Origin of the sequence: Aestuariivirga sp., assembly GCF_046093005.1 — a bacterium.
In the GTDB taxonomy this organism is placed as follows: domain Bacteria; phylum Pseudomonadota; class Alphaproteobacteria; order Rhizobiales; family Aestuariivirgaceae; genus Aestuariivirga.
In genome coordinates this window covers 1-55,771 of the sequence record NZ_JBJTER010000089.1, presented here as the reverse complement: position 1 = coordinate 55,771, position 55,771 = coordinate 1, and the positions used below count along the sequence as shown (strand labels likewise).

Annotated in this window: 54 protein-coding genes, 1 pseudogene and 1 riboswitch (1 of these 56 cut by a window edge); of the genes and pseudogenes, 38 read left to right on the top strand and 17 right to left on the bottom strand. The window is 65.8% G+C overall.

Features of this window, described 5'->3' with window-relative positions; translation table 11 throughout:
* The 6 genes from ACKOED_RS07820 to ACKOED_RS07795 all read left to right on the top strand — a co-directional run.
* Positions 1 to 1,572: the 3' portion of a magnesium chelatase subunit D gene (locus ACKOED_RS07820; RefSeq protein WP_408916022.1), read on the top strand. 108 nt of this gene lie to the left of the window's left edge; only the last 1,572 of its 1,680 coding nucleotides appear in the window; its start codon lies beyond the left edge, outside the window; its stop codon occupies positions 1,570 to 1,572.
* A 1-nt stretch (position 1,573) separates the two neighbouring features.
* Positions 1,574 to 2,449 (top strand): alpha/beta fold hydrolase BchO, encoded by an 876-nt coding sequence (gene bchO / locus ACKOED_RS07815; protein ID WP_408916021.1) that lies wholly within the window; start codon positions 1,574 to 1,576, stop codon positions 2,447 to 2,449.
* Between the two features lie 50 nt (positions 2,450 to 2,499).
* A complete protein-coding gene (locus ACKOED_RS07810; RefSeq protein WP_408916020.1) occupies positions 2,500 to 4,032 on the top strand; it encodes a phytoene desaturase in 1,533 nt (510 codons plus the stop codon).
* The gene (locus tag ACKOED_RS07805) at positions 4,013 to 5,041 is read left to right on the top strand and encodes a phytoene/squalene synthase family protein (protein ID WP_408916019.1); all 1,029 of its coding nucleotides are present in this window, start codon (positions 4,013 to 4,015) and stop codon (positions 5,039 to 5,041) included. The genes ACKOED_RS07810 and ACKOED_RS07805 overlap by 20 nt, the downstream gene beginning before the upstream one ends.
* 251 nt (positions 5,042 to 5,292) lie before the next feature.
* Positions 5,293 to 5,577, top strand: coding sequence for a DUF6516 family protein (locus tag ACKOED_RS07800; protein ID WP_408916018.1), 285 nt, complete (start codon positions 5,293 to 5,295; stop codon positions 5,575 to 5,577).
* Complete coding sequence (locus ACKOED_RS07795; RefSeq protein ID WP_408916017.1) at positions 5,574 to 5,948, top strand: transcriptional regulator; 375 nt, start codon at positions 5,574 to 5,576, stop codon at positions 5,946 to 5,948. The genes ACKOED_RS07800 and ACKOED_RS07795 overlap by 4 nt, the downstream gene beginning before the upstream one ends.
* 28 nt (positions 5,949 to 5,976) lie before the next feature.
* Here ACKOED_RS07795 and ACKOED_RS07790 read toward each other — a convergent pair whose 3' ends face one another.
* The 3 genes from ACKOED_RS07790 to crtD all read right to left on the bottom strand — a co-directional run bounded on the left by ACKOED_RS07790 (position 5,977) and on the right by crtD (position 9,554).
* A complete protein-coding gene (locus ACKOED_RS07790; protein WP_408916016.1) occupies positions 5,977 to 6,888 on the bottom strand; it encodes a hypothetical protein in 912 nt (303 codons plus the stop codon).
* Between the two features lie 312 nt (positions 6,889 to 7,200).
* A complete protein-coding gene (locus ACKOED_RS07785) occupies positions 7,201 to 8,010 on the bottom strand; it encodes a hydratase (RefSeq protein WP_408916015.1) in 810 nt (269 codons plus the stop codon).
* Between the two features lie 47 nt (positions 8,011 to 8,057).
* Positions 8,058 to 9,554, bottom strand: a complete 1,497-nt coding sequence (crtD, locus tag ACKOED_RS07780; RefSeq protein WP_408916046.1) for a 1-hydroxycarotenoid 3,4-desaturase CrtD — start codon at positions 9,552 to 9,554, stop codon at positions 8,058 to 8,060.
* 100 nt (positions 9,555 to 9,654) lie between these two features.
* Between crtD and ACKOED_RS07775 the strand changes: the two genes are divergently transcribed.
* The 16 genes and pseudogenes from ACKOED_RS07775 to ACKOED_RS07700 all read left to right on the top strand — a co-directional run bounded on the left by ACKOED_RS07775 (position 9,655) and on the right by ACKOED_RS07700 (position 23,522).
* Positions 9,655 to 10,527 (top strand): polyprenyl synthetase family protein, encoded by an 873-nt coding sequence (locus ACKOED_RS07775; protein ID WP_408916014.1) that lies wholly within the window; start codon positions 9,655 to 9,657, stop codon positions 10,525 to 10,527.
* Position 10,528: 1 nt separating this feature from the next.
* Positions 10,529 to 11,608, top strand: coding sequence for a methyltransferase (locus ACKOED_RS07770; protein ID WP_408916013.1), 1,080 nt, complete (start codon positions 10,529 to 10,531; stop codon positions 11,606 to 11,608).
* Positions 11,609 to 11,960: 352 nt separating this feature from the next.
* Positions 11,961 to 12,896, top strand: a complete 936-nt coding sequence (bchC, locus tag ACKOED_RS07765) for a chlorophyll synthesis pathway protein BchC (RefSeq protein WP_408916012.1) — start codon at positions 11,961 to 11,963, stop codon at positions 12,894 to 12,896.
* Positions 12,893 to 13,891: a chlorophyllide a reductase iron protein subunit X gene (locus ACKOED_RS07760; protein WP_408916011.1), complete on the top strand. Its 999-nt coding sequence runs from the start codon at positions 12,893 to 12,895 to the stop codon at positions 13,889 to 13,891. Before bchC ends, ACKOED_RS07760 begins: the two co-directional genes overlap by 4 nt.
* Before the next feature lie 4 nt (positions 13,892 to 13,895).
* Positions 13,896 to 15,428: a chlorophyllide a reductase subunit Y gene (bchY, locus tag ACKOED_RS07755; protein ID WP_408916010.1), complete on the top strand. Its 1,533-nt coding sequence runs from the start codon at positions 13,896 to 13,898 to the stop codon at positions 15,426 to 15,428.
* A gap of 61 nt (positions 15,429 to 15,489) precedes the next feature.
* A pseudogene (gene bchZ / locus ACKOED_RS07750) lies at positions 15,490 to 16,932 on the top strand (chlorophyllide a reductase subunit Z).
* A gap of 52 nt (positions 16,933 to 16,984) precedes the next feature.
* Complete coding sequence (locus tag ACKOED_RS07745) at positions 16,985 to 17,200, top strand: hypothetical protein (RefSeq protein ID WP_408916009.1); 216 nt, start codon at positions 16,985 to 16,987, stop codon at positions 17,198 to 17,200.
* A gap of 141 nt (positions 17,201 to 17,341) precedes the next feature.
* A complete protein-coding gene (gene pufB, locus ACKOED_RS07740; protein ID WP_408916008.1) occupies positions 17,342 to 17,560 on the top strand; it encodes a light-harvesting antenna LH1, beta subunit in 219 nt (72 codons plus the stop codon).
* 12 nt (positions 17,561 to 17,572) lie between these two features.
* Positions 17,573 to 17,755 carry a light-harvesting antenna LH1, alpha subunit gene (gene pufA / locus ACKOED_RS07735; RefSeq protein WP_408916007.1) on the top strand — a complete coding sequence of 61 codons (183 nt, stop codon included), beginning with the start codon at positions 17,573 to 17,575 and terminating at the stop codon, positions 17,753 to 17,755.
* A 112-nt stretch (positions 17,756 to 17,867) separates the two neighbouring features.
* On the top strand, positions 17,868 to 18,692 hold the full coding sequence (gene pufL, locus ACKOED_RS07730; RefSeq protein ID WP_408916006.1) for a photosynthetic reaction center subunit L: 825 nt from the start codon (positions 17,868 to 17,870) through the stop codon (positions 18,690 to 18,692).
* Between the two features lie 18 nt (positions 18,693 to 18,710).
* Positions 18,711 to 19,682: a photosynthetic reaction center subunit M gene (gene pufM, locus ACKOED_RS07725; protein ID WP_408916045.1), complete on the top strand. Its 972-nt coding sequence runs from the start codon at positions 18,711 to 18,713 to the stop codon at positions 19,680 to 19,682.
* A gap of 13 nt (positions 19,683 to 19,695) precedes the next feature.
* Complete coding sequence (pufC, locus tag ACKOED_RS07720; protein ID WP_408916005.1) at positions 19,696 to 20,751, top strand: photosynthetic reaction center cytochrome PufC; 1,056 nt, start codon at positions 19,696 to 19,698, stop codon at positions 20,749 to 20,751.
* Positions 20,752 to 20,861: 110 nt separating this feature from the next.
* Positions 20,862 to 21,017, top strand: coding sequence for a light-harvesting antenna LH1, beta subunit (gene pufB / locus ACKOED_RS07715; protein WP_408916004.1), 156 nt, complete (start codon positions 20,862 to 20,864; stop codon positions 21,015 to 21,017).
* A gap of 12 nt (positions 21,018 to 21,029) precedes the next feature.
* Positions 21,030 to 21,332, top strand: coding sequence for a light-harvesting protein (locus tag ACKOED_RS07710; RefSeq protein ID WP_408916003.1), 303 nt, complete (start codon positions 21,030 to 21,032; stop codon positions 21,330 to 21,332).
* A gap of 167 nt (positions 21,333 to 21,499) precedes the next feature.
* Entirely contained in the window at positions 21,500 to 22,900 is a 1,401-nt protein-coding gene (locus ACKOED_RS07705) for an MFS transporter (RefSeq protein ID WP_408916002.1), read from the top strand.
* A gap of 34 nt (positions 22,901 to 22,934) precedes the next feature.
* A complete protein-coding gene (locus ACKOED_RS07700) occupies positions 22,935 to 23,522 on the top strand; it encodes a hypothetical protein (protein WP_408916001.1) in 588 nt (195 codons plus the stop codon).
* 149 nt (positions 23,523 to 23,671) lie between these two features.
* On the opposite strand, the gene ACKOED_RS07695 is transcribed toward ACKOED_RS07700, so the two are convergent.
* The 3 genes from ACKOED_RS07695 to ACKOED_RS07685 all read right to left on the bottom strand — a co-directional run bounded on the left by ACKOED_RS07695 (position 23,672) and on the right by ACKOED_RS07685 (position 26,149).
* Positions 23,672 to 24,088, bottom strand: a complete 417-nt coding sequence (locus tag ACKOED_RS07695) for a DUF1489 family protein (RefSeq protein ID WP_408916000.1) — start codon at positions 24,086 to 24,088, stop codon at positions 23,672 to 23,674.
* Between the two features lie 84 nt (positions 24,089 to 24,172).
* A complete protein-coding gene (locus tag ACKOED_RS07690) occupies positions 24,173 to 24,772 on the bottom strand; it encodes a restriction endonuclease (protein ID WP_408915999.1) in 600 nt (199 codons plus the stop codon).
* A gap of 150 nt (positions 24,773 to 24,922) precedes the next feature.
* Complete coding sequence (locus tag ACKOED_RS07685; RefSeq protein ID WP_408915998.1) at positions 24,923 to 26,149, bottom strand: SPOR domain-containing protein; 1,227 nt, start codon at positions 26,147 to 26,149, stop codon at positions 24,923 to 24,925.
* 146 nt (positions 26,150 to 26,295) lie between these two features.
* A riboswitch (cobalamin riboswitch) is annotated at positions 26,296 to 26,509 on the top strand.
* 20 nt (positions 26,510 to 26,529) lie between these two features.
* Here ACKOED_RS07685 and ACKOED_RS07680 point away from each other — a divergent pair.
* Genes ACKOED_RS07680 through cobO form a run of 5 tightly spaced genes read left to right on the top strand, consistent with a single transcriptional unit; the run spans position 26,530 to position 32,728 of the window.
* A complete protein-coding gene (locus ACKOED_RS07680) occupies positions 26,530 to 26,706 on the top strand; it encodes a CbtB-domain containing protein (RefSeq protein WP_408915997.1) in 177 nt (58 codons plus the stop codon).
* A 13-nt stretch (positions 26,707 to 26,719) separates the two neighbouring features.
* Complete coding sequence (locus ACKOED_RS07675) at positions 26,720 to 27,412, top strand: CbtA family protein (protein ID WP_408915996.1); 693 nt, start codon at positions 26,720 to 26,722, stop codon at positions 27,410 to 27,412.
* Positions 27,409 to 28,446, top strand: coding sequence for a cobalamin biosynthesis protein CobW (gene cobW, locus ACKOED_RS07670; RefSeq protein ID WP_408916044.1), 1,038 nt, complete (start codon positions 27,409 to 27,411; stop codon positions 28,444 to 28,446). Before ACKOED_RS07675 ends, cobW begins: the two co-directional genes overlap by 4 nt.
* The gene (gene cobN / locus ACKOED_RS07665; protein ID WP_408915995.1) at positions 28,446 to 32,114 is read left to right on the top strand and encodes a cobaltochelatase subunit CobN; all 3,669 of its coding nucleotides are present in this window, start codon (positions 28,446 to 28,448) and stop codon (positions 32,112 to 32,114) included. Before cobW ends, cobN begins: the two co-directional genes overlap by 1 nt.
* Positions 32,111 to 32,728, top strand: coding sequence for a cob(I)yrinic acid a,c-diamide adenosyltransferase (gene cobO / locus ACKOED_RS07660; protein ID WP_408915994.1), 618 nt, complete (start codon positions 32,111 to 32,113; stop codon positions 32,726 to 32,728). Before cobN ends, cobO begins: the two co-directional genes overlap by 4 nt.
* Before the next feature lie 60 nt (positions 32,729 to 32,788).
* Here cobO and ACKOED_RS07655 read toward each other — a convergent pair whose 3' ends face one another.
* On the bottom strand, positions 32,789 to 33,559 hold the full coding sequence (locus ACKOED_RS07655) for a hypothetical protein (protein ID WP_408915993.1): 771 nt from the start codon (positions 33,557 to 33,559) through the stop codon (positions 32,789 to 32,791).
* Positions 33,560 to 33,704: 145 nt separating this feature from the next.
* Here ACKOED_RS07655 and ACKOED_RS07650 point away from each other — a divergent pair, with 145 nt between their 5' ends.
* Positions 33,705 to 34,016 (top strand): MocE family 2Fe-2S type ferredoxin, encoded by a 312-nt coding sequence (locus tag ACKOED_RS07650; protein WP_408915992.1) that lies wholly within the window; start codon positions 33,705 to 33,707, stop codon positions 34,014 to 34,016.
* A gap of 4 nt (positions 34,017 to 34,020) precedes the next feature.
* Here the strand turns inward: ACKOED_RS07650 and ACKOED_RS07645 are convergent, their stop codons facing one another.
* From ACKOED_RS07645 to ACKOED_RS07610, 8 genes are all read right to left on the bottom strand, one after another.
* Positions 34,021 to 34,476: a MarR family winged helix-turn-helix transcriptional regulator gene (locus ACKOED_RS07645; protein WP_408915991.1), complete on the bottom strand. Its 456-nt coding sequence runs from the start codon at positions 34,474 to 34,476 to the stop codon at positions 34,021 to 34,023.
* On the bottom strand, positions 34,463 to 35,611 hold the full coding sequence (locus tag ACKOED_RS07640) for an Acg family FMN-binding oxidoreductase (RefSeq protein WP_408915990.1): 1,149 nt from the start codon (positions 35,609 to 35,611) through the stop codon (positions 34,463 to 34,465). The genes ACKOED_RS07645 and ACKOED_RS07640 overlap by 14 nt, the downstream gene beginning before the upstream one ends.
* A gap of 81 nt (positions 35,612 to 35,692) precedes the next feature.
* Complete coding sequence (gene zupT / locus ACKOED_RS07635; RefSeq protein WP_408915989.1) at positions 35,693 to 36,484, bottom strand: zinc transporter ZupT; 792 nt, start codon at positions 36,482 to 36,484, stop codon at positions 35,693 to 35,695.
* A gap of 48 nt (positions 36,485 to 36,532) precedes the next feature.
* Positions 36,533 to 37,405 (bottom strand): carbohydrate ABC transporter permease, encoded by an 873-nt coding sequence (locus ACKOED_RS07630; protein ID WP_408915988.1) that lies wholly within the window; start codon positions 37,403 to 37,405, stop codon positions 36,533 to 36,535.
* A gap of 5 nt (positions 37,406 to 37,410) precedes the next feature.
* The gene (locus ACKOED_RS07625) at positions 37,411 to 38,340 is read right to left on the bottom strand and encodes a carbohydrate ABC transporter permease (RefSeq protein ID WP_408915987.1); all 930 of its coding nucleotides are present in this window, start codon (positions 38,338 to 38,340) and stop codon (positions 37,411 to 37,413) included.
* Between the two features lie 75 nt (positions 38,341 to 38,415).
* Complete coding sequence (locus tag ACKOED_RS07620) at positions 38,416 to 39,792, bottom strand: ABC transporter substrate-binding protein (protein WP_408915986.1); 1,377 nt, start codon at positions 39,790 to 39,792, stop codon at positions 38,416 to 38,418.
* 93 nt (positions 39,793 to 39,885) lie between these two features.
* On the bottom strand, positions 39,886 to 41,364 hold the full coding sequence (locus ACKOED_RS07615; protein ID WP_408915985.1) for an amidase: 1,479 nt from the start codon (positions 41,362 to 41,364) through the stop codon (positions 39,886 to 39,888).
* 15 nt (positions 41,365 to 41,379) lie between these two features.
* The gene (locus tag ACKOED_RS07610; RefSeq protein ID WP_408915984.1) at positions 41,380 to 42,114 is read right to left on the bottom strand and encodes a copper homeostasis protein CutC; all 735 of its coding nucleotides are present in this window, start codon (positions 42,112 to 42,114) and stop codon (positions 41,380 to 41,382) included.
* A 133-nt stretch (positions 42,115 to 42,247) separates the two neighbouring features.
* Here ACKOED_RS07610 and ACKOED_RS07605 point away from each other — a divergent pair, with 133 nt between their 5' ends.
* On the top strand, positions 42,248 to 43,099 hold the full coding sequence (locus tag ACKOED_RS07605; RefSeq protein WP_408915983.1) for a protein phosphatase 2C domain-containing protein: 852 nt from the start codon (positions 42,248 to 42,250) through the stop codon (positions 43,097 to 43,099).
* Here the strand turns inward: ACKOED_RS07605 and ACKOED_RS07600 are convergent.
* Positions 43,096 to 44,223, bottom strand: coding sequence for an S-(hydroxymethyl)glutathione dehydrogenase/class III alcohol dehydrogenase (locus tag ACKOED_RS07600; protein ID WP_408915982.1), 1,128 nt, complete (start codon positions 44,221 to 44,223; stop codon positions 43,096 to 43,098). The two genes, ACKOED_RS07605 and ACKOED_RS07600, sit on opposite strands and share 4 nt — an antisense overlap.
* A gap of 158 nt (positions 44,224 to 44,381) precedes the next feature.
* Here ACKOED_RS07600 and ACKOED_RS07595 point away from each other — a divergent pair, with 158 nt between their 5' ends.
* The 3 genes from ACKOED_RS07595 (at position 44,382) to ACKOED_RS07585 (ending at position 48,422) form a co-directional block, all read left to right on the top strand.
* Entirely contained in the window at positions 44,382 to 45,128 is a 747-nt protein-coding gene (locus ACKOED_RS07595) for a DUF6065 family protein (protein WP_408915981.1), read from the top strand.
* A 250-nt stretch (positions 45,129 to 45,378) separates the two neighbouring features.
* On the top strand, positions 45,379 to 47,094 hold the full coding sequence (locus ACKOED_RS07590; protein WP_408915979.1) for a type I secretion system permease/ATPase: 1,716 nt from the start codon (positions 45,379 to 45,381) through the stop codon (positions 47,092 to 47,094).
* Complete coding sequence (locus tag ACKOED_RS07585) at positions 47,091 to 48,422, top strand: HlyD family type I secretion periplasmic adaptor subunit (protein WP_408915978.1); 1,332 nt, start codon at positions 47,091 to 47,093, stop codon at positions 48,420 to 48,422. The genes ACKOED_RS07590 and ACKOED_RS07585 overlap by 4 nt, the downstream gene beginning before the upstream one ends.
* A 175-nt stretch (positions 48,423 to 48,597) precedes the next feature.
* Here ACKOED_RS07585 and ACKOED_RS07580 read toward each other — a convergent pair whose 3' ends face one another.
* Positions 48,598 to 50,037 carry an aldehyde dehydrogenase family protein gene (locus ACKOED_RS07580; protein WP_408916043.1) on the bottom strand — a complete coding sequence of 480 codons (1,440 nt, stop codon included), beginning with the start codon at positions 50,035 to 50,037 and terminating at the stop codon, positions 48,598 to 48,600.
* A gap of 60 nt (positions 50,038 to 50,097) precedes the next feature.
* Here ACKOED_RS07580 and ACKOED_RS07575 point away from each other — a divergent pair, with 60 nt between their 5' ends.
* The 6 genes from ACKOED_RS07575 to ACKOED_RS07550 all read left to right on the top strand — a co-directional run.
* Positions 50,098 to 50,961 (top strand): NAD(P)-dependent oxidoreductase, encoded by an 864-nt coding sequence (locus ACKOED_RS07575; protein ID WP_408915977.1) that lies wholly within the window; start codon positions 50,098 to 50,100, stop codon positions 50,959 to 50,961.
* Positions 50,961 to 52,130: a pyridoxal phosphate-dependent aminotransferase gene (locus ACKOED_RS07570; protein ID WP_408915976.1), complete on the top strand. Its 1,170-nt coding sequence runs from the start codon at positions 50,961 to 50,963 to the stop codon at positions 52,128 to 52,130. Before ACKOED_RS07575 ends, ACKOED_RS07570 begins: the two co-directional genes overlap by 1 nt.
* Complete coding sequence (locus ACKOED_RS07565) at positions 52,127 to 53,638, top strand: AMP-binding protein (protein ID WP_408915975.1); 1,512 nt, start codon at positions 52,127 to 52,129, stop codon at positions 53,636 to 53,638. The genes ACKOED_RS07570 and ACKOED_RS07565 overlap by 4 nt, the downstream gene beginning before the upstream one ends.
* 91 nt (positions 53,639 to 53,729) lie before the next feature.
* The gene (locus tag ACKOED_RS07560) at positions 53,730 to 54,467 is read left to right on the top strand and encodes a 5-formyltetrahydrofolate cyclo-ligase (protein ID WP_408915974.1); all 738 of its coding nucleotides are present in this window, start codon (positions 53,730 to 53,732) and stop codon (positions 54,465 to 54,467) included.
* Between the two features lie 36 nt (positions 54,468 to 54,503).
* On the top strand, positions 54,504 to 55,484 hold the full coding sequence (locus ACKOED_RS07555; RefSeq protein WP_408915973.1) for an ABC transporter substrate-binding protein: 981 nt from the start codon (positions 54,504 to 54,506) through the stop codon (positions 55,482 to 55,484).
* A partial coding sequence (locus ACKOED_RS07550; protein ID WP_408915972.1) for an ATP-binding cassette domain-containing protein occupies positions 55,484 to 55,771 on the top strand: 288 nt, incomplete at its 3' end. The genes ACKOED_RS07555 and ACKOED_RS07550, both read left to right, overlap by 1 nt.

Genomic DNA, 55,771 nt, shown 5'->3' with positions numbered 1-55,771 from the left:
ATCGCCGGCATCCGCCGCCTGTTGCCGGAGCGCCGCATGTTCCGCCTGCCGCCGCATATCGGGGCGGATCGTCTGGCGGGCAGCCTCTATGTCGCGGAAACGCTGCGCACCGGCAAGCCCTGCCTCGACCCGGGGCTCCTCGCGGAAGCGCGCGGCGGCGTCTTGCTGATCGCCTCCGGCGAGCGCCTTACACCTTCCAAGGCAGGCTTCATCGCCGCGGCGGTGGATGAGCGTCCAGGAGAATATCTTCTTATCGTTTGCGATGAAGGCCAGGATGACGAACGCGCACCCCCGGCCCTGGCCGAACGCGCCGCCTTCCTGCTCGATCTCCCTGAGGATTTCGACGAAACCCTCACAGCCTGGCAAGATCTGGCCGCGGCCAGAGCGCTGCTGCCCAATGTCGTGCTGCCGGATGTCATCACCGCCGCGCTGTGCGGGGCTGCGCTGAGCCTGGGGATCAATTCCTTGCGCCCGGCCCTGTTCGCCTGTGCCGCCGCCCGCGCCACCGCCGCGCTGGATGGCAGGCGGGAGGTCTCGCAGGACGATGCCACGGCCGCCGTCCGCCTCGTGCTGGCGCCGCGCGCGCTGCGCTTTCCGGTTCCGGAAGCGGCGGCGGAGCCCGAAACGCCGCCACCCCCGCCCGCGTCGGACGAGAACGATGCAAATAAGTCTGACGGCAACCCCTCCGCGCGGGAGATGTCGGAGCTGCTGCTGGCCGCCGTTAAGGCGTCCCTGCCACAAGGCCTGCTGGCGGCGCTGGAACAGAATCTGCGCCAGAGCCAGGCGAAATCCGGCGCCGGCGCGGCCTCCGAAAAGCTGGGCGTCACGCGCGGCCGCCCGGCCGGGACGCGGGCTGGTGAGCCACGCAACGGCGCGCGGCTGGCGCTGGTCGATACGTTGCGGGCGGCCGCCCCATGGCAGCCATTGCGCCGCCGCGCAGCACCCGGGCGCCAGGGGCTGATCGTCACCAGTACTGATCTCCGCATCCGGCGCTACCAGCAGAAGCGGGAGACCACGGCGATCTTCGTGGTCGATGCGTCGGGCTCGGCGGCGGTGCACCGCATGGCGGAGGCCAAGGGCGCGGTTGAGCTGCTGCTGGCCGATTGTTACGTCAGGCGGGACCGCACCGCCCTCATCGCCTTTCGCGGCAAGGCGGCGGAAGTTCTGCTGCCGCCCACCCGCTCGCTGCAGCGGGCGCGCAAATCCCTGGCCGATCTGCCGGGTGGCGGTGGCACCCCGCTGGCGGCGGGCATCGCCCAGGCGGTGGAAGTGGCCACCCAAGTGCGGCGCGCCGGCGGCACGCCGCTCGCCGTGTTCCTCACCGACGGCAAGGCCAATATCGCGCGCGATGGCGCCGCCAGCCGGCCAGCCGCACTGGCCGATGCCGAGGCGGCGGCCAGGATGCTGCGGCTGGCCGGCGTGCGCGCGCTGATGATCGATCTCGCCGATGCCAGAGGTGGGCCCGCCCAGCGGGTGGCCGAGGCGATGGCTGCGCAATATCTCGCCCTGCCGCGCGCCGATGCCGCGTCGATCTCGCGCGCGGTGGCGGCCGCCATGCCAACGGACGCCTGACATGGGCTATTATCTCGACTGGGCGACCGACGGCGCCGGCTGGCCCAACCGTCAGGCCAGCCGTTTCGTCGAGGCCGCCGGCATGCGCTGGCATGTGCAGGTGATGGGCGATGGCCCGCCGCTCCTGCTGCTCCACGGCACCGGCGCCTCGACTCATTCCTGGCGCGACGTGATGCCGAAGCTCGCCCAGCATTTCACGGTCATTGCGCCCGATCTGCCGGGCCACGCCTTCACCATCCGGCCGACGCCGGAAAGCCTGTCGCTTCCCGGCATGGCCGCGGCGGTGGCGCGGCTCCTGCAGGCGCTCAAGGTTGAACCGGTGCGCGCCGCAGGCCACTCGGCGGGGGCCGCGGTCATGGTGCGCATGGCGGTGGAGCGGCTGTTCGCGCCGCGGGACCTCGTCAGCTTCAACGGCGCCTTCTTTCCGGTGAGCGGCATGGCCGGCCAGTTCTTCTCGCCGCTCGCCCGGGCCTTCGCCAATGCCTCGCTCATTCAGAAGGTGTTTGCCCGCATGGCTGACCGCAAGGCGGTGGAGCGGCTGTTGCGCGACACCGGCTCCAACATCGACGCCGAGGGCGTCAGCCTCTACCAGCGCCTGTTCTCCAACGAAGGCCATGTGGCGGGCGCGCTCGGCATGATGGCCGCCTGGGACCTGCACTGGGTGCCACAGGACCTGCGCAACCTGCCCCTGCCGCTCACCCTCGTGTGGGCCAGCAATGACCGCACCATCGCGCCCGCCAAGGCGGCCGAGGCGGCGCGCCTCACCCGCCAGCCGCGCCTCATCGAGATGAAGGGGCTGGGCCACCTCGCCCATGAGGAAGACCCCGCGACCGCCGCCGCCATCATCGCGGCGCCGGAGCGTTTCGCATTGCGATAGGCGCCGCTCCCCCTTGCCAAAATCAGTCTGACAGTTTCTACTGTCAGGAGATGTTTACAGACACCGAACATCCGCCGCCCCCCGCCCGGACCGTGGGTTCGCGCCCGCATGCCGTGGTGATCGGCAGCGGGCTGGGCGGTCTGGCGGCGGCGATCAGGCTCGGGGCGCGCGGCTACCGGGTGAGCGTTTATGAGAAGCTGGAGCAGCCGGGCGGCCGCGCTTCGGTGTTCCGCCAGGACGGTTTCACCTTCGATGCCGGCCCGACCATCATCACCGCCCCCTTCATTTTGGAGGAACTCTGGGCGCTGGCCGGGGCGAAGTTCTCCGATGACGTGACGCTCAAGGCCCTCGACCCCTTCTATGACATCCGCTTCCATGACGGCACGGTGATGACCTGTTCGGGCGACCCCGCCAGCATGCGCGCGGAAGTGGCGCGGATTTCGCCGGGCGATGTCGAGGGCTATGAGCGCTTCATGGCCGAAAGCGAGGCGATCTACCGCATCGGCTTCGAGCAGCTGGGCCATGTGCCCTTCGGCTCGCCGATGAGCATGGTGCGCATCGCGCCTGACCTCGTGCGGCTCGGTGCTTGGCGCACCGTCTACCAGCATGTGTCGGCGCGCGTGAAGGATCCCAAGATCCGTATGGCGCTGAGCTTCCACCCGCTGTTCATCGGCGGCAACCCGTTCAAGGTCACTGCCATCTACAGCATGATCGCCTATCTCGAGCGCCAGTTCGGCGTGCATTGCGCCATCGGCGGCACCGGCGCGCTGGTCGCCGCCATGGCGCGGCTGATCGAACGCCAGGGCGGAACCATTCACCTCAACAGCGAGGTGGCGGAGATCACCCTCGATGGCCGCCGCGCCACCGGCATCCGGCTCGCCGATGGCCGCGCCGTCGCGGCTTCGGTCGTCGTCTCCAATGCGGAGACCGCGCATACCTACATGAAACTGCTGGCCAAAGCGCCGCGCCGCCGCTGGTCGGATGCGAGGCTCGCCCGCGCCCGCTATTCGATGAGCCTGTTCGTCTGGTATTTCGGCACCGGCCGCCAATATCCCGGCGTGCGCCACCACACCATCATGATGGGTCCACGCTACCGCGGCCTGCTCGATGACATCTTCACGCGAAAGCACCTCGCGGAGGATTTCAGCCTCTATCTGCACCGCCCCACGGCGTCGGACCCGCAACTGGCGCCCGCGGGCTGCGACAGTTTCTATGTGCTTTCGCCGGTGCCACACCAGGATTCCGGCATCGACTGGAAGGCCCGCGCGCCAGCCTACCGCGCGGCGATTGCCGCGCATCTCGAGGCCACGCTGCTGCCCGGCCTCTCGGCAAGCATCGTCACGGAGAAGCTGATCACGCCCATCGATTTCGAAAACCGGCTTGGCTCCTACAAGGGGGCCGCCTTCGGGCTGGAGCCGGTGCTGCTGCAAAGCGCCTGGTTCCGGCCCAACAACAAGGCGGAGGACATCGAGAACCTGTTCCTGGTGGGGGCCGGCACCCACCCCGGCGCTGGCCTTCCCGGCGTCATTTCCTCCGCCCGCATTCTCGACACCGTGGTGCCTGATGCTGCAGCATTCGCCTGACCGTTCCCTGGTGAGCCCCGCCGATCTGGCGCAGTGCCGCCAGATGATCCGCGATGGCTCCAAAACCTTCTACACCGCCTCGCTGCTGCTGCCGCAGCGGGTGTGCGATGCCTCGCGCTCGCTCTATGCCTTTTGCCGCGTGGCCGATGACCTTGTTGACCGCACGCCGGACAGCCGCGCCGCGGTGGACACGCTGCTTGAGCGGCTTGACCGCATCTACCGCGGCGCGCCGGGCGATGACCCCGCCGACCGCGCCTTTGCCGACGTGGCGGCGCGCTTCGCGATCCCGCGCGAGATTCCGGAAGCCCTCATCGAAGGCTTCGCCTGGGACGCCAGCGGCCGCCGCTATCCAAACCTTGGCGAGCTGCACGCCTATGCCGTGCGCGTGGCCGGCACGGTTGGCGCGATGATGTCGCTGGTCATGCAGGTGCGCGCGCCTGAGGCCATTGCCCGGGCCTGCGACCTTGGCATTGCCATGCAACTCACCAACATCGCGCGGGATGTGGGCGAGGATGCGCGCAACGGCCGCGTCTACCTGCCGCTCGACTGGCTGGCGAACGCGGGTGTGGATGCCGATGGCTTTGTCGCGGCGCCGCGCCACTCGCCCGCGCTTGCCCGCGTGGTGGGCCAGCTGCTGGCCGAAGCGGATGTGCTTTATGCGCGGAGCCTCGCGGGCATCGCCATGCTGCCCATGGGCTGCCGGCCGTCCATCAACGCCGCGCGGCTGCTTTATGCCGGCATCGGCCGCGAGGTGGAGCGCAATGGCGGCGACAGCGTAGGCCGCCGCGCCGTGGTGCCGACGCTGCGAAAACTCGCCCTGCTGGGCGGCGCCATCGCCACCGCGGCGGCGCGCACGCCGCCCTGCGGCACGCCTGCCCTGCCGCAGGCGCAGTTCCTGGTCGATGCGGTCTCGCGCGCCGGCGATCCGCAGCGCCCGCCGCGCACCCTGGACGAACGCGCGCAATGGCTCACCGAACTGTTCACCAGGCTGGAAAAGCAGCGCTCATGAGCCCGGATTCGCTCATTTTCGCGGAAATGCTCCTCGTCCTGGGCCTGGTCCTGGGCTTCGGCTTCTGGGAGTTATGGAAGCTCAGGCGGGATAAGCGGAAGTAATCGATTTCGGCCCTTCTCCCACCGCTGGCGCGGCGGAAGAAGGAAGTTTGCGGGCATCTTGCCGTCTGCCGTGGGCGGCACTTGCTCTATCGCCATCCATCTCCTGATCCTTGACAACCAGTCAAAAGTGTTGGCACAAAAGCCAACATGACAGCGCAGCTCATTCACCGGGAAAAGCGCGTCTTGCCGGATGGAGCGATCGTTGAAATGGTCATCTGGAAGCTTCCAAAACCGCTACCGGGAAGCCGCCATGCCTACAAATACCGCCTCTATTTCGGCCGGAACGGCAAAAGACTGGTAGGTTTTGACAACGAGCGCGGCAAAGGTGATCACCGCCACCTGGACGGCGATGAGAAACCATACAGTTTCACCTCGGTGGAAGCGCTGATGAGGGATTTTCTTTTGGAAGTCTACAGGAGGATGCCGGAATGAGACGGGCGGTCATTCGAATTCAGCGTGATGACAGCGCCAAAGCCGTTGTTGCGGCGATGGGCAGGAACTTCGTGCGTGCGTGGAAAAGCGGCAAGTCCGGCGATCCCGCCGCCACTTTCATTTTCAGCTCGCCCGCCCAGCTGTTTTCCGTCCTGAGCCCCAAGCGCTGGCAACTCACGGAGCACCTGCAAAAGGCGGGGCCGATGAGCGTGCGCGGCCTCGCCCGCGCGCTGGAGCGGGATGTTAAGCGGGTCCACGCCGATGTGACGCTGCTCGCCGGCTGGGGAATTGTTGAGCGCACCGGCGGCGGAAAAGTCCATGTGCCCTTCGATGTGATCCACGCGGATTTCGATTTGCGCGCCGCCGCCTGAGTGGCGGGGCGCCAAGCGTTCCACGGCCTCAGAACTCGTTGGGATTCCCCTCCACGATCACGCCCGTGCCCTGCTCCTCGCCGTCGTCGAGCCAGGTCACTTCGCCGCCGTCCAGCTTTACTTCCCAGCAGGCTTCGGGATCGTCGTCGTACTTGATGCAAATGCTGTCGCCGTCGATGCGCCATGTGCCGCTGAAGTCCTCGCCCTTGATTGCGCCATCGGGGGCGTAGAATTCCTCATAGGCGCCGGATTCCGTCATGCTGCCTTTCACCGTGTTCCCGGCGAGCGCCGCGGCGATCTCCTCGCCGCTCGCCGTGGCGGAGGCGGCGCCGCCGCCGCCCGCCCCCGGTTCCGGCGCACCAATGATCTCGAGGTCAATGCCGTAGTTCCGCGCCTCCTGGAGCGGCAGCCATTGCATGTCATGCGGCGGCGCCGAGGTGAGATACACAATGGCCGACTGCGGCAAGGACAGCTGGTTCAGATAGGCGCCAACCAGGGCGTTTCCCGCCCCGGTCTCGGTGGCCTGTCCGTTGTTTTCGATATAGGCGGCATGAAAGCCGATCTGTGCTTCAGGATGCGCGAAGCGCCTGATGCCGCCGAGCCAGGCCAGCCCGCAGGCCGAGGCGCACTGCGCGCCGCCTTCCACGGCAGTGGAGAATTCCTTGAGCCGGATCGCCCGGCCAATGCCGAGTCCGGCGAGCAGGTTACCTCCCGGGCTCTCGAACACCACGATGGCATTGTCCACGTCGAGGGCGAGCGCGGTGAACTTCTTGTCGTCACCGTCCTCGAAGACGCCGGAGATCAGGATCGCCGGGAACTCCTTGGGGCTCGCCGGATCGATCTTGATCTCGGCAGCAAGCGATGGCCCGCCGGAACATGCCAGCCACGCCAAACCAGCAAGGGCAAACCATGCCCGCCGCCGCTTTGCAGTGTTTTTCATCGTCGCTTCTCCCGTCCGCTTCTTACGCGACCTCTTTCATACAGCAGCATCTGCGGAAAGGGGAGTGGCGCCGAAAAACAGCGATGATTCCTCAGACAGCGCAGACTGTCATACGAGATTGACGGATTTCGCCAAGAGCGTGTAGCGATTTGTTGATAAAAATTCTGAGTTGCAGGACGAAGGCCGGCATCACAGGCCAAGGCATCCGGACGACACCCCCATGGTCAACGGCGGCATCGATTTTGGCAACTTACCGCATCAAAAAGCATGCATTTTGGCATCGATTTGCAACATGATTTTTGGGTGCCGGAGTCAGTTCCGGCGGGGCATGCGGAAGGGCAGCATGAGTTGCACAACGGGGTTCCGAAAACGATTGAGCGACAGGCTCTCGTGGAACGCATCGGCCTCGCCGTCCTCCGTCGCGAGGCGGAGCAAGCTGCGGGAATAGAAGGGCGAATCCTCGAGCAGCGAGGTAATCCGGAAGGGCCGGCTGGCGCGCATGTGGCGGGCCATCCGCCAGAAGGTGGTGGGCATATCCTGGCGGGGCGGCGCCGGCTGGGTGCGCACGCTGCCGTCGGCGGCGATGTCCAGCCCGAAGCCCGCCGATTTTCCTCCTTTTAAAACAGTATCATAGATGATCGCCGCGCCATGCCTGGTGGCGGCGCGGGACCATACCCAGCTCTCGAAACTGTCCTCCAGCGGCACCGCGCCCCAGTTCGAATCATGATAGCCCGCCCCGCTCCAGGACAGCTTCGGATTTTCAAACACCGCGGTGATCCGCGAGACCGGTGCCACAGGCCGCCAGATATGGAGCCCCTGCGGATCGAGCGCCACCTCATGGCCGCAGATGGCGGAAGGCGTGAGCCGCACCCGGCCTTTCAGCCGGCTTGGAACAGGAACCGTTATCTCATTGATATCGATGACCAAATCACCGCCTTCCCAGCGCATGGCGCTGGGCCCAATAAGGAACTGGTTTGCCGAACGGCTGATCGACCGGCGTCCGCGCTCGGTCATGCTCCAGCGGTGGCCAATGTCGCCGTACAGCGCCACATTGAGCGCGCAATGGTTTTCGGGATCAGCGGAACCGCGCCGCCGCGCCCAGGCATAATAGGGTGAGAACACGCTGCCCACGAATCCGATGATGGTGAGGCCGTGGCGGCCATCATCGCTCAGGCCGTCGAGATACCACCAACGGTAGCCACCGGCTGCAACCTCCGCATCGAAGCCTTTGACATCATGAGGCTTTCCGCTGCCAAAAGGCCCGAGAGCGCGGCCATCGGGGCGCCCGGCCCCGGATGCACGCTGCCCCCCGCCAGATAGAGCCCCGGCACCGCCGTCCTGGCCGCCGGCCGCTGAAATGACGCCATCCATCCGTGCGATGCCCTCCCATACAGCGCCCCGCCGGTGGCCGGAAACAGGCGGCCAAACCGGGCGGGGTCGGTCATGATGATATGTTGCTGATTCCAATCGAGAATTAACCCGCAATCGGCAAGCTTCCGGCGCATCGCGTGCTCCACCGCGGCGGGCGGTTGCGGCGCCAGATCGCCATTGGCCGGGGAATTGACCAGCAGCAGCAGGCGCTCCGGCCCGGCCGCATGCCCATCCCGGTCCTGGGCGCAAATATAGACTGTCGGTTCAATGGGATAGCCGCTGGCAAGCTCACGGAATTCCCGCTCATAATCACCCGAGAAGAACACATTGTGCCGGGACAGCGGAAACCCCCTGGTTTCAATGGCCGCGGCCCAGGTGATGGCGGAGAGCGAGCGCTGTTTCGGGGCCACCGGGCGGGCTGCCCGCGCGCCGTCGCGGCCCAGCAGTCCGGTGGCCAACGCATTGGCGTCGGCATTGACGATCACCGCTGAACAATCGATTTCTTCGTCCGCCGTGGCCACCGCCGCCACGCGCCCGCGGGCGGTGCGGATTGCCGTCACCTCGGCGCCATATCGAAAGCTGACGCCCTTGCGGCGGGCCAGCGCCTCCAGTGCCAGGGCCAGCTCATGCATGCCGCCCTTCACCGTCCACACCCCGGCCTGTTCCACATGGGCGATCAGCATCAGCGTTGCGGGAGCCAGAAAAGGCGAGGAACCACAATAGGTTGCGTAGCGCCCGAAGAGCTGGCGCAGGCGGCGGTCGCGGAAATGGCGGCCGAGGCCCTTCCACATTGTCTCGAAGGGGTTGATGCGGGCCATGGCGGCCAGGCCACGAAGCCCGTTGGCGGTCGCCAGCGTCAGCGGGTTCGGCCGCTGCGACCGCATGAACGGCTTGTCCAGCGTCTCGAAAATACGCCGTGATTCCGTGCTGAATTCAAGGAATCGCCTGGCCTCCGCCGCCCCCGCGAAATCCCCGATGGCATCCGCGGAAGCCTGTAAATCCGCATACAAATCAAGGCGTTCGCCGGCACTCCAGGCATGCCGGGCGAGGATCGACAAGGGCTCCAGCGTGACATGGTTCGAAAGGCTTTCCCCGGCCAGCGCGAAGATCTGCTCGAACACCGCCCGCATGGTGAGCACGGTGGGACCGCCATCGATCGCATAGTCCCCCACCTGAAGCCGCCGCATCTTGCCGCCAGGGCTTGCGGCACGCTCCAGGACCAGCACGTCTTCTCCCTGCGAAGCCATTGAAATCGCAGCGGATAATCCCCCCATCCCAGCGCCGATGACGACCACTCTGGACACCGATTTCGGTTCCCTGTTGCGGAGTTTGGACAAGTATGTCAATAATTCCTGACAGTCGCAATGACATTATGAGTTGACAGCGGGGATCGCCATGGACGTTGGACAGCGCCTGGAAGCTGAACTTGACCTCGCAGTGGCACGGGCCGCCGCAGGCGATTGTCCTCCGAAACTGGCGGCTGCGCTGCGCGATGCGGTGTTCCCCGGCGGAGCCCGCATCCGGCCCCGGCTGGCGCTCGCCGTGGCCGCTGCCTGCGATACAAAAAACCCAATGGCATCATTGGTTTCCGCAGCCTCGATCGAGCTTCTTCATTGCGCCTCGCTGGTCCATGACGACCTGCCCTGCTTCGACAATTCGGCACTGCGGCGGGGCAAGCCATCGGTGCATGCAGCCTTCGGCGAGCGGATCGCGGTGCTCACTGGCGATGCGCTGATCGTGCTGGCCTTCGAATGGCTGGCGGTGCGGCTGGCAGCCGCCCCGGAGCGGCTGGCGCCGCTTACCCGGATCATCGCCTCCTGTGTCGGCGGCCCGTCCGGGATTTGCGCTGGCCAGGCCTGGGAATGCGAGGAAACCATTGATATTGTTCGCTATCAGCGAGCCAAGACCGGGGCCCTGTTCGCCGCCTGCACCATGGCGGGCGCCGCCTCCGCCGGGCTGGAGCCGCAGCCATGGCAGCGGCTGGGCTTTGCCATCGGCGAGGCTTTCCAGGTGGCTGATGACCTGCGCGATGTCGCCGGATCGGCCGAGAAACTGGGCAAGCCGGTCAACCAGGACGAGGCCAACCAGCGGCCGAATTTCGTTTTGAATCTTGGGTTTGACGGCGCCATGGCGCATTTCGAGGAGCTGCTGGCCGAGGCCATGGCGGCGATCCCGCCCTGCCCCGGCGCCGAACAGCTCGGCAAGCAGATCACCGGCGTGTCGCGCAGCCTCGTGACCGGCCTCTCGGCGCGCACCGCCGCCGCCTGACATGAGCCTCGCCGGAGCCGCCGCGGACCGCTGGCGAGGTTTCCGCAACCGCCTGCTGGCAAGCCCGCGATTTCAGAAATTTGCCATTGAATTTCCGCCGTTTAGGCCTATCGCCCGGCGGCGCTCCCGGGCCCTCTTCGACCTGCTGGCGGGCTTCACCTATTCGCAGGTGCTCTATGCCACGGTGAAGCTGGGGCTGATCGACATGCTGCAAGGCCCGGCACTGACCGGGCCCGCGCTGGCGGCCCGCGTTGGCTGGCCCGCCGGCCGCCTCGAAAGACTGCTCAAGGCTGCGGTTTCATTGGAGATTCTGGAACTGACCAGCACCGGCGCCTACACCCTCGGCCAGCATGGAGCAGCGCTGGCCGGCAACCCGTGGATCGCCAAGTTCATCGCCCATCACCACCTGCTCTATGATGATTTGGCGGACCCGCTGGCGCTTCTGTCCGGCGACAGAAAAGACAACAAACTCAAGGAGTTCTGGAACTATTCCGCGACCCCGCATGCGGCGTCCTACACGGCGCTGATGGCGGCCTCGCAGCAGGCCGTGGCGGCCGAGATCCTCGCCGCCTATGATTTCGGGCGTCACCGCCAGCTGATCGACGTGGGCGGCAGCAACGGCACCTTCCTGGCCGCCGCCCGGAGCCGCTATCCGCAGCTCAGGCTCAGCCTGTTCGATCTTCCCGCGGTGGCTGAGATTGCGCGCGTAAACCTCGGAAATGACGTGGAAATTCATCCTGGGTCTTTTCTCACCGATGAACTTCCCAAGGGGGCCGACGTGGCCACGCTGATCCGCGTCGCGCATGACCATGATGACGACTCGGTGCTGAAAATCCTGAGCGCCATCAAACACATGCTGCCGCCCGGCGGGGTGCTGATCGTGGCCGAACCGCTGTCCGGCATCGCCGCCACCGCGCCCATCGCCGATGCCTATTTCGGCACCTATTTCGCCGCCATGGGCCAGGGCCGCACCCGGACCGCCGCCGAGCTTGGCCGCCTCGCCGCCGCCGCCGGCTTCACCTCCACCACGGCGATCAGGACCCGCAATCCGGTGGTCTGCAGCATGCTCAAAATCATGTAGCTTTCGGATGCGGTTTGGATGCTTTTCGATGCGGTTTGGATGACATTTGGATGCGGTCCGGATGCACCAAACATGACATGCGGATGCGTCGGGTTGTTCCTCAGAAAACCATTTCATACGCCATGCGCGAGACGCAGGTCTTGGGGCTACATCAGGTAGAACAAATAGCATTAAATTCAATTTTAACGAGCATCTGCTTCGCCTCAAATCGCCACGGCCCGCAGTCCACATTTCCAGACGGCAGAACTGTACACTCCTATTGACACTTTGATGTGTAAGAGTAAGCTTACAGTCTGGAGTCTCTGGCTGTGCCTCGCAACAACACCGCCGGACCCCAGAGGAGAGACCGGGAATGGATACGGTCGCGGTCGTTCTGGAACAGCCGGGAAAACTGGCGCTCAGAACAGTGACACTGCAGGAGGCAACCGCCGGCGACATCGTCGTCGACGCGGCCTGGACAGGAATTTCATCCGGCACTGAACGGCTGCTGTGGGCTGGCCGCATGCCCGATTTTCCCGGCATGGGCTATCCGCTGGTCCCCGGCTACGAGACGGTTGGCCGGGTGAGCCGCGGCGGCCATGGTTTCGCGGAAGGCGACCTGGTATTCGTGCCGGGCGCCAATTGCTTCGCCGGATTGCGCGGCCTGTTCGGCGGCGCCGCGGCGCGCCTGGTGGTTCCGGCGCAACGCGCCGTGCCGCTCGACGGCATCGCTGACGATACCGGCATTCTGATGGCTCTTGCGGCAACGGCTCACCATGCCGTCGCCGCGCCTGATACGAGATTGCCGCAGCTGATCGTGGGCCACGGCATTCTCGGCCGGCTGATCGCCCGCATCACGCTCGCTCTGGGTGGCGATGCCCCCACCGTCTGGGAGAAGCAGGCAGGCCGCCGCGACGGCGCAACGGGCTATGCGGTGATCGCTCCGGAACAGGACCAGCGGCGCGACTACGAAACGATCTGCGATGCCAGCGGCGCCGCCGGCCTTCTCGATACGCTCATGCCGCGGCTCGCCAGGCGCGGCGAGATCACGCTTGCCGGTTTCTACGAGGAACCGCTGAGCTTCGCCTTTCCGCCCGCCTTCATGCGCGAGGCGCGAATCAGGATCGCCGCCGAATTCACCAAAGCCGACATCGAATCGGTGCGCTCGCTGGTCACCGCCGGCCGCTTGAGCCTGGCGGGACTCATCACGCACCGCGCCGCCGCCGCCGGCGCGGAAGCGGCCTATGCCCAGGCATTCAACGATCCTTCCTGCATCAAGATGGCCCTCGACTGGAGCGCGTTCTCATGAACAGCATCGACCTGACACTGGTCCGTGACGCCAAGCTGCGCGAGGAGGCCAACCAGCCTCCCGACCCCGTGCACACCGGACCGGTGAAGAAAGAAACGCAGATCATCGCCATTTACGGCAAGGGCGGCATCGGCAAGAGCTTCACGCTCGCCAACCTCTCCTACATGATGGCGCAGCAGGGAAAGCGCGTGCTGCTGATCGGCTGCGACCCGAAAAGCGACACCACCTCGCTGCTGTTCGGCGGCAAGGCCTGCCCCACCATCATCGAGACCTCGGCCAAGAAGAAGCTGGCCGGCGAAGAGGTGAAGATCGGCGATGTGTGCTTCAAGCGCGACGGCGTCTTCGCCATGGAGCTGGGCGGCCCGGAAGTGGGCCGCGGCTGCGGCGGGCGCGGCATCATCCACGGCTTCGAGCTTCTGGAGAAGCTGGGCTTCCATGAATGGGGCTTCGATTATGTGCTGCTCGACTTCCTCGGCGACGTGGTGTGCGGCGGCTTCGGCCTGCCGATCGCCCGCGACATGTGCCAGAAGGTGATCATCGTCGGCTCCAACGACTTGCAGTCGCTTTATGTGGCCAACAATGTCTGCTCGGCGGTGGAATATTTCCGCAAGCTCGGCGGCAATGTGGGCGTGGCCGGCATCGTCATCAACAAGGACGACGGCACCGGCGAGGCGGCGGCTTTCGCCGAGGCCGTTGGCATTCCGGTGCTGGCCTCGATCCCCGCCCATGAGGACATTCGCCGCAAGAGCGCCAATTACGAGATCATCGGCAAGCCCGAAAGCGAGTGGGGCGCGCTGTTCGCCGGCCTCGCCGTCAACGTGGCGGAAGCCCCGCCGCAGCGCCCCTCGCCGCTCGACCAGGACGGCCTGCTTGGCCTGTTCAAGGGCGACACGGTGGGCCGCAACGTCGTGCTGGTGCCCGCGTCCGCCGAGGACATGTGCGGGGGCACCATCACCGCCAAGCCTTCCCTCGAAGTGATCTACGACACGGTTTAAGACAATGGCCACCACCCTCATCGACAGGAACGGGCCCGTGACGGAGGCGCCAAAGGCGGATGTCTCCGGTCTGTCCTGCCATGCGGGCAAGGATGAACTCAACAAGGCGGCGCGCGCCGCCGGCAAGTCCGAAGCGCTGGAACAATACGCCAGGGACTATCCGCTGGGCCCGCATGACCAGCCGCAAAGCATGTGCCCGGCCTTCGGCTCGCTGCGGGTGGGACTGCGCATGCGCCGCACCGCGACGATCCTTTCCGGCTCGGCCTGCTGCGTCTACGGCCTCACCTTCACCTCGCACTTCTACGGCGCGCGGCGCTCGGTCGGCTATGTGCCGTTCAATTCCGAGACGCTGGTGACCGGCAAGCTGTTCGAGGACATCCGCGAGGCCGTCTACAAGCTGGCGAAGCCCGAGGATTATGACGCGATCGTCATTACCAATCTGTGCGTGCCGACGGCCTCTGGCGTGCCGCTGCAACTTCTGCCCAAGGAGATCAACGGGGTTCGCATCATCGGCATCGACGTGCCGGGCTTTGGCGTGCCGACCCATGCCGAAGCGAAGGACGTGCTCGCCGGCGCGATGCTGAAATATGCCGCCTCCGAAATCCGCCAGGGTCCGGTGGCCGCGCCGCGCACCTCGCGCAGCGCGCGTCCCGCGGTCACGCTGCTGGGCGAAATGGTCCCCGCCGATCCGGTCGGCATCGGCCGCATGCTGGAGCCGATGGGGCTTGCCGCCGGGCCGGTGGTGCCGACGCGGGAATGGCGCGAGCTGTTCGCCGCCTTCGATTGCGCCGCGGTGGCGGCGATCCATCCCTTCTACACATCCGCGGTGCGCGAATTCGAGGCGGCGGGACGCAGCGTCGTTGGTTCCGCCCCGGTGGGCCATGACGGCACGGCCGACTGGCTCGCCGCCATCGGCCAGGCCTGCAATGTCGGCGCCGAGAAGATCGCCGCGGCACAGAATGCGATCCTGCCCGCCATCAGGGGCGCTCTTGCGGCAAAGCCGATCAAGGGCCGCATCACGGTTTCTGGCTACGAGGGCTCGGAGCTTCTGGTGGCGCGGCTGCTGATCGAAAGCGGCGCTGAGGTTCCCTATGTCGGCAGCGCCTGCCCGCGCACCCGCTGGTCGGATGCCGACCGTGCCTGGCTGGAGGCGCGCGGCGTCACCGTGCAGTTCCGCGCCTCGCTCGAGAACGACATCGCGGCGATGATTGACGCAAGGCCCGATCTGGCGATCGGCACCACGCCGGTGGTGCAGAAAGCCAAGCAGCTTTCGATCCCGTCGCTCTATTTCACCAATCTGATCTCGGCGCGGCCGCTGATGGGCCCGGCGGGGGCCGGATCGCTCGCCCAGGTGATCAACGCGGCGTTGGCCAACAAGCACCGCTTCGATACGATGACCGAATTCTTCGCCGGCGTGGGCGAAGGCCATGCGGCGGGCATCTGGGAAGATACGCCGGTCGACCGCCCCGAGTTCCGCAAGAAATATGCCGGCATGCTGGCGGCGCGCGCCAAGGCCGAAGAGGCGGTGGGAACATGATCCGTGTTCTGATCACAGCCACCCCTGCCGCGGCGCGGCCGCAACACCCGGAGGTGCGGCCATGCTGGTGCTAGATCACGACCGCGCCGGCGGCTATTGGGGCGCTGTCTATGTGTTCACCGCGATCAAGGGATTGCAGGTGATCATCGACGGGCCGGTGGGCTGCGAAAATCTTCCCGTGACATCGGTGCTGCATTACACCGACGCGCTGCCGCCGCATGAGCTGCCGATCGTGGTGACCGGGCTTTCCGAGGAGGAACTCGGCCAGCACGGCACCGAAGGCGCCATGCGCCGCGCCCACAAGACCCTCGATCCGGCCATGCCGAGCGTGGTGGTGACCGGCTCGATCGCCGAGATGATCGGCGGCGGGGTGACGCCGCAGGGCACCGGCATCCAGCGCTTCCTGCCGCGCACCATCGACGAAGACCAGTGGCAGAGCGCTGACCGCGCCATGAACTGGCTGTGGACGGAATTCGGAACCAAGAAGAAGCAGGTTCCGACCGCCAAGCCGCGGGCGCCCGGCGACAAGCCGCGCGTCAATATCATCGGCCCCATCTACGGCACCTTCAACACCTGGTCTGACCTGGCGGAGATCCGCCGCCTGGTCGAAGGCATCGGCGCTGAGGTCAACATGTGCTTCCCGCTGGGATCGCACCTCGCGGATGTGCCGAAGCTCGCCAATGCGGAAGCCAATGTGTGCATGTACCGCGAATATGGCCGCAAGCTGTGCGAGACCCTCGACCGGCCCTATCTGCAGGCGCCGATCGGGCTGCACTCGACCACCAAGTTCCTGCGCGCGCTGGGTGAAACCCTCGGGCTCGATCCCGAGCCGTTCATCGCCCGGGAAAAGCACACCACCATCAAGCCGCTGTGGGACCTGTGGCGCTCGGTGACCCAGGATTTCTTCGCCACCGCCAGCTTCGCCGTGGTGGCGAGCGAAACCTATGCCCGCGGGCTCGAGCATTTCCTGGGCGAGGAGATGGGCCTGCCCTGCCAGTTCGCGGTGACCCGCAAGGCGGGCGCCAAGACCGACAACGAGGCGGTGCGCAAGCTGGTTCGCGAGAAGGCGCCGCTCATCCTGTTCGGCAGCTACAACGAGCGCATGTAGCTCACGGAAGCGGGCGGGCGCGGCATCTATCTCCCCGCCTCCGTCCCCGGCGCCATCATCCGCCGCCATACCGGCACGCCGTTCATGGGCTATGCCGGCGCCACCTATCTGATCCAGGAAGTGTGCAACGCGCTGTTCGACGCGCTGTTCAACATCCTGCCGCTCGCCACCGACATGGACAAGGTGGAAGCAACACCGGCGCGGCGCGAGCATGAATTGATCTGGGACGCGGCCGCCAAGGCGGCGCTTGACGAACTCGTGGAACGCCAGCCGGTGCTGGTGCGGATATCCGCCGCCAAGCGGCTTCGCGACGGCGCCGAGGCCCGCGCCCGCAAGGCGCAATCCGAAACCGTCGCGGAAGCCGACGTGCTTTCAGCCATCGCGGAGCTCGCCTGATGCGCCAGCTCCGTTCCAGTTCACTCGTCACTGACATCGGGAGGATTACAGCATGTCAATGATCAACGCCTCACGCCACGCCGAGGGGAAGCTCGAGTTCAGCCTGCTGATGTGGCTGGCCTTCGCGGTGTTCTTCGTGGCCATCGCGCTCTCGCGGCTGATCCCGCGGGCCGCGCGGCCGCGCATGGCCGGCCATGAGGATGGCAAGTCCATCTTCGCCGCCGCCAAGGCCGCGACGCACAACTCGATCCCCTTCGCCTTCATGTAGGCGCAGGGCCAGCCATTCGCCGGCACCCTTGCGGGTGACGGCGGATCGCCAAGGGCTCTCCACCGGCCCGAGGCACCCGGTCCGCGCGGGATTTCAGCGGTAACAGGGCCCTTCACGGGGCCTCAGACGGAGGTCAGTAAAATGGCCGATAACAGAGGGTCAGGCATCTCTGGCCTGTCCGAAGCCGAAGCCAAGGAGTTCCATGGAATCTTCGTTTCGAGCTTCATTGCCTTCACGTTGGTGGCGATCGTCGCCCACTTCCTTGCCTGGCAATGGCGCCCGTGGATTCCCGGACCCAACGGCTATGAGAGCACCGACCTGACGCCGGTCCTGCACCAGCTCACGTCGATGTTCACATAAGGAGGATCGATCATGTGGCGCATGTGGCTTCTTTTCGATCCCCGCAGGACCCTGGTGGCGATGGCTACCTTCCTGTTCGTGCTGGCACTCATCATCCACTTCATTCTTCTGTCCACCGACCGGTTCAACTGGCTGGAAGGCGGCGTGAAGAAGGCTGCGAGCCTGGATGTGACAGTCAGCGAGATGATCGGCTGACGCCGGTCATCCCGCACCCCCCTGTGGACGGAACGCGGCCTCCACCCCGTTCCGTCCACGAACTGAAATTCGAGAAATAAGGCCGGCTTCCAGGGCCGGAGGAGTGACCGAAATGTCAATGCTCAGTTTCGAAAAGAAATATCGCGTACGCGGCGGAACGCTGTTCGGCGGCGATCTGTTCGATTTCTGGGTGGGGCCCTTCTATGTGGGCTTCTTCGGCGTCACCACCGCCTTCTTCTCGATCCTGGGCACCGCCCTGATCGTCTATTCCGCGGCCATCGGGCCGACCTGGAACCTCTGGCAGATCAACATCGCGCCGCCCGACCTGAGCTATGGCCTGGCGCTGGCGCCGCTCAAGGAGGGCGGGCTCTGGCAGATCATCACCGTGTGCGCCACCGGCGCCTTCGTGAGCTGGGCGCTGCGCGAGGTGGAAATCTGCCGCAAGCTCGGCATCGGCCTTCACGTGCCGGTCGCCTTCTCCTTCGCCATCCTCGCCTATGTGACCCTCGAGATCGTGCGCCCGGTGCTGCTCGGCGCCTGGGGTCATGCCTTCCCCTATGGCATCATCAGCCATCTCGATTGGGTGTCCAACGTGGGCTACCAATATCTGCATTTCCACTACAATCCGGCGCATATGATCGCCATCACGCTGTTCTTCACGACGACGCTGGCGCTCGCCATGCATGGCGGCCTGGTGCTGTCGGCCACCAACCCGCCGAAGGGCGAGGCGGTGAAGACCGCCGAACACGAGAACGCCTTCTTCCGTGATCACATCGGCTATTCGATCGGCACGCTCGGCATTCACCGCCTGGGCCTGTTGCTGGCGCTGGGCGCGGTGTTCTTCAGCGCCGTCTGCATCGTGATCAGCGGCCCATTCTGGACCCGTGGCTGGCCCGAATGGTGGAACTGGTGGCTCGACCTGCCGATTTGGTCCTGACGCGCGGAGACTCCCATGATGTACGAATATCAGAATATCTTCACCCGCGTGCAGGTGCACGGCCCCGCCGACATGGGCGTGCCGATGAAGCCAGGAAACTGGTCACGCGAGAACATGACCACCACCAACTGGCTGCTCGGCACCTTCGGCGACGCGCAGATCGGGCCTGTGTATCTGGGCGCGCTGGGCATCGCCTCGCTGCTCTGCGGTTTCATTGCGATCGAGATCATCGGCCTCAACATGCTGGCCTCGGTGAACTGGAACCCAATCGAATTCGTGCGCCAGCTGTTCTGGCTGGGCCTCGAGCCGCCGCCGGCCAAATACGGGCTGGGCCTGGCGCCGCTGCGCGAAGGCGGCTGGTGGCAGATGGCCGGCTTCTTCCTCACCGCATCGATCCTGCTGTGGTGGCTGCGCACCTACCGGCGCGCCCGCGCGCTGGGCATGGGAACGCATATCGCCTGGGCCTTCGCGGCGGCCATCTGGCTCTATCTGGTGCTGGGCTTCTTCCGGCCGCTGCTGCTCGGCAACTTCTCGGAAGCGGTCCCGTTCGGCATCTTCCCGCACCTCGACTGGACGGCGGCGTTTTCGATCCGCTACGGCAACCTCTTCTACAACCCTTTCCACATGCTCTCGATCGCCTTCCTGTACGGCTCGGCGCTGCTGTTCGCCATGCATGGCGCGACCATCCTCGCGGTGTCGCGGCTGGGCGGCGAGCGCGAGATCGAACAGATCCTCGACCGCGGCACGGCCTCGGAGCGCGCCGCCCTGTTCTGGCGCTGGACCATGGGCTTCAACGCCACCATGGAGTCGATCCACCGCTGGGCGTGGTGGTTCGCGGTGCTGTGCCCGCTGGTTGGCGGCATCGGCATCCTGCTCACCGGCACGGTGGTCGACAACTGGTATCTGTGGGCGGTGAAGCATGGCGTGGCGCCGGTCTATCCGCTCGACCTGACGGCGCCGGTCCTCGATCCCACGGGCGTGGCGCAATAGGAGGGATGACCACATGAAACTCTCCGCCTCAACCCTTACAGCAGCCCTGCTCGGCATCGTCGTGGTGACCCTGCTCACCATCCCCATGATGCTGCAATGGGAGCGCCCGCCGATGCACTCCGAGCAGCTGGGCTATCGCGGCCTCGGCATGGAGCAGATCACCAACCCGCGCCGCGCCGAAATGCTCGCCGCCCTCAACAAGGCGCCGGTGCCCGACGACCCCGTGGAGAACGACGGCGTGCTGGTGAAGGACGATCCTGAAAACTACAAGAATGTGCAGGTGCTGGGCGATCTCGACACCGCGCAGTTCAACCGGCTGATGGGCGCCATCACCACCTGGGTCGCCCCGCAGGAAGGCGACAATGCCGGCTGCGCCTATTGCCACAATGTCGAGAACATGGCGTCCGACGAGGTCTACACCAAGGTCGTGGCGCGGCGCATGCTGCAGATGACGAGGACCATCAACAGCAAGTACCAGACCCACGTGCAGGCGACGGGCGTCACCTGCTACACCTGCCATCGCGGCAAGCCAGTGCCCGCGAATGTCTGGGCGATCAACCCCGGGCCGAAACAGGCGGGCGGCATGGCGGCGAGCCGCGACGGCCAGAATGTGGCCGGCATGCAGGTTCCCGCCTATGCCTCCCTGCCCTATGATCCGTTCACCACGCTGCTGCAGCCCGGCGCCAACATCCGGGTCATCGCCTCCACGGCGCTTCCGGGCGGCACCGGCGGCTCGATCCAGAGCACCGAGAAGACCTATGCGCTGATGATGCACATGTCCACGGGGCTGGGCGTCAACTGCACCTTCTGCCACAACTCGCGGATCTTCAGCAGCTGGAAGGAAAGCCGGCCGCAGCGCGTCACCGCCTGGCACGGCCTGCAGATGGTGGGCAATGTCAACCAGACCTACATGGACTCGCTCACCGATGTGTTCCCCGCCAACCGCAAGGGGCCGATGGGCGACGTTCTCAAGGTCAACTGCGCCACCTGCCACCAGGGCGTGAACAAGCCGCTCTACGGCTTCAGCATGGCAAAGGAGTATCCGGAATTATCGGTTCCCAACCCGTGAGGGGAAGGAAGGTGCTCTGCACCAAAACTAGTCTTGTTGTTGATGAAATGACGAGAAACCTGCGTGCGGGTCAAGCACGGAACTAGTCTAAGTCTGGAGGTACAAGCTAGATGTCAGACGATCCCAACCGGGTATGGCCGACTGGCCTTACCATCCGGGAATCAGAGGAACTGCACAAGCACGTCATCGACGGCTCGCGCGTGTTCTTCGTGATCGCCCTCTTCGCACACCTGCTGGCGTATGTTTATTCGCCATGGCTGCACTAGGAGGTTAATGACATGAACCAAGGAAGAATCTGGTGCGTCGTTAACCCCACCGTCGGCCTGCCGCTGTTCATCGGCGGCGTGGCGGTCACCTCGCTGGTGGTGCATGCGTCAGTGATGACGCACAGCACCTGGGTGTCGAAGTTCTTCGAGGGCGGAGCGGCCGCGCAGGCCGCCTCGGCCGAAACCACGGTTTCGCCGCTGGCCTCGAACGTGACCAAGACCGATCAGGGCTATGTCATCACCGTGACAGTGGCTCCTGACGCGGCCGCCAAGCTCGCCTCGCTCGAGGACGAGACGGCGATCGCCGTAAAATAGATGGTCCCTCCTGACCGGCACCGCCGGCGCCTCCTTTCCCCCGAAAGCGGCGCCGGCAGTGCAAGGGGGATGGCTACGATATTGCGAGAGGTGAGCGGGGACCCAAGCCCCGCGCACCTCCCGCAAATTCCGACACCGGTTGCAGCATTAACCGCCGGATACGGGGCATGAACCGTCTCAGCCAGAGCGTGATGCGGGCCTGGATCGGGCTCGGCGCGAAATATCTTCCCTTCGCGGACGCCGCGACGGCCGATGTGCCGATCGAGCGGCTGCTGCGGCTTTCGCTGTTCCAGGTCTCCGCCGGAATGACACTGGCGCTGCTGGTGGGCACGCTGAACCGGGTGATGATCGTTGAGCTGCACGTTCCGGCCTCGCTGGTGGCCGTGATGCTGGCCATGCCACTGGTTTTCGCGCCATTCCGGGCGCTCATCGGCTTCAAATCCGACACCCACCAGTCCGAACTGGGCTGGAAGCGCGTTCCATTCATCTACAAGGGCGCGATGCTGCAGTTCGGCGGCCTCGCCATCATGCCTTTCGCGCTGCTGGTGCTTGCCCGCCAGGGCCATGCCGCTGAAGTTCCCGCCTGGGTGGGCCAGGCGGCGGCGGCGCTTGCCTTCCTGCTCGTTGGAGCCGGACTGCACATCAGCCAGACTGCCGGGCTCGCACTGGCGACAGACCTCACGCCCCCGGAAAAACAGCCCAATGTGGTCGGGCTCATGTATGTCTCTCTGCTGGCGGGCTCAATCATCAGTGCACTGATTTTCGGAGCCTTGCTCGCCAATTTCTCGCATGGGCGGCTGGTTCAGGTGATCCAGGGCGCGGGCGTGGCCACCTTGCTGCTCACCGGTATCGCGGTTTGGAAGCAGGAGGCGCGCGGCGGCGCCAGGCGGCGGCCAGGAGCCGCCCCCGACCCCAGTTTCCGGGAGGCCTGGGCCTGCTTCATCGCCGGCGACAAGGCGATGGCCCGGCTGGTGGCGGTAGGCCTCGGCACACTCGCCTTCAGCATGCAGGATGTGATGCTGGAGCCCTATGGCGGCCAGGTCCTCGGCCTTACCGTGTCGCGCACCACGGTGCTGACGGCCGCACTCGCGGGCGGCGGCCTCCTGGGCTTCAGCCTTGCCTCCTATGTGCTGAGCCGCGGCTTCGATGCGTTCCGCATGGCCGCATGCGGCGCGATGGTTGGGGTGCCGGCGTTCCTGATGATCATCGCGGCGGCGCCATTGGCCTCACCCTTGCTGTTCGGCGCCGGCACGCTGCTCATTGGCTTTGGCGGCGGGCTGTTCGGGCACGGCACGCTCACCGCCACCATGAACCATGCGCCCGAAGACCAGCGTGGCCTGGCGCTTGGCGCATGGGGCGCAGTGCAGGCCACCGCCGCGGGATGCGGGATTGCGCTGGGCGCGATCCTCCGTGACAGCGTCGCGGCCATTGGCGGCGGGGGAACAGTGTTGCCCTATCTTTCGGTCTATGGGCTGGAGGTGATCCTGCTAATGGCAACAATCGTAATTGCTTACCACCTTGCGCGCAGCCCGGACGCCACAAACCGCCGCACCGCAGACGCCCGATGAACGAACACCGAACCAATAGCGAGAGGACACCGCAATGACCACTGAAATCAACCGGATGTATTCCAGCCAGGACTCCGCTCACAAGGCCGCCGCCGAACTGCGCGAGGAGGGCTTCACGGACGTTCATGTGGTGTCTCCGCCCGCCGGTGATACGCCGCTCTCGGCCATTGCCGCGCAGATCGCCCAGAACCGGGTGCTTCTGGCGGACGCCCGTATTTACGCCAAGGGCGTTGCGGCGGGCGGTTCGCTGGTGACGGTGTTCGCGCCTTTCGGCACAGGACTGGCGGCGGAACAGATTCTCGACTCCCACCACCCCATCCCAACCGGCATGCCGGAGCCCGCGCCGGAAACCCTGTGGGATGAAGCCGCGCCGCTATCAAGCGCGCTGATGATGCCCTTGCTGTCCGATGATGCCACGCCCATCTCCAAGATCATCGGGTTCTCACCGCTGACGTCAGCCGATTGGAGCGCCTCCAGGGTTATCGGCATGCCGCTGCTGAGTGAGAATGCCGCGCCGCTCTCCTCCCTCATCGGCATGGGGCTGCTCAGCAAGAATGCCGCGCCCCTGTCCTCGATGATCGGCATGCCGACGCTGAAGTCCTTCCGTCCGATGCGCTGGTAGGACGGCCTGCGGGCTTGAAGGCGGCGCCGGTCGGGTGACGATGGCGCTGCCAGTTTTCCAGACATGCCAGACGCCGCCTTGCGCCTGAGTGCCGCCGCACCGGCGCCGATGGTTCGGCGTTGAGTGAAAGCGCCTGAGATGGAGCGGCGCTACAGCAGACCCAGGTCAGCCAGGTCGCGGCGCATCTGGACCGGCATGCCCTCCACCCGCGCCGATTTCGGCAGATCCGGAGGCGTATCTGCTTCCTCGAGATAGCGCCACCCCTGGAATGCGCGCTTGGGCGTGGCCCGCACGGGCACGATCTGCGGTTTGAAAACGATGCGGCAGCGCTCGATACCGTCACCGCCGGTCACCGGCTCCAGCGCGGCGATCGGCTGACGGCAGAGGATCATGCCGCGGATCACCCAGTACAGCGAACCGCCCGGCAGGATTTCATCGCGGCGCTTGGGGAACATGCGGGTGACATGATCCAGCGTGTCGCGGCCCTTGCGGCAGTCCTTGACCCAGTTTTCCAGTTCCTCGACGTCGCTGACGCCGACGCAGAGCTTCAACAGATTAAGCGGCATGCGGGCGAGTATAGCCAAGCCGCGGGGCAGCCGGAATGCAGACCCCGCGGGTTTTCCCCAGCCACGCAATCCCCCGCCGCTTCGCTACTCCGCCCGGCGCTCCGCCGCTTGCCTGAAGTAGCCGTTGTCGAGCTCCTTCAGCAGGAAGCTGCCGCGCACCGCGACGCCGATGTTATGGCGAATCATCAGCTGCACCAGCCGCGCGCCGTCAATGAGGACGATGTGACGGGAGATGCTGGAGCAAAAAGCCTGCGCGCTGGACGTGAAATGCGTGGTGGCCACCAGCACGCCCTTGCTGGCGCGGCAGGCCTCAAGGCTGCCCGCGAAATCGCGCACGTCCGACACCGGCACCGCCACGCCCGGTTTCAGGCGCTTGGCCTGGACGAAGATTGAATCAAAGCCCAACTCGTCGAGCAGGATCATACCGTCGATGCCGCCATCCCAGGAGCGCCCAAGACAGCGCGCCATGGCCGGCCGGCCGCTGCCATAGCCCATGGCCAACAGCACATCGATCACCAGACGTTCGAAGAACGACGGCGGCTGCACATGAATGCGTCCGATCAGATCATGCGCCAGTTGCGCGTGCGCAGCCTCGACAAAGGCCGCGACCGCGCTCCAATCGGCGGGCAGGCCGGGGCCTGCCCCTTCAGGCGCTGTTGAGGTGGCATCGGGGGGCGATCCCATCAAACGCTGGAAGTCAGGAATGTGAAACATAACCTGACGTTAGGTCAATTCAGATTAAGGCAACGTTAATAACTCGTCGAAAAGTTGCAGAAAAGAATGAGCCCGAACCGCGCACCGGCCTCCCCCTTCCGCGCCCCCCGGGAAATCAGCTCACGAAGCGGCCTTGCTGACGAAGCACTTCACGCCCTTGGCCTTGAGCCGGGCGCAGGCGCTGCCGGCTTCCGACTGGCTGTCGAAGCCCACGAGCCGCACCCGGTAGAACACGCCCTTGGCGCCCAGATCGGCGCGGACCACCACCGGTTCCTTGCCGGCGAGCACCTTGTAGCGGCCCTGCATCTTCTTCCAGCTCGACCAGGCGCCATCCTCGCTGGTGGCGGAAGCGAGCTGCACCGTCCAGCCCGTCAGCTTCGGCGGCGGAGGCTCCTCCGCCGGGGCTGGCCCGGCGGCGGCCACCTCAACCTGCGCGGCCGGCGCGGACGGTTCTTCCGGCACGGTTTCCACCGCGATCACCGTTTCCGTGGCGGGAGCGGCAGCCGGCGCGGCCGCTTCACCCGACGGCACCCGGTCCGAGAACTGCTTGGCAGAGCCCTGCGCTGCCGCCGGCTCCTCCACCATCAGCGCTTCCGAGGGCGCCTGGGCGGCGGGCAGGCCATCCGGCGCCGGGCTCACCGCCGCGGTCTGGATCTCGTCACCCGCAACCGCGGGCGCCGGCACGCCATCAAGCGCCGCCAGGCGGCGCTGCGCGGGCTCATAATCAGGTTTGGCGGCCAGAGCCTTTTCCAGCGCCGCCCGCGCATCCGGCAGACGCTGCAGCTTTTCGAACACCATCGCCTCGGCGACATGGACGCGGGCCGGATCAGGATAATTGTAGCGCAGCGCCTTGTCGAAATCGGCGAGCGCGAAGAGATACTGCCCGGCATCGCGCAGCAGCATGCCGCGGCTGTAATAGGCATGGCTGAACTGGCCGTTGAGGAACAGGGCGGAGGTGAAATCCTCCATGGCCAGCGTGTTGTTTTGCAGCCGTTGATAGGAGAGACCGCGGTTATAGAGCGCCAGCGCGCGCACCTCGCCCGACATTGCATCGATGCGCAGCGCGGCCGTGTAGTCATCGATCGCCAGCTGGTGCTCGTTCATGCGCTGGTAGGCGTGGGCGCGGTTGAGCAGCGTATTGGCGAGGACGCCCGGCGCCAGACCGCGGGACTCGATCGCTTTGCTGAAGCCGGCGATGGCGGTCTCGATGTCGCCTGCCTGCAAGGCCTGATAGGCCGCGGTGACGAGCTCAGTGTCGGAGGTTGCGGCGAAGGTTCCGGAAGCCGCCGCACTTGCAGCAAGGAACGCGGAACACACCGTGGCGAGAAACAGGGATCGGGTACGCATGAAAGGCAGTATCCGGCCAACAGGGTTAAAATCCAGTTTCCGGCAAGGGCCCCGGGACTTGCGGTTTGGTAAACGCGGGGCTCCAAGCTGTGCCGTTTTCGGACCGGAAAGCGGCGTGGCGCGGTTGACGAAGCGCCGGCATGCTGTAAGAACAACGCTTGTGTGGTGCCCGCACGCCGGACGGCAGCGGGCCTAACAGGGAACACGGTGAGGATGACCCAAGCGGGGCCAAAACCGTGACTGCCCCCGCAACTGTGAGCGGCGAGGGTTCTGGCGATCATGGCCACTGGGCAACCGGGAAGGCCGCCAGAGCCCGGCGACCCGCAAGTCAGGAGACCTGCCACGCAACCGGATCAACCTGGTCACCACGGAGGGTGTTCATGACCGCGCGTTCTGTTTCCGCTTTCCCGCTCAGCGTCTCGCAACGGCTTGCCGCCGGGCTGGCGCTTGTCTTCATCGGCCTCACGCTGACCTTCGCGGTGGGGCTCTCCAACATGGCGGTGGCGCATAACAGCGCCCATGATACCCGCCATGCCATTGGCTTTCCCTGCCACTGACCACGCCTAGCTCATGATCGGGCGCGTGGTGCTCGCCGCACTCCTTGCGGGGATGGCGGCCGGGCTTATCATGGGTGCCATCCTGCATGTGCGGCTGACGCCCCTCATCCTTAAAGCCGAAGGCTTCGAGGCGCGGCAATCCGTGGCCACGCATGACCATGGCAACGGCGGGGCGCATGAGCATGACGGCTGGCGCCCCGCCGATGGCTGGCAGCGAAGCCTCGCAACCACCCTCACCACCGTCATGACCGGCGCCGCCTTTGCCGCCGTGCTGGCGGGAATTTCGCTGCTGTCCGGCATCGCCATCACCCGGCGGAACGGCATGGTCTGGGGCCTGTGCGGATTTCTGGCCGTCACCATTGCCCCGGCAGCCGGCCTCCCTCCGGTGCTTCCTGGCATGGCGGCGGGCGATCTTTGGCTGCAGCAGCTATGGTGGGTGAGCACCGTGGCCCTGACGGCGGCAGGCATCTTTCTGCTCGTGAGCCGCCGCCAGGCCTGGGCCGTGGCGCTGGCGCTGGCACTGATCGCCCTTCCGCATGCGCTGGGCGCGCCATCGGGCATCCATGCCGAAAGCACGGTGCCGGCCGAACTCGCGGCGCGCTTCGCCGCCAACACCATCGCCGCCAATGCGGTGTTCTGGCTGCTGATCGGCCAGTTCCTCGCCGTGGCCCTCACGCTCACCGCCAGGGACATTTACGAAAGCTGACCATGCAGAAGATTCCCGCCACCGTCATCACCGGCTTCCTCGGCGCCGGCAAGACCACGCTGATCCGCAACCTGCTGGCCAATGCCGGCGGGCGGCGCATCGCTCTCATCGTCAACGAGTTCGGCGATGTCGGGGTCGATGGCGAAATCCTGAAGGGCTGCGGCGCCGAAGCCTGCCGCGAGGAGGATGTGATCGAACTCGCCAATGGCTGCATCTGCTGCACCGTGGCCGATGATTTCATTCCGACCATGAAGAAGCTGATCGACCGGCCGGACCCGCCGCAGCACATCGTGATCGAAACCTCCGGCCTCGCCCTGCCCCAGCCTCTGGTGCGGGCCTTCAACTGGCCGGAGATCAAGCCGCGCGTCACCGTCGATGGGGTGATCACCGTTGTCGATGCCAAGGCGCTGGCCGAGGGCCGTTTCGCGGATGATGAAGAAGCGCTGGCGGCACAGCGCCTGGCCGACCCGACGCTCGACCATGAAAACCCGATCGAGGAACTGTTCGAGGATCAGCTCAATTGCGCTGACCTGGTGATCGTCAACAAGACCGACCTTCTCGCGGCCGGCGAACAGGACGCCGTTACCGCCGCGCTGAAGCAGAAGCTGCGGGCGGGCACCGGGATGATCGCCGCGCGGCACGGCGCGGTGAGCGTGGCAGCACTGCTGGGCGCCGGGGCGGCGGCGGAAGACGATATGGCGAACCGCCTCTCGCACCATGAGATGGAAGGCGAGGAACAGCATGACCATGATGATTTCGTGAGCTTCGTGGTGGCGCTCGGCCCGCAAGGCGATAAGGCAGCGCTGCTGAACCGCATCGGAAACGCCATCGCCAGCCACGGCGTCCTGCGCCTCAAGGGCTTCGCCGAAATCGCGGGCGCGCCGGCGCGGCTGCTGGTGCAGGCGGTGGGCCCGCGGCTCGACAGCTATTTCGACCGGCCATGGCGCCAGGACGAGCCGCGCGGCACGGCCCTCGTGGTGATCGGCGAGAAGCACATGGACCGCGCCGCCATCACCCAGCTGCTGCGAGGCTGATGCACCTCCTCGCCTCAACCAGCGGTGTGATCGACGGCAGTGCCGAGGCCGTCGACCTCGCGCAGCGGCCGGCCGATATCATCGTGCTGTCGGCCGCCGACAGCGAACTCGCAAGCCTCGCCCGCGCCCATGACCGGAACCCCTGTTCCCTGCGCCTCGCCAGCCTGTTGCGGCTGCAGCATCCGCTGTCGGTCGATGTTTACGCCGGGAAGACGCTGGCGCATGCCAGGCTGATCGTGCTGCGGCTGCTGGGTGGCGCGTCCTACTGGAGCTATGGGCTGGAACAACTGGAGGCGCTGGCCGAGACCAGGGGAATCCTGCTGGCGGTCCTGCCGGGAGATGCCCAGCCGGACCCGGACCTCACGCGCCGCTCAAGCCTGCCCGCCCATCACTGCGAGCGGCTGCGGCAGTATCTGGTGGCCGGCGGCGCCGCCAACGCCGATGGCTTTCTTGCCTATTGCAGGCATCTGACGGAGCGGGGTGAAGAGCCGGCACCCGCCATCCCCCCCGCCCCCGCCGGGCTCTACCGCGAAACCGGCGCGGCGGGCCAGCCGCTGGCGGCGATCATCTTCTACCGCTCGGCGATCGACGGCGGCCAGACAGCCCCCATCGACGCGCTGATCGATGAGCTTGCCGCGCGCGGCATTGCAACACGCGCTTTCTATGTCGCCAGCCTCAAGGACGCGGCGAGTATTGCGGCAATCGGTGGCGGGCTTTCCGGGCGGCCGCCGGACATCATCCTGAATGCCACCAGTTTCGCGGTGGCGGCGGGCGGCGCCGACGATCCGCTGGCGGCCTATGATTGCCCGGTGCTGCAAGTGGTGCTGGCGGGAAGCTCCGAAGCCCGGTGGCGCGCCAGCCCGCAAGGCCTCGAGGCCCGCGACCTCGCGATGAATGTGGTGCTGCCGGAACTGGACGGCAGAATTCTGTCACGCGCCATCTCCTTCAAGGCGGAGGACCAGTGGCACGCCGGGACGGAGTGCCCGATCCTCACCTACCGCCCGGTTGAGGACCGCGTGGCCTTCGTGGCCGATCTCGCGGCCAGCTGGATCAGGCTCCGGCGCACGCCGCCGCAAGGGCGGAAAGTGGCGGTGATCCTCGCCAACTATCCCAACAAGGATGGCCGCATCGCCAATGGCGTGGGCTATGACACGCCGGCCAGCACGGTGGCGATCCTCGCCGCCCTGCTCGGTGAAGGCTATGCGATCACCAACATCCCCGAGACCGGCAACGCCTTGATCGCCGCCCTGCAGCGGGGCCCGACCAACGCCGCGCCAAAGACGGCTTGCGTGAATGGAGAAACGCTTTCGCTGGCCGATTACCTCCGGCATTTCGCGGCATTGCCGGAGACCGTCCGTGAACGGATCACTGGCCGCTGGGGCGATCCCGCTGATGACCCGTTCTTCGCCGGCGGCGGCTTCCGCCTGCCGGTGATCCGCCATGGCAATGCCGCGGTGGCGATCCAGCCGGCGCGCGGCTACAACATCGATCCCAAATCCAGCTACCATGACCCTGCCCTGCCGCCGCCGCATGGCTATCTCGCCTTCTACATCTGGGTGCGGCACGTGTTCGGCGCCCATGCGGTGATCCACAATGGCAAGCATGGCAATCTCGAATGGCTGCCGGGCAAGGCGACCGCGCTTTCGGCGGACTGCCTGCCGGAAGCCATTCTCGGGCCGGTGCCGCAGCTTTACCCGTTCATCATCAATGATCCGGGCGAAGGCACCCAGGCCAAGCGGCGCACCGCGGCGGTGATCATCAGCCATCTGACGCCGCCGCTCACGCGCGCCGAGACCTATGGCCCGCTCAAGGATCTCGAAGCCCTCGTTGACGAGTACTACCTCGCGTCCGGCCTCGACCCGCGGCGGCGCGCGGCACTGCGCCGCGATATCCTGGCGCTCACCGCTTCAACAAGGCTTGATGCGGACGCTGGGTTCACCGGTGACGAAGAGCAGGATTTGCAGCGGCTTGATGCGTTTCTCTGCGATCTCAAGGAAGCACAAATCCGCGATGGGCTTCACGTGCTGGGAGCCGCACCGCAAGGCCGGCTCGAAACCGATCTTCTCGTGGCGCTCACCCGCGTGCCGCGCGGGCTTGGCGAAGACGGCGATCAATCGCTCACCCGGGCGCTGACGATCGATTTCGGATTGACCGGCTTCGACCCCCTGAGCTGCGCGCCCGCCGCGGCCTGGGCAGGCCCGCGTCCACTGGCACTGGCTGACATCTCGGCCGAAGCCTGGCGCAGCAACGGCGATACCGTGGAGCGGCTTGAGCTTTATGCGGCGGCTTTGCTGGAGGGCCTCGCCTTGCCGCCCGGCATGAACGCAACCGCCAGGGTGCTCGCCCGCATCGACAGCCATGTGCGGCCGCTGCTGCGCGCTTCGGGACCATGTGAAATCGCCGCACTTCTGGGAGGTCTTGCGGGGCGTTTCGTGCGGCCGGGGCCATCGGGTGCCCCCACCCGGGGCCGTCTCGACGTGCTGCCGACCGGGCGGAACTTCTATTCGCTTGACAACCGCACCCTGCCCACGCCCGCCGCCTGGACGCTCGGGCGCAAATCCGCCGAGGAGCTGCTGCTCCGCCATCTCCAGGATTTCGGGCGCTATCCCAAGGCGCTGGGGCTTTCCGCCTGGGGCACCTCCAACATGCGCACCGGCGGCGACGACATTGCCCAGGCGCTCGCCCTGATCGGCGCCAAACCGGTGTGGGACACAGCGAGCTGGCGGGTGACCGGCTTCGAGATCCTGCCGCTCGCCAGGCTGGGGCGGCCGCGCGTCGATGTGACCTTGCGCATCTCCGGCTTCTTCCGCGACGCCTTCCCCGCCCAGATCGAACTCCTCGACAAGGCGATCCGCGCGGTGGGAGCGCTCGAGGAGGATGAAGACGACAACCCGCTGGCTCAGCGCATGGCGGCGGAAGCGCGCGCACTGGCAAGGGCGGGGATCGGCGACGCCGAGGCCCGGCGGATGGCCGGCCATCGCATCTTCGGATCCAGACCGGGCGCCTATGGAGCTGGCCTGCAGGCGCTGATCGATGAGAAGATATGGACTAGCCGCGCCGATCTCGCCGCCGCCTATGTCACCTGGGGCGCCTATGCCTATGGCGCGGGCGCACAAGGCGTGCGCGACGAAGACGCCTTCCTCTCGCGCCTCAAGCGGATCGAGGCGGTGGTCCACAACCAGGATAACCGCGAACACGATCTGCTCGATTCGGATGACTACTATCAGTTCGAGGGCGGCATGACGGCGGCGGTGGAACAGGCATCCGGCACCCGCCCGCGCGTCTACCATAATGATCATTCGCGGCCCGAGCGCCCGGTGATCCGCACGCTCGAGGAGGAGGTGAGCCGGGTGATGCGGTCCCGCGTGGTCAATCCCAAATGGATCGATGGCGTGAAGCGCCACGGCTACAAGGGGGCCTTCGAGATCGCCGCCACGGTGGACTACATGTTTGCTTTCGCGGCGACAACCGGCGCGGTGCGCTCGCATCATTTCGATCTCGCCTATGACGCCTTCATCGCCGATGCCGGCACCCGCCGCTTCATCGCGGACAACAATCCGGCGGCGCTCAAGGAGATTGCCCAGCGCCTGGCGGAGGCCGCCGCCCGCGGGCTATGGACGCCGCGGCTTAATTCCGCGCATGATGTGCTGGAGGAGCTTACCAAATGACCGAGGAAAAGCCGGGCCATGACAATGCCCGCCACCACGAGAAGATGGTGAAGAAGAAGGCCGTGCGCGACAAGATCATGGCCGGCAAGACCATCGAGAAAGGCCTGCTGATCGTTCACACCGGCAAGGGCAAGGGGAAATCCACCGCCGCCTTCGGCATGATTTTCCGGGCCATCGGCCATGGCATGCGCTGCGGTGTCGTGCAGTTCGTGAAAGGCGCCTGGGCCACCGGCGAGCGCACGGTGCTGGAGAAGTTCCCCGATCTGGTAACGGTGAAAGCAATGGGCGAGGGCTTCACCTGGGAAACCCAGGACCGTGAACGCGACATCGCGCATGCCCGCGCCGCCTGGGAGGAAGCCAGGCGCATGATCGCCGATCCCGCCTGCCGCATGGTGCTGCTCGATGAACTCAACATCGTGCTGCGCTATGACTATCTGCCGCTCGGCGAGGTGCTGGAGGTGTTGCGCGACAAGCCCGCGGACAAGCATGTGATCGTCACCGGACGCAACGCCAAGGACGAGCTGATCGAGATCGCCGATCTCGTCACCGAGATGGAACAGGTGAAGCATCCGTTCCGCGACGGCGTCAAGGCGCAGGCGGGGGTCGAGTTCTGAGGCGCGCCCGCGCCGCCAGCCGGCGCGGCCGTTCTCAACGCCGGCGCTTGAAGGATCGCATCACTCGGCCGTCTCAAGCTCGCCGGCATAGGCCCGGAACGGCAGGCCTTTGAGCGAACCCCGGAGATCGACGGGAAGCCACAGTTGCTGGCCGGTGGGGAGCTTGCCCACCGGCGCGAAGGCGACGTCATAGCTATCGCCGGGGACGTTTTTCTCCTTGGCGCGCCCGGCAAGCGGAGTCCAACGCACTTCACAATGTTGCACCATGCCCTGATAGGCGGCGCCGTCATCAAGATGGCCGGCTCCCTTGTCGGTCAGCGCGAGCTCGAAGACGTCACGCCCGTCGAACACCTCATGGACGGAGGGACATGGCGTCTCGCCGGCGGTTCCGATGCGCAACACCGCGGTGATCGGATCGGTAACCCGGCTGTTCAGCGCCCGGGCGATGTCTTCCCGGCGCTCGGGCCTGGGACTCTGCGGCTCATAGGTGAGATCGCCATCGGCGGTCCACGACAGGGTGGCTCTGCGGATATCCTTTTCGCGCTCGCGCACCAGATCGAAACTCACGGGTTGCGGCGCGCCGCCGTTGATCAGGCTGGTGGCCCGCGCCACGGCGCTGTATTCGGCGAAAAGATTGGCAAGCCCGTTGCTTTTGATGCGGGCCGTGGAAGTTACCGTATCGGCGCCCACATCAAGGATGAAGCGAACGGTCGTCAGCGTCACGGGGCCCACGTCGACCTTATAGGTGACCGCCACCTGACTCGCCGCCGCGGTCCCGCCGGCCAGTCCCAGCAGACCCAGGGCAAGAATCACGGACAGGGCGTTTCGCATGCGGGTGGCCGCCTTTGTTCGCGTCCAAAGCATACGGACGTATCCTCCCGATCTTTGGCGAGAGTGTGTCCGCCGGCCTTGTTCCATCCGCCGCTTGCGGGTAATCTTCAAGCATCAACCCGCCGCACCGCTGGAGCACGCGCGCATGACACAATGGATTGAAGCCTGCGCCACCGGCGATGTCGCGCGGGAGGATGTCATGCGCTTTGACCATGACGGGCGCAGCTATGCGATCTACCGCGCGCCGGACGACACGTATTACGCCACCGATGGCCTCTGCACGCATGAGAAAGTGCATCTGGCGGACGGGCTGGTGATGGACAACATCATCGAATGCCCCAAGCACAACGGCCGCTTCGATTACCGCACCGGCGAGGCCAAGGGCGCGCCTGTGTGCATCAACCTCAAGACCTATCCGGTGAAGGTCGAAAACGGCAAAGTGCTGATCGGCATCTGACCCGCTACCGGTCTCGCAGCTTGTCGAGGTAGGCGCGGATGTCCGAGAGCATGGGCAGCATGGCGGCGATGTTCCCGGGCGGAAAGCGTTCCGCGATCGTTTGGAGCTGAGGCTGCAGCCGCATAATCGCCGCATCGTGGAAACGGCGGCCTTCCGGGGTGAGCTTGACGCATTTTGAGCGTCCGTCGGCGGGGTTGGGCGCGAGGCTGATGAGCCCGGCCTTCTCAAGCCCCGCCAGCGTGTGGGTCATCGTGGTCTTGGGCACCTGAAAGGCCCGGGCGATCGCCAGCGGCGTGCGGCCATCGCCCAGCCGGACGAGGTGGTTGAGAACCCCGAAATGCGAGGCGAGAAATCCGCCGGGCAACGCCTCTTCCAGCATCCTGCCGGACAGCTGGCTGATGATGGCGATTTCGTTGAAGAACGCGAAAATCAGCCTGGTGGCGTCGTCAGGTTTCGACAATCTTCTTTTCCAGCGGCCAGCGCGGACTGGGCTCCGCCGCCGGACCATAGCCGATCCGCGCGAACATCTGAACCGTTCCGCCGCCGGGCGCCAGCCGCTTGTGGATATCGGCGTAGAGTGCGGCCATCTCGGGATATTCCTGCAAGGCCTGGCTCAGCGGCTGGGTGCCGACTCCGGCGCCGGTGAGGGCGAGGTTGACGCGCAGCCAGTCCGCCCCGGCGGCGATCTGATCCCGCCTCGTATTGGCCGCGGTGACCAGCCAGACATGGCCCATGGCGGTGTCGGCGTTGGCAAACACGGCCTCAACGCCCGCCTGGTAGGCGGACGACGCCGGGTCGAGCGCCTGCGCGCGCGTGAACAGGCCAAACAGCCGGAGCGTTTCGAAAAGCGGGCCGGTGAAGTCGATGCCGTCCGGATTGGCGTCGACCTCGCGGCGGCCGATGCGGAACACATCCACACTTTCCTTGTAGGTGCGCGGCGTCTCGAGTTCGATGCGCAGCGCCTCGCGGGTGAGGCCGCGGAACTGGCCGATGTCATCCTGCGCCACGGAGCCGCCGAACCGCGAGCCGGAATTGACGCTGGCGGCGATAACCGGGAGCACATCGGCCGGCACCGGCCGCGCCGTGTCATAGGGCTCCTTCAGAGACCGGCGGGCGAGGACATGGGCGAACAGCGGGTCTGGCTGAACGCCCGGATCGGCGCGGAAGACAGCGCGGGCAACCGGCCGCTGATCGAGCGCCGCGGGGTTTTCGCCCTCCGGAAACAGCGAGAGTTCGACCCGGTAGCCGTCCTGCGCGGCGGCCATGCGCATGAGCTCCAGGAAGCCCCCAAGCCCCAGGGTGATCTGCCGGCTGTAGGGGTCGGTCTCCGGCAGAAGCCGCTGCAGATCGGCATAGAGCACCACCTGATCCTCGCCTGCGAGATCGACGAGCCACGGCTGGCGGTTGTGCGGGTTGGGCGCCAGCAGCGCGAAAGACAGGGCCTTGCGCCGAATCTCATCCTGGCTGCCGGCGGTCTTCCAGGGGTTGAGCGCGGTTTCCGGCTGGCGGGTCACCGTATAGGCGGTGGCGCCCGCCGCCGCGACGATGACGCCTCCGCCGACCAGAGCCAGGGTTTTGCGGCGCGAAAGAGCCATGTGTCACCTCATTGGTTCGATATCGAACTATATAGTTCGACTTCGAACCAATTGCAATGCCTTTCTGACCTGGCATCAGGACTATTTGAACAGCACCAGGCTGGCGGCCAGCGCCGCCATGCCGGTGACCATGCCATAGACCGTCTCATGGCCCTGGGCATAGCGCTTGGCGGTGGGCAGCAACTCATCGAGCGCCAGAAACACCATGGCGCCGGCGATCATGCCGAACACCACGGCGAACACAGCCGGGCCCAGGAACGGCGCCAGAATGGCATAGCCGATCAGCGCGCCCACCGGCTCGGCCAGCGCCGAGAGCACGGTGGCGATCACCGCTTTCCGCTTGCTGCCCGTGGCATAGTAGATCGGGATGGCGATCGACACGCCTTCCGGGATGTTGTGAATGGCGATGGCCGCGGCCAGCGAAATGCCCACCACCGGATTGTCCAGTGTGGCAAGGAACGTCGCAAGCCCTTCCGGCAGGTTGTGGGCGGTGATGGCAAGCGCTGCAAGCACGCCGAGCCGCTTGATGTGCTCATCGCCGCCATTGCCCGGCGTGATCGCGGCATGCGGATTGGGCATCCACCGGTCGACCGCCATCAGCACCAGCACCCCGGCGAAAAACGCCAGCGTGGCATAGACATAGGCGGTCCTGGGATCATGGAGCGCGGCAAAGCCCGCATCCGCTTTCCAGAAGATCTCAACGAGCGAGACATAGACCATCGCGCCCCCGGAAAAGGCCAGCCCGAAGGCCAGAAGCCGCGGGTTGGGCTCCCTGGAAAATATCACGAACAGGCTGCCGATCACCGTCGACAGCGCTGCCGCGGCGCAGACGGCAAGCGCCAGGAGGAAATTATTGCCAGATAGCCATTCCATGAGGATGTGGATTTTCGCCCAGTTTGCCGCCGCCGTCCAGATGGCGCGTCAGCCCTTCACCACGCCTTCGGCGAGGCCCTTGAAGAACAATTTCTGGGCGAAGGTGAAGGCCAGGATGCCGGGCGTCACCACGATCATGTAGACGGCGGCAAGGTTTGGCCAGGTCCATTGGCCAAGCCCGCCCTGCGCACCCGCCAGCACCACCGGCATGGTGCGCGCCTCCTGATCGTTGGTGAGCGTCGAGCACAGCAGGAACTCGCCCCAGGCGGTGACGAAATTGACGATGAACACCACCACGAGGCCGTTCCGCGCCATCGGCAGGGCGATGGTGAGGAGCGTGCGCAACGGGCCCGCGCCATCGACCTTCGCCGCCTCGATCACCTCATGCGGCACATACTGGAACACGCTGCGCATGATGAGCACGCTGATCGCCAGATTGAGGGTGATGTAGGGCAGGATCAGCCCCGTCGTGCTGTTGATGAGGCCGAGCCCGCTCTGGATCTCATAGACGCTGATGATCGACACCACGCGGGTGGGGAAATAGAGCGAGGCCAGCAGTGCCGCCACCACGATGCCGCCGAAACGCGGGCGCATATGGACGAGCGCATAGCCCGCCAGCACCGCGCAGGCGGTGGTGAGCAGCACGGTTGCCGCCGTCACATAGATGCTGTTCCACATGTTGATGGGCAGCGTCTCGATCTTCTGGAACACATAGGCATAGGTGGTGAAATCGAATTTCCGCGGCCAGAAATCGCCGCGCATCGCATCGGGCCTGGATTTCACCGACATGATCAGCACCCAGGACAAGGGCAGCAGGATGACGATCATGAAGAACCAGATGACGCCGTGCCGGATGATGGCGGCATAATTGCGCGCGAGCCAGCCCGGCTGAGCGTTCGCGCTGGCGGCTGACTGGCTCATCACCCTCACCCCCGCGTCCGGAAAACGCGCAGGAGGATGACCATCACGATCATCATCGCCACGGCGCCGATCATGCCGATGGCGGCGGCGAAACCCTGGCGCCACAGGCCCAGCTTGAAGGCCTGGTCATACATGAAGATGGTCCAGGTGTAGGTTGGCGACTCGCGGTTGAAACCGCCGAAGATGAGATATTCGTCGATCACCGCCATGGCGGTGCCAAATCGCAGCACCACCAGGATCATCATGATCGGCATCAGGCCCGGCAGGGTCACGTGCCAGAACATCTGCCACTCATTGGCGCCGTCGATGCGGGCCGCTTCCGGCAGGTCCTTGGGTATGGCGGCGAGCCCGGCGAGGAAGTAGATCGTGTGATAGCCAAGCCCCCACCACACCTCCATGACGGCGATGGCGGGGAGCGTGAGCGCCGTGCCGCCCAGCCATTGCGGCGCGTCCTGCAGGCTGAACCAGCCCATGGTGTTGACCAGGAAATGATTGATCGGGCCGGACTGGAAATTATACATCCACTTCCACAGCACGAAGACGAGCGTGCTGGGAATCACCGCGGGAATGAGCAGGATCACCCGGTAGACGGTGGCCAGCACCGGGTTCTGCACCCGGTCGATCAGGATGGCGAGGATCAGCGGCAGCACGATGCAGCCGGGCAGGAACATGAGGGTGAAGAGCGTGGCGCGCCACAGGCTGGCCCACATCAGGGGGTCGCTCAGGGCGGACACATAATTGTCGAAGCCGACGAAATTGGCCGGCTCGTTGCTCAGATACTGGAAATCCGTGAAGCTGAGCCACACCACCCGGATAATCGGATAGGCCTGATAGCCGACGAAGAAAGCGACCGCCGGCACCAGGAACGCCCAGGTGAGCAGATCCCGGCGCAGCGCCAGCGCGCGGTGAGGATGGGTCAGGCTTGCGGTGGACATCGCCGTTCAGGTTTCCGGAATGGCGGCCGGAGCGCGCTTGCACGCGCCCCGGCGCATCAGGCCCCGGATCCCGGACTAGCCGCGGTTCATTTCGGCCTGCACGGCCTCGGTGACTTTCTTCATCACCGCCTTTTCGTCCGTCTCCTCGCCCTTGAGGTAAGCATCCCAGATCGGCTTGCCGATCACGAATTGCTGCAGGCCGAAGAGATGGTTGCTGATGGCCTTGGCGCGGTCGAGCTGGCCGCGCACCAGACCCACGAACTCCGGCATCCAGTCCGGCTTGTTGGCGTCCCAGCCGGCATAGATCGACTTGTAGGGCGGCAGGTGGCCGGGATGCCCGCTCGCCGTGCCGACGATCGAATCCTGCCAGATCTGCGGATCATAGGTGAGCGCGCGGATGTACTCGACCACCTTCTCCTTGTTCTTGCCGTGCTTGAACAGCGCGCAACCGGTGGTCCAGAACACCGTTGACCCCTCGCCATTGGCGAATTTCGGCAAGGGCCCGAGCCGCAGCGCCTTGGGATCGTCCCAGTACTGGGCCATGCGCAGCGGCGCGTTGAAGTATTTGGAATAATAGCCCACGCGCTGGGCGGCGACCGCCACCTCGTCCGGCGTGCCGTTGACGCCGCCGTCGGAGGAGCCTTCGAGCAGCAGGTCCGGCGTCGACATGGCGTAGATCTGCTTCATGAGCTGCAGCGCCGAGATCGCCGCGTCGCTCTCGAAGTTGAACAGGCCTTCCGGCGTATAGACATCGGTGCTCATCGAATGCGTCATCGGCGCCAGCGAGCGCCAGCCGCGCGCGTCATAGGCCGCGCCATAGGGCGCCGCCTTGGAATCGACCACCGCCTTGGCATTGGCCATGTGCTCATCCCAGGTCTCCGGCGCCTTGTCGGGAAGCCCTGCCTTGCCGGTGATGCCGGAGTGCCAGGAATTGCCGATCACATCGAGCAGGAACGGCCAGCCATAGAGCTTGCCGTCAACCGTGCCTTCGGCGCGGATCGAGGGGATCATGTCGTCGAGCACATCCTTCGGAATGTAGTCGTCCCACGGCTCGATGACGCCGGCCTTGATCATCGCCGTCATTTCGACGAACGGCGTCTGGCCCACATAGACGTCCCAGGTCGATTCGCCGTTCTTTGCCTCGGCCACGAAACGCTCGATGCCGAAGCCTTCGACCGGCGCGATCTGGTAATTGATGCCGGGGAAGCGCTCATTGACCTTCGGGATGCTGGGATGAAGGTCCTGAATCCACTGGTAGAAGGTCGGCGTCAGCGGCCGGTCCTGGGCCAGCGCCGGCATGATGCTGCTCTTGCCCACAACGCCGACGCCCGCCATGCCGAGGCCGGCCATCAGGCTGCGCGCCAGGAATTCGCGGCGGTCGATCTCACCGCGCCGCAGGGCCTCGCGCGAGGACGCCTGCAGAAGAAGTTCTTTCTCTTTCCGAATGCTCATTCTTACCTCCCGTTTGTGGCCCTCTTGTCATCGGCAGGGCCTTCTCCGCAGAAAACTGTCACAAAAACACCGCGCCGACAATATCGGCGCAACTCAAACCCTGATCATGCGATAGCTGTCCATCCACGGCCTCACCCGCTCCAATGCGGCGCTGGCCGCGATCACGCCATGATCGTCATAGCGCCGGCCGGCGATCTGCAGCCCCACCGGCAAGCCGTTTTCGGCGAGGCCCGCCGGGCAGGAAGCGGCCGGATGGCCATTGAAGTTGATCAGGAAGGTCATGCACCAGCCGATCAGCCGGTTGATCTTCTCGCCATTGACCTCCGCGGGCCCCAGCGTGTTGCCGTCGGTGGCGTTGTCAACCGCCAGGCAGGAGAGCGTGGGCGCCACCAGCAAATCATATTTGTCGAACACCCGCCGCAGCGCATCATAAACCCCGGTGCGGATCGCCTGGTCATTGAGCCAGTCGACCGCCGTCATCTTCCGGCCGATCGCGTCCCAGTGCCAGAATTCGGGCGGCATGTCGTCATGGTGATCGCGCTGAATGTCGATGCCCTGGCGCTTGAAGCCTTCCAGCACCACCACCTGTTTCGCCGCGCAGAAGCGGCACCAGGCCTCGCTCAGCTCCATATGCGAGTGCTTGATGCCGATCTTCACCTCTTCGACGATGGCGCCCGCCGCGCGCAGCGCGTCCACCGCCTTGTCGGTGACCGCGGTCACCCGCTTGTCGACCGGGAAGACGTCATAATCGCGGGTATAGGCGATGCGCTTTCCCTTGATCGAAGCGCCGAGCGCGCCGATGAAATCCACCTGGCCTTCGAGCGCGAAAGGGTCACGCGAATCATAGCCCTGCAGCGCCGACATGGCGAGGGCGGCGTCCTCGACGGTACGGGTGATGGGGCCTTCGAAAATGAACGGCGTCATGTTGCCAAAGGCATCGGGCCGCGACACCAGCGGCACGCGGCCGAACGAGGCCTTGTAGCCATAGGTGCCGCTCCAGGCCGAGGGAATGCGGGTGGAGCCGCCGCCATCGGTGCCCTCGCATATGGGCAACAGACCCGCCGCCACCGCTCCGGCGCTGCCGCCGGACGAACCGCCGGTGTTCTTGTCGAGATTGAAGGGATTGCGCGACGGCCCATACATGTAATTGTCGCAGGTGCCGCGGAAGCCGAACACCGGGCTGTTGGTCTTGCCGACGATGATGGCGCCCGCCTTCTCCATGCGCTCGGCCCAGACGCAGTGGAAATCCGCCGTCCAGTTCTTGAGCGCCCGCACGCCGCCGAAGGTGCAAACCCAGCCCGGCTTGAAGTCGAAACAGTCCTTCATGGCCACCGGCACGCCGTGCAGCGGCCCCAGCTCATCGCCGCGCATCACCGCCGCCTCGGCCTGTTTCGCCGCCTCCCGCGCCTGGTCGAGATGCAGAATGATGAGCGCGTTGATCTTGTGGTTATGCGCCTCGATGCGGGCGATGGCGGCGTCCATCACCTCGACGGGCGAAACCTCCCGGCGCCGGATACGGCCCGCCAGGGCGGCCGCCGATTCGGTTCTTGCCAGGTCCTGCGCTTGCGCCATCGTGTCCTCCTGCTGCTAGCCCGCTTGTCCGATCACCGACCGGATCGCCGTTTCCGATGTCATCAGCCGGTCATATTCGGGCGGCCGAAGTTCGCCGCCCATGAACACATGCCCGCGCCGGAACCGCATGCCGCCGGCTTCCAGTTCCAGCGCCGCGAAATGAATCTCCTTCGGCTGCGCGACGGCGACGATGCGCGCCACATTGCGCGCCGTGATGCCGCCGCCCGGCATGACGATGATGCGGTCTCCCGCCCTCTCGATCAGCGCGGCGATCAGCGGCAGGCCTTCGAGCACGCTCGCCTCCTGGCCCGATGTGAGAACCCGGTCGACGCCGAGTTCGATCAGCGTTTCAAGCGCCGCGAACGGGTCTGGCGTCATGTCGAAGGCGCGGTGGAACGTAATGGCCATCGGCCTTGCCAGCGCCATCAGCTCCCGGGTGCGGGGCACGTCGATGAGGCCATCGGCGGTCAGTTGGCCGATCACCACGCCATCGGCCCCCTCCTCTTTGGCGCAGGCGATGTCGGCGGCTATCGCCGCGAATTCGGCATCGCTGAACAGAAAGTCGCCGCCGCGCGGCCGGATGATCACGTGGAGCTTGATGCCCGGCACCTTGCGCGCCGCGCGGATCATGCCGCGGCTCGGCGTGATGCCACCCTCGATCAGGCTGGCGCAAAGCTCAACCCGCGCGGCGCCCGCCGCCTTCGCGGCGGCGACGCCTTCAGCTGAGTCGACGCAGATTTCACAAATCATGCCACGCCCTTTCGTAAGGGAAATCACCACGAAAATGCCTTTCGCGCAAGGACAGCGCGCGGGCGCGCAGCAGGCTTGCAACAGGCCGGCTCCTCAGCGATGAGTCGTGTCAGAGACATCATGGGGCGGAATCATGAAGCTTCTGGGCGCCGTGAGCCAGGGCAGCGGTACGGTCAACGAAGACGGCTTCGGCTATGCCGGAGACCCGGGAAACGTCTCGGCCGCATGGATCCTGGACGGGGTGACCGGCATCAATCCGCGCAATCACCTCTCTGCCGGAAGCGATGCGCAATGGCTGGTGGCTTGCGCGCAGGCTCATCTGGCTGAGTTGGCCCCGCGCGGCATCGCGCCTGACACCCTGCTGCATGAGCTTGTCGCCCGGCTGATGGCCGACTGGGCGGCGGCGGCGGCCAGCCTGGACCTGCCGCGCGATTATGATCCGCCGGCCGCCTGCCTGGTGCTGGTCAAGCGCTACGCCGGTGGCTGGCAATGCCTGCGGCTGGGCGATTCCTGCCTGCTCACCCGCCAGGCGGGCGGCGGCGGCCTGATCCTCGCAGCCTCGCCCAACAACAGCTTCGATCACTGGCTGGCCCGCGAGGCCCACAAGCGCCGCCAGCAAGGCGTGTTCGACGTCAAGGCCCTGCTCGCTGAATTCGCGCCGCAACTGCGGGAATCGCGCGCCCGGCGCAACCGTCCGGACGGCTACAGCGTTCTCGAATGCAGCCGTGACGCGCTGGCAATGCCGGAGATCGTGGAGCTCGGCTGGCCCGATCAGACGCTGCTCTGCACCGATGGCTATTACCGCGCCGTGGACACCTATGGGCTGATGGACGACGCCCGGCTCATGGATGCCAGCGCGGCGAGCGTGGCTAAGGTGCTGGAGCTGGTGCGGGCCACCGAGGCCAGCGACCCCGGCTGCCTGCGCCACCCGCGCTTCAAACCGGCCGATGATGCGACCGCGGTGATGCTGGCCGCCACACGCTAGAACACAATCACGCTGCGGATCGATTTGCCTTCATGCATGAGGTCGAAGGCGGTGTTGATCTGCTCCAGCGGCATGGTGTGGGTGATCATCGGATCGATCTCGATCTTGCCCGCCATGTACCAGTCGACGATCTTCGGCACGTCGGTGCGGCCGCGGGCGCCGCCGAAGGCCGTGCCTTTCCACACGCGGCCCGTCACCAGCTGGAACGGGCGGGTTGAAATCTCCTGCCCGGCGCCGGCCACGCCGATGATGATCGACTGGCCCCAGCCGCGGTGGCAGGATTCGAGCGCCATGCGCATCACCTTCACATTGCCGGTGCAGTCGAAGGTGTAGTCAGCGCCGCCGATCTGGTCTGCGCCGCGCTTGGTCATGTTCACCAGATAGGGAACGAGATCACCCTCGATCGCCGCAGGATTGACGAAATGCGTCATCCCGAAGCGCTCGCCCCAGGGCTTCTTGGACTCATTGATGTCGACGCCGATGATCATGTCGGCGCCCGCCAGCCTCAGACCCTGGATGACATTGAGACCGATGCCGCCAAGGCCGAAGACGATGGCGGTGGCCCCCGCCTCGACCTGCGCGGTGTTGAGCACCGCCCCCACCCCGGTGGTGACGCCGCAGCCGATGTAACAGATCTTGTCAAATGGCGCGGCCGCGTTCACCCTGGCGAGCGCGATCTCCGGCAGCACAGTAAAGTTGGAGAAGGTGGAGCAGCCCATGTAGTGATGGACCTTGCGGCCACGATAGGAAAAGCGCGAGGTGCCGTCCGGCATCACGCCCTGGCCCTGGGTGGCGCGGATCGCCGTGCACAGATTGGTCTTGCGCGACAGGCAGGACGGGCACTGGCGGCATTCCGGCGTATAGAGCGGGATGACGTGATCGCCCGCCTTCAAGGAGGTGACGCCGGGCCCCACGTCGACGACGACGCCGGCACCTTCATGGCCGAGGATCGCCGGAAACAAGCCTTCCGGATCGGCGCCCGAAAGCGTGAATTCATCGGTGTGGCAGACGCCGGTGGCCTTCACCTCGACCAGCACTTCGCCGGCCTTGGGCCCCTCCAGATCGACATCGACGATTTCGAGCGGCTTTCCCGCCTCGAAGGCAACGGCGGCACGGGTTTTCATGGCGGCCTCTTTCCTCGGTTTGGCGCAGTATTCCACGGCCATCATTTCTTGTCACCGGTCTTGCCAGCGGTGGCGGGCCACGGGAGATATTCCATGCCGGTCCTAACTGATGTAAGGCTCAGCGGCATGGGGCATCGTGTTGAAGCAGCGTGACGGACATGAAAATCAGATGTTTGACTTTTTCTCCGCCGGAGACCGGCGCCGCATTCGATGTCCGCCCGGCGCCAGCCGAACGAAGCTGGATTGACGCCACGCCGCAGCGCTTTGCCGCCCGCTGCCTGCCGCTGCTGATCGCCAATTCCCATGGCTGGGAAATTCTGTTCAAGGACACCTGCGAGATCATCTGGAACGGCGGTAAGCGCATCGAGGACCTGAGGATTGCCACGCAGTCAGGCTCCCGCAGCTTCGTGATGAGCCATTTCGGGGAGGGCATCGTTACGTTCAGCATTCACTGTCTGTTACGCACCGACCCCGGCGTCAACCTGTGGATCGGCGGGCCGGTCAACTACTTCAAGGACGGCATCCAGGCGCTCACCGGGATTGTGGAAACGGATTGGTCGCCCTTCACTTTCACGATGAACTGGAAGATGACCCGGCCTGGCCACAAAGTGCGCTTCGAACGCGACGAGCCGATTTGCCATTTTTTTCCCGTTCCGCGCGGCATTGTGGACAGCGTGACAACCGAACTCGCGGCGATCGACTCCTATCCCGACGTGAAGCGCGATTTCGAGAGCGCCCGGGACTCGCGGCTCAAGTTTCTGGAAGACTTATCGAGGAACGACCCCGGCGCTGTCGCGCAAGGCTGGCAGAAAGAGTATTTCCGCGGCGCCTTCGTCTCCGGCGGCAAGGCCCATGCCGGGCACCAGACCAAGATCAACGCCAAGCCGTTCCGCAGCAAGGCGTGACGACACCCTTTTGACGCAACGCTTCGGCAACATGGTTTTGACCAGGTAGAGCCAGTCAGATCAAGTCGAGCGGCATTCTTCATAATTCGTCAGCATTACCGGCGCGTTTTTACGCCGTTCGCGGCCAGACTGGAACTTCCCGGTAACGTGTGCGCGCGACAATCGCCCCTGTTCCGGATCGTGCGGCGGGAGTTCGCGGCTCACGGGACGGCCGCGAACGGCCTTTGATCTAGACTGGCGGGATAGGGGAATGGATACGCTCGGCAAGGTGAAAAGCGCGTTCTGGCGGGCCATCGCGATGCTGGCTTTGTTTTCGGCCGGCATCAATATCTTGCTGCTGGCGCAATCGATCTATTCGATCCAGGTTTATGACCGCGTTCTGCCGTCGCGCAGCACCGACACGCTGATCTACCTTTCCGTCATGATGGCGGCCGCCCTCCTCGCCACATCGCTGCTTGATGTGGCCCGCAGCCTCGTCGCCAACCGCGCGGCGCAGCGCTTCGAGGTGCGGCTCAGCGACACCGCGATGCGCATTGTGCTGCGCAAGGGGTCCACGGCCGCGCATGGCATGCAGCCGCTTCGCGACATTGCCTCGCTCAGGGCCTTCATTTCCTCGCGGGCCCTGATCGCCATCCTCGACCTGCCCTTCGCGGGCCTGTTCATCGCCATGATGTACTTCGTTCATCCGCACCTGTTCTGGCTCACTCTGGTGGGCGCGGGGGTGCTGACGCTGGTGGCGGCGCTGAGCCAGTGGGCGCTTTCCGCCTCCGCCGAGGAGCAGGGCGAGCTCTCGCAGGCCGCAACCATAAAGGCCGAGCACATCAGTCGCAGCGCCGAAAGCGTCGTGGCCATGGGCATGACCAAGAACGTGATCGACGCCTGGGGGCAGCTGCAGGCGGGTTCATTGCTGGCGGCCGACGGGGCCGGAACCATGAATGCCTGGTTCGCGGGCGTTTCGAAGTTCCTGCGCTTCACGCTGCAAACGGCGGTGCTCGGCTACGGCGCGCTTCTGGTGCTTGAGAACCAGATGTCGCCCGGCCTTATGTTCGCCGCGTCGATCATATCCGGCCGCGCCCTGCAGCCGATCGACCAGATGATCGGCGCGTGGCGCCAGATCTCCTATGCCCAGGAAGCCTGGAAGCGCGTCAAGAGCTTCGTTCCCAAAGCCGACGGGGGCCGCCGCCACACGTCGCTGCCTGCGCCCAATGGCGTCATCGACGTCACCGAACTGCATTATCCGGATCCGGCAGACCCGTCGCGCCCGCCGATCCTCGGCAAGCTCAGCTTCCGGCTGGAGCCCGGCGAGATCGTCGCGGTGCTGGGCCCTTCGGGTTCCGGCAAGTCGACGATGGCCCGGCTGCTGGTCGGCGCCCTGCAGCCGCGCAGCGGCCAGATCAGGATCGACGGCTACGAATTGCAGAACTGGAACCCGGAAGAGCTGGGCCGCGCCACCGGCTATGTGGCGCAGGAGGTGGAGTTGCTGCCTGGCACCGTGGGCCAGAACATTTCGCGCTTCGACCCTGACGCGCGGGACGCCGACATCGTCCAGGCGGCGCGCGCCGCGCATGCCGAGGACCTGGTGCAGCGGCTGCCGAAAGGCTACGACACAGAAATCGGGCCAGGCGAAATGCATCTCTCTGGCGGCGAGCGCCAGCGTATCGCGCTCGCCCGCGCGCTTTATGGAAAGCCGCGCTTTCTGGTCCTCGACGAGCCCAATTCCAATCTTGACCGGCAGGGCGAGGCGGCGCTGATGGAGGCGCTCTCCGATGCCAAAGCGGCCGGCGCCACCATTCTGGTGATCACCCAGCGCGAAACCCTGCTGGCCTGCGCCGACAAGATCATGCGGCTGCAGGGCGGCGGCATCGTCGAGTTCGACGACAAGGAGGCGATCATGGCCAGGCACCGGGAGGACTCCGCGAGGGCGCCCCGTCCGATGAAAATGGCGCGTCAGGCGGCGGGGGCATGACGATGGCGGCTTCTTCCGAAAAGTCCGGCTGGCAGCAGGCCATACCCACGTCCTACGGCAAGGCCGTCCTGCTGGGGCTGCTGGTGAGCCTCGGCTTTTGCGGCAGCCTCGGCTATTGGGCGGCCACCGCGCCGATTTCCGGGGCCATTGTGGCCGCCGGCGTTGTCAAGGCGAGCGGCCAGAACAAGCTGGTCGATCACCTGGACGGCGGCGTCATCGCCTCGATCCCGGTGCGCGAGGGCGAGCGCGTGCCGGCGGGCGGCGTTCTGCTCACCATCGATACCACGCGCACCTTGGCCGAGCGCGACCGGGTGAAGATGGCGCTGATCTCAGCCTCCGCGCAGCTGGCGCGGGCCCGCGCCGAGCAGCGCGGCGACCGGATCCTGAGCTTCCCGGCCAAGCTCGAGGCCGACGCCGCGGCGATGGGGGTGAGCGAGGATCTGGCGCAGCAGCGCAGCGAGTTCGACAACCGCCTGACGCGGCATATGGCGGAACTCGCGGCGCTGGAGCAGCGCACCCAGGCGGCGGGCGAGGAAATCACCGGCCTCACCGCCCAGAGGGACTCCGAAGAGATCAAGCTCGGCGTGTTGCGCGAGGAACTCGGCAACAAGGAGGGCCTGCTCGCCAAGGGCCTGGTGCCGAAGGTGGAAGTGAACGCTCTGCGGCGCAGCGAGGCCGACTCGCAGGGCATGATCGGCTCGCTGACGGCGAAGATCGGCGAGCGCCGCTCGGCGATCGCCGAGCTGCACCAGCAGGTGGTGACGGTTGAGGCGCGGCGGCGCGAGGCGGCGGCCAGCGAGGCCAATGATCTCGCCGCGCGCATTTCCGACCTGACCCAGCAATTGCTCCGTCATGAGGACATACTGGCCAAATCGGTGATCCGCTCGCCCGACGATGGCATCATTCTCCGGCTGCCGAAAACCACGGTGGGCAGCGCGCTCAAACCCGGCGACGTGGTGGCTGAAATCCTGCCGACCAATTACGAGCTGCTGGTCGAGGCGCGGATCGCGCCGCAGGACATCGACACGGTGCGGGTGGGCCAGCCCGCCCAGCTGCGCCTCGTCGCCTTCAGCAGCAAGACCACGCCGGACGTTCCGGGCGAGGTGTCCTATGTCTCGGCCGACCGCTTCACCGACCCCAACGGGCATGAATCCTTCTACACGGCGCGCATCCGCCTCGCCGAGACGCTGCCCGCGGGCCTGAACCAGAGCCAGATCCAGTCCGGCATGCCGGTCGAGGCCTTCATCAAGACCGGCGACCGCACCTTCCTCGAGTATCTGTTGCGGCCTCTGGAAGACAGCTTCTCCAGGGCCTTCCGCGAGGAGTAACCGCCGTCATACGGCCTGCGCGTGGCGTGCTCCTGGCAGCGGCGCTCGCGCAAGACCTCGGCACGCCTCGGCTTGAAGGCGTCCTTCAGCAACTACGGGGAAAGAGCGCTTGCGCGGCGGGCGGGGTGTTTACTTTCGACAGACCAAGAATGCTCTCCCAACCGGCGCAGGCGCCTCACGCCAGCGTGTAGGCCGTCTTGATCGAGGTATAGAAATCGACGGCGTGGCGGCCCTGCTCGCGTGCGCCGTAGCTCGAACCTTTGCGGCCGCCGAACGGCACGTGATAATCGACGCCCGCGGTGGGCAGGTTCACCATCACCATGCCGGCGGCTGACTTCTTGCGGAAGTCGGTGGCGTGCTTCAGCGAACCGGTGACGATGCCGGAGGAAAGCCCGAAAGCGGTATCATTGGCGACACTCAGCGCCTCGTCGTAGGAGTCGACCCTGATCACCGCGGCGACCGGCCCGAACACCTCCTCGCGGTTGATGCGCATCGCATTCGTCGTGCCCACGAACAGCGCCGGGCTCAGATAGTGGCCCTTGGTGTCTCGGTTGAGGCGTTCGCCGCCCCAGGCCAGTTCGCCGCCTTCATCGCGCGCGATCTGGATATAGCGCTCGTCCTGGGCCATCTGGGCTTCATCGACGACGGGTCCGATCACCGTGCCTTCCTTCAGCGCATGATCGACCTTCAGCTTCTTCATGCCCTCGACCATGCGTTCGACGAAGGCATCATGCACCTTCGCCTGCACGATGAGCCGGGAGGACGCCGTGCAGCGCTGGCCGGTCTGGTAGAAGGCGCCGTCCAGGGCCGCCGCCACGGCGATGTCGAGGTTGGCGTCATCCAGCACAACGAGCGGGTTCTTGCCGCCCATTTCGAGCTGGAACTTGGCGCCGCGCGCCGCGCAGGCCATGGCCACCCGCGAACCGGTCTCGACCGAGCCGGTGAAGGAAATGGCGTTGACATCGCGCGAGTCGAGCATGGCCTGGCCGACGACGGACCCGCGGCCCATCACCAGGTTGAGAACGCCCCTGGGCAGGCCGGAGCGCGAGGCGATCTCGACGAGCGCCCAGGCGCAGCCCGGAACCAGGTCAGCCGGCTTGAACACCACGCTGTTGCCGAAGGCCAGCGCGGGGGCCATTTTCCACGCCGGAATGGCGATCGGGAAATTCCACGGGCAGATCAGTCCGACAACGCCCAGGGGTTCGCGGGTGATCATCACGTCGACGCCCGGGCGCACCGAAGACACGGCTACTCCTTCGACGCGCAGCGCCTCCTGCGCGAAGAACTTGAAAATCTGCGCGGCGCGCATGGTCTCGGCGATGCCATTGGCCAGCGGCTTTCCCTCCTCGCGGGCGAGCAGGCGGCCGATTTCGTCCTTGCGGGCCAGCAACTCGGCGCCGATGAATTCGAGAACATCCGCCTTCTGCTGCGGCGTGGTGGCGGCCCAGCCCGGCTGCGCGGCTCTGGCGGCGGCGATGGCGGCCTCGGTCTGGGCCTTGTCGGCCTGGGCATATTCGCCGACGATGTCGGAAATGTCGGACGGGTTCACATTCTCGCGGATGCCCTTGCCTTCCAGCCATTCGCCATTGATGAAATTGCGGTGCAGCGCCATGATGCCCTTACTCCCTTGCTATCCGGCGCGGGACCATAGGGAGGCGCAATCGATGAGGCAAGCATGCATGTCGGGCTGACGGGTGCCGGGATGATGGGCCATGGCATGGCTGCCAGCCTGCTGCGGCATGGCCATGCCGTGACGGTGATCGCCCACCGCAACCGGCGGCCGGGCGATGATCTCGTGGCCAGCGGTGCACGGGAAGCCCGGAGCCTGGCGGAGCTCGCCGCGGCGGACATGATCATCCTGTGCCTCACCACCTCCGCCGTCGTCGAAGCGACCATCAAGGCGCTGATGCCGCATCTGCGGCCGGGGCAGGTGGTTCTGGACGCCGGCACCTCCGACCCAGCGTCGAGCCGGGAACTGGCGCGGCGGCTTGCCGCCATCGGCGTCGCCTTCGCGGACATTCCGCTGACCGGCGGTCCGGAACAGGCCGAACGCGGCGAGCTCGGCGTGCTGTGCGGCGCCGATGGGCAGACCTTCGCCCGCATCGCGCCGGTGCTCTCATGCTTTGCCACCACGGTGAGGCATTTCGGGCCGCCGGGTGCGGGGCACACGGCGAAGCTCATTTCCAACTATCTGGTCACCGGCATGGTGGCGCTGGTGGCCGAGGCCTTCGGCGCCGCCCGCCAGGCGGGGATCGACTGGAAAAGCCTTTATGAGGCGATGCTCAACGGGTCGGGCAATTCCGGCGTGCTGCGCAAGATGGTGGCCCCGGCGCTGGAGGCGGATTTCGACGGCTACCGCTTCGCCATCGCCAATGCCGCAAAGGACATCGGCTACTATGCCGGACTGGCGGATTCGCTGGGCTGCCGCACGGCGCTTACGGAAGCGGTTGCGGAAACCTTCACCAAGGCCTTAGAAACAGGACACGGCGGCCGCAACGTGAGCCGCCTCCTGGACCCTGCAATTGATGATGTGAGCTGATGCTGAAAATCAATCCCGCCGTCGCGGCCATCGAGGAAGAAACCGCCTTTTCGGTGCTAGACCGCGCCAATGCGCTGAAGGCCAAGGGCCACCCGGTGATCAATCTGGGCATCGGCCAGCCCGATTTCGCGCCGCCCAAACACATCCTGGCCGCCGCCGAGAAAGCGGTGCGCGACGGCCCGCACGGCTACACCAGCCCGCAAGGGCTGCCGGTGCTGCGCGACGCGGTGGCGCAATATGTGGGCGGGCGCTTCAAGGTGCCGGTGTCTGGTGATGAGGTGGTGATCGTGCCGGGCGGCAAGGTGACCTTCTATTTCGCCTGCCAGATGTTCGGCGGGCCGGGGGCGGAAATCCTCTACCCCGATCCGGGCTTCCCGCCCTACCGCGATGCGGCGCGTTCGAGCGGGGCGACGGCCGTGCCCTACCCCATCCGCGAGGAGAAGGATTTCGGCTTCGACGCCGAGGAAGTGCTGTCGCTGGTGACGCCGCGCACCCGCCTCGTCATCATCAACTCCCCCGCCAATCCGACGGGCGGCGTCGTCGCGCGCACCGAGATCACCAGGCTGGCCGAAGGCCTGATGCGGCATCCGCATGTGGCGGTGCTCTCCGACGAGATCTACAGCCACCAGGTCTATGACGGTGTCGATTTCACCAGTTTCCTCAGCTTTCCGGAACTCAGGGACCGCACCATCATCCTCGACGGCTGGTCCAAGACCTTCGCGATGACCGGCTGGCGGCTGGGCTTCGGCATCTGGCCCCGGCATCTCATCGATTATGTGAAGAAGCTGATCACCGTCGATCACTCCTGCACCAGTGTCGCCACCCAGATGGCGGGGCTCGCGGCGATTACCGGTCCGATGGACGAGATCGAGGGCTTCCGGAAAAGCTTCCAGCGCCGCCGCGACATGGTGGTGGCGGGCCTCAACGATATCAGCGGCGTGCGCTGCCGGCTTCCCGGCGGGGCCTTTTATGCCTTCCCGAATGTGGCGGGTACTGGCTGGTCATCGCGAGAACTTGCCCGCGAGCTGCTGGAGAAGGCCTATGTGGCGCTGATCTTCGGCGAAAGCTTCGGCGAGAACGGCAAGGGCTTCATGCGGCTGTCCTACGCCGCCAGCGAAGCCGATATCGCCGAGGCGCTGAAACGCATGAAGGCCTTCCTGGAGGCATGAGCGCCGGGAATTTCTATTCCCGCTTCGCGCAGGTGTTCGCGGCCAATGCCGAGCGCACCGCGATCACCTCGGCGGACGGCGCGCTGCGCCTGAGTTTCGGCGATCTTGCCCACGCCGCGGCGCGCTATGCCAATGCGCTGGCCGCCCTCGGCGTCGAGGCGGGAGACCGGGTGACGGTGCAGGTTGAGAAATCTCCGGAAAGCGTGTTTCTCTATCTCGCGGTCATGAAGCTGGGCGCGGTCTACCAGCCGCTCAATACCGCCTATACGGCGGCGGAGGTGGCCTATTTCGTGGAAGACGCGGCGCCCAAACTGATCGTCTGCGATCCCTCCCGCCAGCAGGAGATGCGCGCGCTTGGCGATCAACACAAGGTCTTCGCGGTCGCCAATCTCGATCACCGGGGCGAAGGCTCGCTCGCAACCCTTGCCGCGACGATGGACGGCCGCCACGACACCGCGGCGCGCGACGCTGATGACCTTGCCGGGCTGCTCTATACATCGGGCACCACCGGGCGCTCCAAGGGCGCGATGATCACCCATGGCAATCTCGCCTCCAATGCCGAAACGCTTGTGGCGCTGTGGCGAATCACCAGCGGTGACCGGCTGTTGCACGCGCTCCCCGTGTTTCACGTGCACGGGCTTTACGTGGCGCTCAACACGGCGTTTCTGGCGGCGAGCGAGATCGTGTGGTTTTCGAAGTTCGACGCCGCCGCGATGCTCGAAGCCATGCCGCGGGCCACGCTGATGATGGGGGTTCCCACCTTCTACACGCGGCTCCTCGGCGAAGACCGGCTCACCCGCGAGGCCTGCCGCACCATGCGGCTGTTCATTTCGGGCTCGGCGCCGCTTCTGGCCGAAACCCACCAGGCTTTTGCGGCGCGCACCGGCCACGCCATTCTCGAGCGCTATGGCATGACCGAGACCGGCATTATCACCTCGAACCCCTATGACGGCGAGCGGCTGCCTGGAAGCGTTGGTTTCGCGCTGCCCGGCGTTGCCGTCCGGATCAATGGCAGCCAGCCAGGCGTCATCGAGGTCAAGGGCCCCAACGTGTTCAAGGGCTATTGGCGGATGCCGGAGAAGACCCGCGAGGACTTCACCGAGGACGGCTATTTCATCACCGGCGACGTGGGCGTGATCGACGAGACAGGCCGCGTCAGCATCGTGGGCCGCGCCAGGGACCTGATCATCAGCGGCGGCTTCAACGTCTTCCCAAAGGAGATCGAGGAGGTGCTCGACGCCTTGCCGGGGGTGGGCGAGAGCGCCGTCATCGGCGTGCCGCACCCGGATTTCGGCGAAGGCGTTGTGGCGGTGGTGACGGCGCGGGCGCCGCTTGCCCCGGAGGCCGAGATCGTGGCGGCGCTGTCCCGGAAGCTCGCACGCTTCAAGGTGCCCAAGCGCATTTTCGAAGTGGCGGAACTGCCGCGCAACGCCATGGGCAAGGTGCAGAAGGCCGCGTTGCGCAGGCGTTACGCGGATTGTTTCAAGCCGGCGGGACGCGGCGGATAAACCGGGAGACCGGCAATTTTCCGCATGACAACCGGAATGGCATGTGGAACCATAATGACAAGCAGACAAGAATTCAGGACAGAGGCAAGGCGTGTCGAATTCCAAGATCATCCGGCAACGCATCTGGAGCAAGCTGCAAGAGGTCGCGCGGCCCGATACGCGGTTCCACCTCAATTTCAACGAGGTGATCCCCGATTTCGAGGGCTCGGAGCAGGCGACTGACCGGATCGTCGGGCTCGCCGCCTACAAGGCCTGCAAATATGCCTTCATCACGCCCGACAACTGCCTCGTCGACTTACGCCGCCGGATGATTGCCGAGGGCATTCCCTTCGTGATGTCGACCTACGGCATCTATCGCGGATTCCTCTATATCGAGCCCGGCATGGTGCCGAAGGGGGCGGAACTCTATGCCGCCTGGCTCGATGGCATGGAGCATTTCGCGCGGCCCATTTCGCTGGCCGAGATCGCCCGGCGCGGCCGCTTCGACCTGATGGTGACCGGCGCCTCCGCCGTATCCATGGACGGGGTGCGCTTCGGCAAGGGCCATGGATTTTTCGATCTTGAATGGGGCATGTTCACCGAGCTCGGCATCGTCGACGAAGCCACCCCGGTGGTGGCCATCGTCCATGATGTGCAAGTTGTGGAGGACAAGCTTCATCCGAGTGCCACCGACATTCTGGTGGACTATATTGCCACTCCAAGCCGTATGATAACGGTAGAGCGGCGCGCCAAGCGGCCCCGGGGCGTGAAATGGGAGTTACTGGAGCCGGAACAGATCGCCGCGACGCCGCCCCTGCAGGAGCTTCGGCGCATGCAAGGCATCGGTTGACCTAAATCCCTTTCCAACGATCCCCAGGAGGAAGACATGAGAATCGCCATCGACCGCAGAAAATTCCTGAAGCTCAGCGCCGCCGCGGCCTCCGCCCCGGCGCTGCTCGGCCCGCGCGCCGCCCTTGCCGCCGGCACGCCGCTGACCATGCAGGCCGCATGGATCAACGACGCCGAGTTCGCCGGCTATTTCGTCGGCATCGACAATGGCCTCTACGCGGCCGAGGGCCTCGACCTGACCTATCTCCCCGGCGGCCCGGACGTGATCCCGGAAAGCACCATCGTGGCGGGCAAGGCGGACCTCGCGCTCACCACGCCGGACACCACGGTGAAGGCCATCACCGACCAGGGCGCCAAGTTCAAGATCATCGGCGCGCAATACCAGAAGAACCCGATCGGCATCGTGTCGCTCGCCTCAAAGCCGATCAAGACGCCCCAGGACCTCGTGGGCAAGACCCTGGCCGTGCCGCCCGTCAATGTGATCTCGGTCGAAGCGATGCTGAAGCTCAACAACATCGACAAGGCCCAGGTCAACATCGTGCCCTACGCCTATGACCCGACGCCGCTCATCAAGGGCGAGATTGACGCCTCGCTCGATTTCACCACCAACGTGCCGTTCACCATCAAGCAGGCCGGGCCCGACGCCGTGTCCTTCCTGCTCTATGATTTCGGCTTCACCATCTACAATGACACCGTGGTGGTGACCGAGGAGACGCTCAAGAACAAGCGCAAGGAGCTCGTGTCCTGGCTGCGCGCCAGCCGCAAGGGCTGGGAGGAGAACTTCAAGGACCCGAACGTCTATCCGCCGAAGTTCGCCGACACCTGGTTCAAGGGCACCGGCCGGACCATCGACAACGAGATCTACTTCAACGTCGCCCAGAAGCCGCTGATGGAAACGCCGGCCGGCATCTTCGCGATGACCGAGGAGGGTATCCAGAAGAATATCGACGCGCTGTCGCAAGTCGGCATCAAGGCCACCAAGGACATGTTCGACACGTCCCTGCTGGCGGAGATCTGATGGCCGGCGACCGGAGCATACGCCTCCGGAACATCACCAAGACCTTCAACGCGCGCGGTGAGACCCTCACCGCGCTCGATTCCGTTTCGCTCGATTGCGAGCCGGGCTCGTTCACGGCGCTGATCGGGCCATCGGGCTGCGGCAAGTCCACCCTGCTGCGGCTGGCGCTGGGCCTTGAAACGCCGGACTCCGGCACGGTCGAGATCGGCGGCCTCGCACCCGGCGCCGCAGCCTCCACGGGGACTACCGGCGTGGCGTTCCAGGATTCGGCCCTGCTGCCGTGGCGC

Excerpts from the sequence above, each read along its gene's own strand:
- bchY (WP_408916010.1), top strand. The coding sequence starts at position 13,896 with ATGGCCACCACCCTCATCGACAGGAACGGGCCCGTGACGGAGGCGCCA.
- ACKOED_RS07590 (WP_408915979.1), top strand. The coding sequence starts at position 45,379 with ATGGATACGCTCGGCAAGGTGAAAAGCGCGTTCTGGCGGGCCATCGCG.
- pufB (WP_408916004.1), top strand. The coding sequence starts at position 20,862 with ATGTCAGACGATCCCAACCGGGTATGGCCGACTGGCCTTACCATCCGG.
- ACKOED_RS07700 (WP_408916001.1), top strand. The coding sequence starts at position 22,935 with ATGACCACTGAAATCAACCGGATGTATTCCAGCCAGGACTCCGCTCAC.
- cobN (WP_408915995.1), top strand. The coding sequence starts at position 28,446 with ATGCACCTCCTCGCCTCAACCAGCGGTGTGATCGACGGCAGTGCCGAG.
- ACKOED_RS07800 (WP_408916018.1), top strand. The coding sequence starts at position 5,293 with ATGACAGCGCAGCTCATTCACCGGGAAAAGCGCGTCTTGCCGGATGGA.
- ACKOED_RS07805 (WP_408916019.1), top strand. The coding sequence starts at position 4,013 with ATGCTGCAGCATTCGCCTGACCGTTCCCTGGTGAGCCCCGCCGATCTG.
- pufC (WP_408916005.1), top strand. The coding sequence starts at position 19,696 with ATGAAACTCTCCGCCTCAACCCTTACAGCAGCCCTGCTCGGCATCGTC.
- ACKOED_RS07585 (WP_408915978.1), top strand. The coding sequence starts at position 47,091 with ATGACGATGGCGGCTTCTTCCGAAAAGTCCGGCTGGCAGCAGGCCATA.
- ACKOED_RS07595 (WP_408915981.1), top strand. The coding sequence starts at position 44,382 with ATGAAAATCAGATGTTTGACTTTTTCTCCGCCGGAGACCGGCGCCGCA.
- ACKOED_RS07690 (WP_408915999.1), bottom strand. The coding sequence starts at position 24,772 with ATGGGATCGCCCCCCGATGCCACCTCAACAGCGCCTGAAGGGGCAGGC.
- ACKOED_RS07555 (WP_408915973.1), top strand. The coding sequence starts at position 54,504 with ATGAGAATCGCCATCGACCGCAGAAAATTCCTGAAGCTCAGCGCCGCC.
- ACKOED_RS07685 (WP_408915998.1), bottom strand. The coding sequence starts at position 26,149 with ATGCGTACCCGATCCCTGTTTCTCGCCACGGTGTGTTCCGCGTTCCTT.
- ACKOED_RS07680 (WP_408915997.1), top strand. The coding sequence starts at position 26,530 with ATGACCGCGCGTTCTGTTTCCGCTTTCCCGCTCAGCGTCTCGCAACGG.
- ACKOED_RS07655 (WP_408915993.1), bottom strand. The coding sequence starts at position 33,559 with ATGCGAAACGCCCTGTCCGTGATTCTTGCCCTGGGTCTGCTGGGACTG.
- ACKOED_RS07775 (WP_408916014.1), top strand. The coding sequence starts at position 9,655 with ATGGACGTTGGACAGCGCCTGGAAGCTGAACTTGACCTCGCAGTGGCA.
- ACKOED_RS07570 (WP_408915976.1), top strand. The coding sequence starts at position 50,961 with ATGCTGAAAATCAATCCCGCCGTCGCGGCCATCGAGGAAGAAACCGCC.
- ACKOED_RS07795 (WP_408916017.1), top strand. The coding sequence starts at position 5,574 with ATGAGACGGGCGGTCATTCGAATTCAGCGTGATGACAGCGCCAAAGCC.
- ACKOED_RS07600 (WP_408915982.1), bottom strand. The coding sequence starts at position 44,223 with ATGAAAACCCGTGCCGCCGTTGCCTTCGAGGCGGGAAAGCCGCTCGAA.
- bchC (WP_408916012.1), top strand. The coding sequence starts at position 11,961 with ATGGATACGGTCGCGGTCGTTCTGGAACAGCCGGGAAAACTGGCGCTC.
- pufB (WP_408916008.1), top strand. The coding sequence starts at position 17,342 with ATGGCCGATAACAGAGGGTCAGGCATCTCTGGCCTGTCCGAAGCCGAA.
- ACKOED_RS07650 (WP_408915992.1), top strand. The coding sequence starts at position 33,705 with ATGACACAATGGATTGAAGCCTGCGCCACCGGCGATGTCGCGCGGGAG.
- ACKOED_RS07640 (WP_408915990.1), bottom strand. The coding sequence starts at position 35,611 with ATGGCTCTTTCGCGCCGCAAAACCCTGGCTCTGGTCGGCGGAGGCGTC.
- ACKOED_RS07695 (WP_408916000.1), bottom strand. The coding sequence starts at position 24,088 with ATGCCGCTTAATCTGTTGAAGCTCTGCGTCGGCGTCAGCGACGTCGAG.
- ACKOED_RS07615 (WP_408915985.1), bottom strand. The coding sequence starts at position 41,364 with ATGGCGCAAGCGCAGGACCTGGCAAGAACCGAATCGGCGGCCGCCCTG.
- ACKOED_RS07675 (WP_408915996.1), top strand. The coding sequence starts at position 26,720 with ATGATCGGGCGCGTGGTGCTCGCCGCACTCCTTGCGGGGATGGCGGCC.
- ACKOED_RS07620 (WP_408915986.1), bottom strand. The coding sequence starts at position 39,792 with ATGAGCATTCGGAAAGAGAAAGAACTTCTTCTGCAGGCGTCCTCGCGC.
- ACKOED_RS07625 (WP_408915987.1), bottom strand. The coding sequence starts at position 38,340 with ATGTCCACCGCAAGCCTGACCCATCCTCACCGCGCGCTGGCGCTGCGC.
- ACKOED_RS07790 (WP_408916016.1), bottom strand. The coding sequence starts at position 6,888 with ATGAAAAACACTGCAAAGCGGCGGCGGGCATGGTTTGCCCTTGCTGGT.
- ACKOED_RS07745 (WP_408916009.1), top strand. The coding sequence starts at position 16,985 with ATGTCAATGATCAACGCCTCACGCCACGCCGAGGGGAAGCTCGAGTTC.
- cobO (WP_408915994.1), top strand. The coding sequence starts at position 32,111 with ATGACCGAGGAAAAGCCGGGCCATGACAATGCCCGCCACCACGAGAAG.
- ACKOED_RS07575 (WP_408915977.1), top strand. The coding sequence starts at position 50,098 with ATGCATGTCGGGCTGACGGGTGCCGGGATGATGGGCCATGGCATGGCT.
- pufL (WP_408916006.1), top strand. The coding sequence starts at position 17,868 with ATGTCAATGCTCAGTTTCGAAAAGAAATATCGCGTACGCGGCGGAACG.
- ACKOED_RS07705 (WP_408916002.1), top strand. The coding sequence starts at position 21,500 with ATGAACCGTCTCAGCCAGAGCGTGATGCGGGCCTGGATCGGGCTCGGC.
- ACKOED_RS07710 (WP_408916003.1), top strand. The coding sequence starts at position 21,030 with ATGAACCAAGGAAGAATCTGGTGCGTCGTTAACCCCACCGTCGGCCTG.
- ACKOED_RS07565 (WP_408915975.1), top strand. The coding sequence starts at position 52,127 with ATGAGCGCCGGGAATTTCTATTCCCGCTTCGCGCAGGTGTTCGCGGCC.
- ACKOED_RS07770 (WP_408916013.1), top strand. The coding sequence starts at position 10,529 with ATGAGCCTCGCCGGAGCCGCCGCGGACCGCTGGCGAGGTTTCCGCAAC.
- pufM (WP_408916045.1), top strand. The coding sequence starts at position 18,711 with ATGTACGAATATCAGAATATCTTCACCCGCGTGCAGGTGCACGGCCCC.
- ACKOED_RS07630 (WP_408915988.1), bottom strand. The coding sequence starts at position 37,405 with ATGAGCCAGTCAGCCGCCAGCGCGAACGCTCAGCCGGGCTGGCTCGCG.
- zupT (WP_408915989.1), bottom strand. The coding sequence starts at position 36,484 with ATGGAATGGCTATCTGGCAATAATTTCCTCCTGGCGCTTGCCGTCTGC.
- ACKOED_RS07605 (WP_408915983.1), top strand. The coding sequence starts at position 42,248 with ATGAAGCTTCTGGGCGCCGTGAGCCAGGGCAGCGGTACGGTCAACGAA.
- pufA (WP_408916007.1), top strand. The coding sequence starts at position 17,573 with ATGTGGCGCATGTGGCTTCTTTTCGATCCCCGCAGGACCCTGGTGGCG.
- bchO (WP_408916021.1), top strand. The coding sequence starts at position 1,574 with ATGGGCTATTATCTCGACTGGGCGACCGACGGCGCCGGCTGGCCCAAC.
- ACKOED_RS07760 (WP_408916011.1), top strand. The coding sequence starts at position 12,893 with ATGAACAGCATCGACCTGACACTGGTCCGTGACGCCAAGCTGCGCGAG.
- ACKOED_RS07810 (WP_408916020.1), top strand. The coding sequence starts at position 2,500 with ATGTTTACAGACACCGAACATCCGCCGCCCCCCGCCCGGACCGTGGGT.
- ACKOED_RS07610 (WP_408915984.1), bottom strand. The coding sequence starts at position 42,114 with ATGATTTGTGAAATCTGCGTCGACTCAGCTGAAGGCGTCGCCGCCGCG.